This is a genomic window from Elusimicrobiota bacterium (genome assembly GCA_026388095.1).
GTDB lineage: Bacteria > Elusimicrobiota > Elusimicrobia > UBA1565 > UBA9628 > UBA9628.
The window spans coordinates 55,883-110,855 of the sequence record JAPLKL010000067.1; the positions used below are offsets into that span (position 1 = coordinate 55,883).

Genomic DNA, 54,973 nt, shown 5'->3' on the forward strand with positions numbered 1-54,973 from the left:
GCCTCGGGCTGGAAGGCCCCGCAGGCCGCGGGGCGCATCCATACGGATTTCGAGAAAGGCTTCATCAAGGCCGATGTCTATCCCTTCGCGGAGCTCGACCGGCACGGCTCCGAGGCGGCCCTGCGCGAGAAGGGCCTCATCCGCTCCGAGGGCAAGGACTATGTCGTCAAGGACGGCGATGTCTGCTTCTTCAAATTCTCCCCGCCCGGCCATTAGCCCGCGCTGCTCCCATTTCGGGACCTGCGGCGGCTGCGCCAGCCAGCACCTGCCCTACGAGGAGCAGCTCCGGCTCAAGACCGAGAAGGTCCGTGCGGCCCTGGCCTCTATAAAGGATATCCCCGAGCCCAGGACCCACGCCTCGCCGGACATCTGGTTCTACCGCAACAAGATGGAGTTCAGTTTCGGGGACGTCTATCCCCCGCAGACGGGCGGGCCCACGGTTAAGCTGGGCATGAAGCCCAAGGGCCGCTGGTACGAGATCCTGGACCTGCGGGAATGCTTCCTGCTTTCCGCGGAGACGGCGCCGCTGCTGGCGCGCGTGCGCGCCTGGGCGGAGTCGCAGCGGCTCGCCCCGTACAACGGCCACAAGAAGACGGGCTTCCTGCGCCACCTGGTGCTGCGCGAGGGCAAGAACACGGGCGAGCGCATGGTCAACCTGGTGACGGCTCCGGGGGATTTCCCGGCCGATTCCTTCCTGGCGGCCGTCGCAGAGGCCTACCCCGCCGCCACGATCCTGCGCGGGATCAACGACAAGGTCTCGGATGTGGCGGTCAGCGACCGGCTGGAGGTGCTCTCCGGTCCGGGGCATATCACCGAGGTCCTGCGCTTCGACGACAGGGAGCTCGAGTTCCGCATCTCGCCGCATTCCTTCTTCCAGACCAATACGGGGGCCGCCAACCTCCTTTACGGCCTGGTGCGCGACTGGGTCAAGGAAGAGAAGGCCGGCACGGTGCTGGACCTCTACTCCGGCGGAGGCGGGATCACGCTTTCCGTTGCGGACTGCTGCCGCAAGGTCGTGGGCGTGGAATCCAATGCGGCCGCGGTCGAAGACGCCAAGGCCAACGCGCGGTTCAACCGGCTGCACAACGCCGAATTCTACTCCGGCTCCACGGAATTCCTCCTGCCCGCGCTGCTGGCTTTGGAGCCGCAGGTGCTCATCTGCGACCCGCCCCGGGCCGGGATGCACCCGACGGCGCGCGCGGCGCTGGCCGCCCAGGGGCCCGGCACGGTCATCTGCGTCTCCTGCAACCCGGCGTCCTTGGCGCGGGACCTGGAGGCGCTGTGCGCCGCGTACCGTCTGGAGCGCCTGGAGGTCTTCGACCTGTTTCCGCACACGGAGCATGTGGAGACCGTGGCCCTCCTGCGGCGAAATTAGTTATAATCTGGACCTTCGCTCCTGATACTGCGCTCGTAACACAATGGATAGTGTCCAAGCCTGCGAAGCTTGGTATATAGGTTCGATTCCTATCGAGCGCACCATTTTCCGACGAGGAACCGGCGTCTGGCCGGTCCCGCTGGCCCCCGCCTCACCCCAGGGCCGCTGCCACGCGCCGGCGCAGGTCCGCCATCGCGAAAGGCTTCTGCACCACCTCGTGGGCTCCGCTCATCATGGCGATGCCCTGCTCCCGGATGGTGTCCCGGCCGGTCATGATGATGATGTGGGGGGATTCGGGTCCCAGCTTGCTGGTGACCTCGCTGGCGACATGGTAGCCGTCGATGTGGGGCATCATCACGTCGAGGAGGATGAGGTCGGGCTTCTCGGCCAGAGCCACCCGCAGGGCTTCCTTGCCGTCGACGGCGGTGAGGGTTTCGTAGCCTTGAGCGGTGAACTCCGTCCTGAGGAGCTCCAGCAGGTCCAGATCGTCCTCCGCCACTAAGATGCGCTTTCTATCCGCCATGATTTGTCTCCCGGGATTCCGTGGACAGATTCTAACAGATTCTGACCTGCCGCCTCTTGTCCGCCCGGATTTGGTATTCTTCCCGCGAAGGACCAAGGCACTCTGTGAAGCCTCCCGCGCTCCGCGTCCCCAAGGACTGGTGGCGCAAGCTCTTCACCCCCGAGTTCTTCGACCCGGCCGATAAGCTGCACCTGGCCCTGGCTCCCATGCAGGCCGCTTTCCTCATGAAGGCCCTGCGCCTCAAACGCGGGGCCGCGCTCTTGGACCTCTGCTGCGGCCCGGGGCGGCACTCCCTGCTGCTCGCCCGCAAAGGGCTGCGCGTGACCGGCCTGGACCTTTCCAAGCCCTACCTGCGCAGGGCGCGCGAGCGCGCCCGGCGCCTGAAGCTGCCCGTGCGCTTCGTGCTCGCGGACATGCGCGCGCTCCCCTTCCGCGCCGAGTTCGACGCGGTCATCAACCTCTTCACCAGCTTCGGCTACTTCCACCGGCAGAGCGAGAACCTGGCCGTGCTGCGGGGCGTGCGCCGGGCCCTCAAGCCGGGCGGCCTGCTGTTCATGGAGATGATGCACCGAGGCTGGGTCACGCGCAATTTCACGGCGCGGGATTGGACGACCTTGGACGGCGGCTATCTCCTGGAGGAGCGCAAGCTGCTGGCCGGGGGGCGGCGCATCGCGACCCGCTGGGTGCGCGTCTATCCCGACGGCAGACGCTTGGAGCGGCGGCTCGCCTTGCACAACTACGACCAGGCTTCTCTGTCGGCCTTGCTCCGGCGCGCGGGCCTGGAGCCCGTACGCTTCTGGGGCGGTTTCGCCGGGGAGCCCCTGCGCCAGGGCTCCAAGCGGCTCATGGTCCTGGCGCGCGCTGGAGGGAGAAGAACATGAACAGATCCTGGCTGGGCTTGACCGTGGCGCTCCTGCTCACGACGGGGCCGGCCCGCGCCGTGACCGCCTACGGCGTCCCGGCGCTGGCCCGCGAGGACTTCAACCGCCTGGCCGCGGCCCAGGGGGTGCCGCTCTACTGGCAGCCCGGCGAGGATGCCGGGCCCCTGCCCGCGCCGCAGTCGCTGCTGCCCGTGGGCGAGGCGGACCTCTCCGTCTACGTCGCGGGCGGCGCCTTGAGCAACGCCTTCCATGCCGCCTATCTGAGCCTGGTCCAGGCCCGGCGCATGGAAGCGGTGCGCCGCGAGCTCGACCAGGGCCTGCCCGTGGTCATCTACAACGACTTCCGGCAGTCTCCCGCGGCCGAGCGGTCATTGGCCGCGCACCTGGCCGCCGCGGCCAAGCTCATCGACGAGCTCTACGCCGAGCAGAAGGGCGCGCTCAAGCTGCGCGCGCTGGTCCCCGAGGGAGACGCCGCCAGCCGGGCCCTCTTCGAGCGCAACCAGGGCCCTTGGTGCGAGGCGCCGCAGACCGAGAACGACCCCTTCTGCAGCGCGCTGCCCACCTTCCCCAAGAAGCTCTCGGACGCCTATCCGCCCGGCTGGGAGCAGGACGCGGCGCTGTGCGAGTCCTTGGGCAAGCGGCCGGAGGGCAAGTCCCTGCTCGACCCCTTCACCGTGGTCCGCGAGAAGGAGGGGCGGCCCGAGGCGCGGCCCTTGGTCTCCGTCTACGGCGGTCCCATGCGCCGCGTGGCCGCGGAGCTGCGTCTGGCCGCGGCCGGGCTCGGCGGCGACGAGGCCGCGCTCAAGCGCTACCTCCTGGCCGCGGCCGGGGGCTTCGAGAGCGGCGACTGGGCCGCGGCCGACGAGGCCTGGGCGGACATGAACGGCCGCAACAGCAAGTGGTACCTGCGCGTGGGACCCGACGAGACGAGCTTCGAGGCCTGCCAGGAGAAGGCGGGCTTCCATCTGGCCTGGGCCCGCGTCGACTCGGCGGCGCTGTCCTGGCAGGACAAGCTGACGCCCCTGCGCCAGGAGCTGGAGGATTCCCTGGCCGAGCTCATCGGCCCGGCCTACCGGGCGCGCCGAGCGTCCTTCGCGCTGCCGGACTTCATCGCCGTGGTCTTGAACGCCGGCGACTCCCGGCCCGGCCTGGGCGCCATCGCGGGCCAGTCCCTGCCCAACTGGGGCAAGGTGGCCGAGCAGGGCCGGCGGCGCACCATGGTCATGACCAACATCACCGCGAACCCGGAATCCCGCCGCCTGAGCCGCGAGAAGGCCCGGGAGCTGCTGGCCCCGGAGGCGCTCAAGTATTATCCGGACGACGACGAGCCGGGCGTCCTGGGCACCATCCTGCACGAGGCCGCGCACAACCTGGGGCCGCACACGAACACCAAGGTCGGCGGCAAGCTGCCCTCCGAAATCTTCGGCGGCCGCCTGGACGGCGTCTTGGAGGAGCTCAAGGCCCAGACCGCGGCCTTGTGGTACGTGGACCTGCTGCGGCGCAAGGGCCTCGTCAGCGGCGAGCGCGCGCGTCAGATCTACGCGCACGAGCTGGTCTGGGCTTTCGGCCACATCGCCGAGGGCATGTTCAGCGACGGGGACAACCCCAAGCCCTACAGCCAGCTCGCCGCCGTCGAGATCGGGAGCTTCCTCAAGGACGGCGCCCTGGCCTTCGGCCGGGTGGGGGAGCGCGAGCTCTTCAGCGTGGACTTCGACCGCCTGCCCGCCTCGGTGGAGGCTCTGATGCGCCGCGTGGGCCGGATCAAGGCCGCCGGCGACGCGGCCGCGGGCCGGGCGCTCGTCGACGGCTTCGTCACGGGCGAGGACGCGCGCCTGGTGCGCATGGACGAGGTCCGGCGCCGGCTCAACCGCCTGCCTCGGCCGAGCTTCTCCTACACGGTGCGTTACTGAGCCGTGGCGGATCCGCAGGGGCGGCTGGAGACGGCGCGGGCCGCTCTGGCGCGGGTCCCCGCGCTCCTTTGGCTGGCGGCGGCCGTCGTCATCTTCTTCTGCCGCGCGGATGCCTCCCCGCTGGGCTTGTCCGCTCACGGCGATCCCCGTGACTGCGCCGTCGGGGAGGCCTTGGTCCATGGGTTGCGCGATCTGGCCGATGCCGACCCCGCCGCGATCTCCTGGAGCATGCCCCTGCAGGGGGTCCTCTGCGATCTGTCGTTCAATCATGCTCCGCCGGCGGTGGGCCGCCTCCTGCCCGCGCTCTTTTGGCTGGCCTCTTTGGGACTCGTCTTCTCCCTGGGGCAGGGCTTGCATTCCGGCCTCTGCGGCGGCTTGGCCGCGCTCGTAGCCGCCCCCCTTCTGGAGCGCCGGTTCAACTATGAGGCGGTCTACACCGTCCTGATGCTGACGACGGCGAATCTCCTGGTCCAGCGCGCCCGGTCGTCCCGCCTCAGGGGCAGCCTCCTGCTGGCCGGGGCGTTGGGCTTGAGCCTCCTGGAGCGCTCGGTGCTATTCCTTTTCGGGCCGCTCCTGGCCCTGGGCGAGGGCCTGCGCGGGACCGCGCCGGGACGCCGAGCCGCCGTCATCCTGGCGCTCGTCCCATTCCTGTTCCTCCTGCCGTGGGTGGGGATGAATTGGCGCTGCCACCGCGAGCTCGTCCTCTTCGAGAGGGGGCGGGCGGACAACAACATCGCGGCCGGGGCTCTCGGGCTGCGCTCGACCGTGGAAGGCGGCGTGGTCCTGATGACGGGGGCCGGCCGCGGCGGCGTGCTGACCTGGGCCGTCGGCGAGATCGCTTCCCATCCGGGACGCTACCTGGCCGCCGTGGCGATGCGGCTCTGGCTGCTGTTCCGCCTGCATCCCCTGCTCTTCGGGCTCTCCATCCTGGCGGCTTGGCGGCTGCGCGGCGCCGGCGCCGCGCGGCAGTTGGCCCTTCTGGCCGGCTACACCATCGGGGTGCATTGTCTCATGGCGGTCAAGCCCTCGTATCTCATCCCGCTATGGCCCATCCTGGCCGCGTTGGCCGCCAGCCTGCCGGCTGATGTCATCATGGGCGGGCGCGGCCGGGCGGGCGCCGCCGCGTTCTCCAGAGCCTCGACTTTGGCGGCTTTCTGGGCGGTCTTCGCGGCCGGAGCCTTCACGCTGTACCGTCTGAGCCTGTACCCCCGGCCGGCCGCGACCACTGACACCGCGCTCGCGGCCCACCCCGCCGATGCCGGCCTCTGGGCGCAGCGCGCGCGCCTGCGCCTGAAGGAGGGGCGGCCCGCCGAAGCCATCGCGGACCTGCGCCAAGCCCTGCTCCTGCGGTCCGACCCTGAGGTGCAGCTCGACTTGGCTTGGGCCCTTCTGGCCCGGGGCGGCCCGGGCGCCGACCACCTCCAGCGCCTCGGCCCGCCGCCGGACGGTCTTTGGCGGCGCAAGGAAGCCCAGCTGCGCATGCTGGCCTTTCTGCAGCGCGGCCGCGACCGGGAGGCTGCCGCGGCCCTGTCCGAGGCCGAGAGCCTCTGGGCGCAGCCGTATGCGCTGCCATTGGGCGGCGCGCCTGGCGACCAGCGGACGCAGGATTGGCTCATGCGCCATGATGACAGCCTGCGCGAACAGGTCTGCTCGCTCATCGCCGGGTGGCCCGGCCCGCGGCGCTTCTCGTTGGCGGCGGGATGGGAAAGGATCGCCCGGCGTCCCGCGCGGGACTACCGGGCCGAACCCTTGTGCGGCCGGGACCGGTCCGCCGGCTGGTGGCGGGAGTCGTCTGAATACGGCCGCAGCGACGTCCACGCGCAGGAGCTGCGCGCGCTGGCGCGCGAGCAGCGCCTGCGCCCGTCGGCGGGGGAGCTCCTGGAGCCGGCTTTGGCCTGCCAGCGGTCGGGGGACCAGAGCGGGGCCCTCAGGCGCCTGGAGGGTCTGGCGCGCGAGCATCCTCGAGAGGCGGCGGTGCTCAACGCCCGGGGCATCGTGAGAGCGCTGCGCGGCGAGATCCCGGCGGCGGTGCGGGACCTGCGCGCGGCCATCAGGCTGGACCGGTTCCTTTTGGACGCTTACCTGTCCTTGGGCGCGGTCTACGCCGGCGCCGGCCAGGCGGCCGAGGCGCGGCGAGTCTACGACGAGGCGTTGCGGCTCGACCCTAGGCTGGTCGATCCGCGGCTGCGCGGGATGATCCTCGCGCAGGGCCGGAGCCCGCGGCAGGAGAGCCCAGGCGGGCCGGATAAGGTAAAATATCACGAGTGGAAACGTGCCCGGCCATAGACCTTAACTCCCTCAACCCCCAGCAGAAGGAGGGCGTGCTCCATCCCGGCGGGCCCCTGCTGGTCCTGGCCGGGGCGGGCACGGGCAAGACCCGGGTCATCACCTACCGCATCGCGCACCTCATCAGCCGCGGCGTGGCGCCGGACCGGATCCTGGCCGTCACCTTCACCAACAAGGCCGCCGGCGAGATGCGCCGCCGCATCGAGGAGCTCGCCCCGGGCAAGGGCGCCTTGGTCTGGGCCCACACCTTCCACGCCTTCGCCGCGCGCCTGGTGCGCCGCCACCATGACGTCCTCAAGCTCAACCGCCACTTCACCATCTACGACCAGTCCGACCAGAAGCGCCTGGTGGCCGAGGCCATGAAAGCCGTGGGCCTGGAGGACCAGGACAAGAAGGCCTCCATGTACGTGAGCGTCATCTCGCGCGCCAAGGACGACCTGCTCGACGCCCAGTCCTACTCCATCCACGCCATGACCACCGGCGATCCGGCGCGCAAGACCGCCGCCGAGATCTACCTGGCCTACCAGCGCAAGCTCGACGCCTCCGGGTCCCTGGACTTCGGCGACCTCCTGCTCAAGGCCTGCGACCTCATGCGCAACCATCCCGAGGTGCGCTCCCACTACCAGAAGTTCTTCGAGCACATGCTCGTCGACGAGTACCAGGACACCAACCACGCCCAGTACATCCTCACCAAGACCCTCGCGGCCCAGCATCGCAACCTCTGCGTGGTGGGAGACGACGACCAGGGCATCTACTCCTGGCGCGGCGCCAACGTGCGCAACATCCTGGAGTTCGAGAACGACTTCCCGGAGACCAAGGTCGTCACTTTGGAGCAGAACTACCGCTCCAGCTCGCGCATCCTGGAGGCCGCGGGCAGGGTCATCCGCCACAATAAGACCCGCAAGCTCAAGACCCTCTGGACCACCAAGCCCGCGGGCGAGTCCGTGGTGGTGCAGGAGCTGCCCAGCGAGATGGAGGAGGCGGGCTGGGTGGTGCGCCGCATCCGCGGGCTCCTCGACCAGGGCCGGTCCTTGCGCGAGACCGCCATCTTCTACCGCACCAACGCCCAGAGCCGCTCCTTCGAGGAGGCCCTGCGCCGCGCGGGCCTGCCCTACGTCATCGTGGGCGCCATGCGCTTCTACGAGCGCAAGGAGATCAAGGACGCTCTGGCCTACGCCCGCCTCATCCTCAACCCGGCCGATTCCACGAGCCTGCAGCGCGTCATCAACGTGCCCGCCCGGGGCATCGGCAAGACCAGCCTGGACCGCATCGCCAGCTTCGCCGAGGCGCAGGGCATCAACCTCTGGGAAGCCTTCACGCGACAGGCCCAGATCCCGCAGCTGACCGCCTCCTGCCGCCGCGCCGCCGCCGAGCTCGTCCATGCGGTCGAGAAGCTGCGCGCCGACGCGGCGGGCGTGACCGCCTCGCGGGCCATCGCCCTGATCCTGGAGCAGACCGGCTACTGGGCCTGGCTCGAGGGCCAAGTGGCCACGGACCCGGAGGCGGCCGGCCGCCTGGCGAACCTGCAGGAGCTCATCAACTCCTCCAAGGAATACGAGGAGAAGGCCCCGGCCGACGCGGCCCTGGACCTCTCCCATTATCTGGAATCCGTGTCCTTGCAGACCGACCTCGACGCCTACGACCCCAACAATCCGGCCGTCACCTTGATGACCGTGCACCTGGCCAAGGGCCTGGAGTACCCCGCCGTGTTCCTGACGGGCATGGAGGAGGGGCTCTTCCCCATCGGCTCGGGCAACGCGGTGCCGGAGGAGCTCGAGGAAGAGCGCCGGCTCTGCTACGTGGGCATCACGCGGGCCCGCGAGCTGCTGCACATCAGCTACGCCTCCACGCGCCGCATCTTCGGCCAGGTCTACGCCAACCTGCCTTCGCGCTTCATCGTGGAGGCGCAGCTCCTCTTCCAGGGGACCCCCGCTTCTCCCGCCGTCTCCGCCGCGGCCCCGGTCCCGGCGACTCCCCTCTCCCGCCGGCTCTCCGCCTGCGGGGCCAGGGTCGGGATGCGCGTGACCCATCCGGAATTCGGCGGCGGCAAGGTCTTGGACGCCGCCGGCTCGGGAGACAATCTGAAGGTGGCCGTGCTGTTCGACAACGGGCACTCGGCCAAGTTCCTGGCGCGCTACGCGCCCCTGGAGAAGGAGTAGATGTCCATCACGGCCGAGGAGGTCCGCCGCATCGCGGCGCTGGCGCGCCTGCGGCTCTCCGATGAGGAGGCCGCGCTCTACGAAGGGCAGTTCGGCCGCATCCTCGAGCTGGTGGCGGAGATCTCGGCGCTCGACACCTCGCAGACCGCCGCCACCACGAGCGTGTTGGGGCTCTCCAACGTCATGCGCGACGACGTGCCCAAGCCCTTCTGCGAGCCGGAGCGCCTCCTGGCCCTGGCCCCGGAGAGCGAGGGCGGCTACTACAAGGTCAAGAAGGTGCTCGCATGAGGGCTTGCCTCCTGGCGGGCCTGCTGGCCGCGCTGCCGGGACGCGCCGCGGCCAAGGGCCCGCCTCAGCCGGGCCGCGAGGCTCAGAAGACGCTGGCGGCCGCCATCGCGCTCTATGATAAGTGCGAGTTCGGGGCGGCCCTGGTGCGCTTCAACAAGGCGCTGGCGCTCTTCGACGGCTGGAAGACGGCCTTGGGCCACCGCGCCCTGTGCCGCTGGAACATGGGCGACCGGCGGGGCGCGGACCAGGACGCCCTCATCGCGAACCAGCTCAGGCCCAACAACGCGGCGTCCTTCACCTCCCGCGGTCTGGCGCGCTTCGTGCTCAAGGACTACCCGGCCGCGGAGGCTGATTTCGCTCAGGCCCTAGGACTCGACCCTGACACAGCCGAGGCGCATTTCGGCCTGGGCAGCGTGGCCAGCGCCAAGGGGGACCTGGGCCGGGCGCTGCAGAGCCTGGGCCAGGCCGTGCGCGCCAACAACGACTTCGCGACGGCCTTCTTGGTGCGGGGCACGGTGCAGGAGCGGCGCAAGGACTACCCGGCCGCGATCCGGGACTTCGACCGCGTGCTGGAGATCAACCCGCGCTTCGTCTGGGCGCACTTCTACCGGGGCAAGTGCCGCCGCGAGGTCAAGGCCTACCGCGAGGCCCTGGCCGACTTCAACGAGTTCATCTCGGAGCACCCGGACTTCGCGGAGGCGGTCTACCTGCGCTCCAACGTCCGCTTCCTGGCGGGCGATTACTCGGGTGCCGAGTCCGACCTCGACATCGTCATCTCGCTCGATCCCAAGCGGGGCTTGGCCTACTCCAATCGCGGCCAGGCGCGCGCCCAACTCGGCGACCGGGCCGGGGCCCTGGCCGACCTCAAGAGGGCTTTGGAACTGCTTCCGGACAAGCGCGCCAAGATCCAGGCCGCCATAGACAGCATCGAAGGCGCGCGGTCCCAGGCCGCTGATGCGGCGGTCCTGGAGGGCGGGCGCAGCGACGCCGCCGCGCCGTCGCCCGCGTCGGAGACTTCGGAGCCCGCTTTCGTGTCCAGCGAGGAAGGCCCGGCGCGCAAGCGTCCGGCGCGCAAAGCCGCGGCGGTGGACGATGTGGATGCCGCACCTGGCCAGTCGGCACCTGCTTCTGAGAAGCGGGTGCCTGCGTCGGCGCAGGCAAAGCCTGCGCCGCGCAGGGGTCTCGACCGCCTCGACGAGGCCGCGGCAGGGCCGGCCGCCGCGGCGGACCTGGACGTGCTGGGGGCCGGCCCGGACGAGGCCAGGCCGGAGCCCGCCGTGACGAAGAAGCCCAAGGCCAAGCCCGCCAAAGCCAAGCGCAAGGCCGCGCTGGACGAGGACTCCCCGGAGCCGGGCCGCAAGGGCGCCGCGCCGGAGGGGGACCCGCAGAAGAGCCCGGGGGAGCGCAACGCCGGCCAGGAAGAGTCCCTGCTCATCGAATGAGTCCCGCTCCAGCCGCAGCCCTCGCGCGCGACGTGGCTTCCGGCCAGGCCTCGGCTGAGGAGGTCCTCCGGGAGCACTTGGCGCGCATCCGCGCCTGGGAGCCCAAGCTGGGCGCCTATATCCGGGTCCTGGAGCCGGAGGCCCTGGCCCAAGCCCGGGCCGTCGACGCCAAGCGCGCCCGCGGGGAGAAGCTGGGCCGCCTGGCGGGCGTGCCCGTGGCGGTCAAGGACAACATGCTCGTGCGCGGCGCGGAGACCACGGCCGGCTCGCGCATCCTGCAGGGCCACGCCGCGGCCTACGACGCGACCGTGGTGCGGCGGCTGCGCGACGAGGACGCGGTGCTCATCGGGCAGACCAACATGGACGAGTTCGCCATGGGCTCCTCCACCGAGAACTCGGCTTTCCAGGTCACGCGCAATCCCTGGGACGCCGACCGGGTGCCCGGCGGCTCCTCCGGCGGGTCGGCGGCCGCCGTCTGCGCCGGACTCTGCAGCCTGGCCCTGGGTTCGGACACGGGAGGCTCGATCCGCCAGCCCGCCTCCTTCTGCGGCGTGGTGGGGCTCAAGCCCACCTACGGCCGGGTCTCCCGCCACGGCCTCATCGCCTTCGCCTCTTCCTTGGACCAGATCGGTCCGCTGGCCCGCAGCGTCGGGGACGCGGCCTTGGCCCTCTCGGTCATCGCGGGGCCCGACCCCCTGGACTCGACCTGCGCCACCATGCCGGTCCCCGACGATCTCCAGTCTCTGGGAGCCGGCGTGAAGGGCTTGCGCGTGGGGCTGCCCAAGGAATACTTCGTGGCGGGCTTGGACCCCGAAGTGGAAGCGGCCGTGCGCGCGGCCGTGGCCACCCTGGGCAAACTCGGCGCCGAGGTGCGCGAGGTCTCCCTTCCCCATACCCGCTACGCGGTGAGCGCCTATTACATCCTGGCCCCGGCGGAGGCCAGCTCGAACCTGGCCCGCTTCGACGGCGTGCGCTACGGCCGCCGCAGCGCTCGGGCGAAGAACCTCGAAGAGCTCTACGAGCTCTCGCGCGCCGAGGGCTTCGGGCCCGAGGTCAAGCGCCGCATCATGCTGGGGACCTACGCCTTGAGCGCCGGCTACTACGACGCCTACTACGGCAAGGCCCAGCGCGTCCGCACGCTCATCAAGGGGGATTTCTCCGCGGCCTTCCAGCAGGTCGACGTCATCGCCGCGCCCGTCGCGCCCACCGCCGCCTTCCGCCTGGGCGAAAAGACCTCGGACCCGGTGGCCATGTACCTCGGCGACGCGTTCACCATCCCTTCCAGCATGGCGGGCAACGCCAGCCTCTCGCTGCCCTGCGGCCGGACCAAGGCGGGCCTGCCCATCGGGCTCCAGCTCATCGCGGACTCCTTCTGCGAGGGGACCTTGCTGCGCGCGGCCGCGGCCTATGAGCGGGCCGACCCATGGCTGGAGCTGCCGGAGCCGGCCCGTGCTTAAGGAGATATCGGCGGGCGGCTTGGTGGTGCGCGAGGGCAAGGTGCTTCTGGTCAAGGTGGAGAACCTGGAAGGCGAGGTCCGCTGGACCTTTCCCAAGGGGCATCTGGAAGCGGGCGAGGGTCCCCGCCAGGCGGCCCTGCGCGAGGTGGAGGAAGAGACCGGCTGGGCCTGCCGCATCCAAGCGCCGCTGACCACGGCGCGCTACCGATTCCTGCGGCACGGCCGGGAGGTCTCCAAGCAGGTCAGGTGGTATCTCATGGCGCCCCTGGAGAAGGTCGGCAGCCGGGACGGCGACGAGATCATGGCCGTGCGCTGGGCCGCTTTCGCCGCGGCCCGCAAGCTCATCAGCTATCGCAGCGACATCGAGCTCTTCGAGGCGTTCCATAAGCGGGGGGCGGCGTGAGCGCGGACTTCGAGATGGTGGTGGGCCTCGAGGTGCACGTCCAGCTCGCCACCCGCACCAAGCTCTTCTGCGCCTGCGCGACCGACGGGTTCGGCGCTCCCCCGAACTCGCGGGTCTGCCCGCTCTGCACGGGCCAGCCGGGCGTGCTGCCGGTCCTCAACCGCGCCGCGGTGGAGCTGGCGTTCCAGGCGGCCCTGGCGCTCAACTGCCGGATCGCACCGGCCTCGGTGTTCGCGCGCAAGAACTACTTCTACCCGGACCTGCCCAAGGCCTACCAGATCTCCCAATACGAGAAGCCATTCTCCACGGACGGCTGGCTCGACCTGCCGGCGCCCCAGGGTGCCGGCAGGCGCATCCGCATCCATCGCATCCACCTGGAGGAGGACGCGGGCAAGCTCCTGCATGCCGTCGGCTCGCGGGAGCTCGACCATTCCTTGGTGGACTTCAACCGCGGCGGCGTGCCCTTGATCGAGGTCGTCAGCGAAGCCGACCTCCGCTCCCCCGATGAAGCCGCCGCCTACCTCAAGGCCTTGAAGGAGATCATCCAGTACGTCGGGGTGAGCCGCTGCGACATGGAGAAAGGCGAGCTGCGCTGCGACGCCAACGTGTCCGTGCGGCCCGCCGGCCAGGCCGAGTTCGGCACGCGCACGGAGATCAAGAACCTCAACTCCGTGCGCGCGGTCAAGGACGCCCTGGAATACGAGCACCTCCGGCAGACCGGGCTCCTGGCCGCGGGCGGCCGGGTCAGCCAGGAGACTTTGCTCTGGGACCCGCAGGCCGGCGTGACGCGGCCCATGCGCTCCAAGGAAGGCGCCGAGGACTACCGCTACTTCCCGGATCCCGACCTGCCGCCCTTGGTGGCCGACGCCCGTTGGCTCGGAGAGCTCAAGGCCCGCCTGCCGGAGCTGCCCGAGGCCCGGCGGGAGCGCTTCGCCTCCCAATACGGCCTGAGCGCCGACGACGCGGAGCTCCTCGCTTCCACGCGCGCCCTGGCCGACTACTTCGACGCCGCGGCCAAGGGCCTCAAGCCCGCCGCGGCCAAGACCGCCGCCAACCTCATCGCCACCGAGTTCCTGGCCCGGCTCAACGCCGAGGGCCTGGCCCCGGAGGCGGCGCGCCTGCCGGCCGCGGAGCTGGGCGCCCTGGCGGCGCTGGTGGAGGACGGCACGCTGTCTAGCAAGGGCGCCAAGGCCGCCTTCGCCGCGCTGTGGGAGGGCGGCGGCTCGGCCGCGGAGGTCGTGGCCAAGCTCGGCTTGGCCCAGGTCTCCGACGAGGCGGCGGTGGCCGCCTGGGTCCAGTCGGCTCTGGCCGCCAACGCCAAGGCCGCGGCGGACCTCAGGGCCGGCAATGCCCGCGCCGCGGGCGCGCTGGTGGGCGCGGTCATGAAGCTCTCCAAGGGGAAAGCCAACCCCGTCATCGTCAACCGCCTGATCCAGGAGTCGCTCAAGCCATGAAGACCCTCCTCGCCCTCTCGGTGCTGCTCTGCGGCGCTCCGGCGCGCGCCTACGACGCCATCCACTTCCTGGAGCCCATCAAGTCCCCGGAGATGCTCAGGCCCGTGGCCGCGGCCGTCCACGACTCGCGGCTCTACGTGCTCGACGAGAAGAGATCGGCCCTCTTGGTCTGCGAGCTCGGCGGGCGGCTCCGCAAAGCCGTGGGCCGCAAGGGGACGGACAAGTCGAGCTTCGACTCGCCCCGCGGCGTGGCGGTGGGCCCGGACGGCCGGGTCTACGTGGCCGACACCGGCAATTCGCGCATCAGGGTCTTGGACGGCGACGGGGAACCCCTCTGGTCGTTCGGGACCCGCGGCTCGGAGCGCGGCATGCTCCGGTCGCCGCAGTCCGTGGCCGTGGGCGGCGACGGCCGGGTCTACGTGGCGGACACGGGCAACGACCGCGTGCAGGTCTTCACCGCCGAGGGCATCCTCCTCTACGTCTTCGGCTCCAAGGGCAAGGAGGGGGGGCGCTTCAAGGAGCCCACCAAGGTGGTGGTCGACCCCGCGGACAACATCTACGTGCTCGACAGCGGCAACGAGCGCATCCAGAAGTTCGACCCCTCGGCGCGCTTCGCGCGCGAGTTCGGCGCGCAGGGCAACGATTTCGCGGTGGACGCCTACGGCTTCTTCTACGAGCTCGACGCCGGCAACGGCAAGGTCATCGAGCGCGGCCCGGACGACGCGGTCTTGGGCAGGTTCGGCAGCATCGGCTCGGGCGTGGGCCAGTTCAAGAAGCCGGAGGGCATCGCGGTGGCCCCGGACGGGATGGTGCTCGTGCTGGACGCGGGCAACTCGCGCATCCAGCGCGCGGAGGTCAGCAACAAGCTCAAGACCGAGCTCCTGGCCCCCAACCTGCAGACCAAGCTCACGGTCTCGGGGCCGAGCCGCTCCTGGCAGCAGGCCGCCTCGGCCCTGGCCCCGTTCGGCGACGAGCTCTACGCCTACCTGCCTCTGGCCGGGCAGTTCGCGGTGTTCGACGGGGAAGGCCGGGTCAAGGCCCGCTTCGGCGCCAAGGGCGGCCAGGCGCCGGGAGGGGTCTCCGGCACTCAGGGCTTCGCGGTCTCCAAGAAGCTGGGGGTCTACGTGTCGGACACGCCGGCCAACCGCATCCAGCGCTTCGCGATCGACGGGACCTTCCAGGACACCATCGCGGCGAGCTCCGGGCTTTTCGACAGCAAGAAGAAGGAAGGCCGGGTCAAGGACCCGCGCGGGGTGGCCATCAACGACGCGGGCACGGTCTATGTGGCCGACGCGGGCAACCGCCGCATCGACGCCTTCAGCCCGGAAGGGGCGTTCCTTTTCGGCTTCGGCCCGCAGGTCGGGCCCTACACCTTGGTCGAGCCCACGGCATTGGCCTGGGACCAGGGGCGCTTCCTCTACTTCACGGACAAGGGCCTCAAGAAGGTCTTCCAGGTCGAGCCTTCGGGCGCCTTCATCGCGGCTTGGGGCGAGGAAGGCGAGGGCCCGGGCCAGTTCCAGTCGCCCTCGGCCCTGGCTTTCGACGGCCACAACTACCTCTACGTGCTCGACGACAGGCTCTCCCGGGTCTCGGTCTACACCAAGGACGGGCGCTGGCTGACGGACTTCTTCGCGCCCGGCCCGGCGCCCAGGGAACTGTCGGGGCCGACCGCGGTGGCCATCCAGGGCGAGCGCCTGCTGGTCGCGGACTACGGCAAGGCCCGCATCGTGACCTATGACCTGCACCCGCACCTGGCGGCCCCGGTCTCGATCTCGAGCTCGACCAAGGAAGGCGTCGTGAGCCTCTCCTGGCAGGCGGTGGCAGACCCTTGGACCGCGGGCTACCTGGTCAGCCGCTCCACCGACCCGGCCGGGCCTTTCGGCGAGCTGGGGCAGGTGGAGAAGCCGAGATTCCAGGATTCCACCGCGGCCGCGGACGCTTCCTATTGGTACGTGGTCGCGACCGTGGCCAAGACCAAGGACCTGGGGCCGCTCTCCCGGCCCTTCCCGGTCACCGTGCCCGCGGCCTCCAACAAGGCCCCGGTGGAGATCTCCACGGCCACCATCGGCAACATCTTCTCCGCCAACTACAAGTGGTACCTGAAGAACCCGGTGGGCAAGGTGAAGGTGACCAACAACGTCAACGTGCCGTTCCAGAGCCTCAAGCTCACCTTCCGCCTGAAGGAGTTCATGGACTTCGGCTACGATACGGAGATCAAGAGGCTCGAGGCGCGGGAGTCGGTCGAGGTGCCTTTGATCGCCACCCTGAACAACAAGATCCTGGAGGTGAGCGAGGACACGCCGGTGCAGGCGGAGTTCACGTTGACCTACTTCGAGAACGGCAAGCAGGAGACGGTGTCCTTGACCAAGCCTCTGCGCGTGTACTCGCGCAACGCCATCACCTGGGAGGAACCGCGGCGCATCGCCAACTTCCTGACCCCGAAGGACCCGCCGGTCCGCGAGTTCGCGGTCGAGGCCCTGCGCGACCGGCCGCGCTGCGCCGCGGCCGGGGCGTTGAACCCCAACTTGGTGACCGCGATGCACCTCTGGGAGGCGCTCTCCGAGGCGGGGGTGCGCTTCCAAAGCAATCCCAGCAATCCCTACGAGGCGACCCGCGAGGACGCGAACTTCCCCGTGGACTACGCGCAGTTCCCGCGCGAGACCTTGAAGCGCAAGAGCGGGCAGTGCGACGACCTGTCCACGCTGCTCGTCTCCATGCTCACTGGGGCCAACGTGCGCTCCGCGATCCTCGACTATCCGGGGCATATGGCCTTGATGTTCGACACGGAGACGGACGACCCGGCCGAGGCCGGGCTGCCCGGCCCGGCGCTGGTGAAATACCAGGGCACCTACTGGATTCCTCTGGAGGCCACGATGCTGGGGAGCTCTTTCGCGGAGGCTTACCGCAAGGCGCTCTACGCTTACAAGACCGAGGATGAGAAGGGCCGGGTGCGCGTGCTGGACCCGCGCCAGGCCTGGGAGAGCTTCGAGCCGGCGACCTTGCCCGAGGCGGCGGCGGTCAACGAGGCGCCCAAGGCCGATGCGCGCGCCAAGCGCTTCACGGCGGACGCCGAGGACTTTGCCGGCCAGCGCTACGAGTTCCTCAAGAAGCTCTATACGGAGCAGGCGGCGGCAGACGTCCGGGACGCGAGCGCGCACGTGCAGCTGGGCCTGCTGGAGTATCAGAGGGGCGACTCGACCGCGGCCGCGGCGGAGTACGACAAGGCCCTGGCCTTGGACCCGAAGGACGCGGCGGCCTTGAACAACCTGGCCGGCCTGTCCTATTTGGCGGGGGACTTCGCCCAGGCCGAGGCGCGGTACCTGCAGGCGGCCGACGCGGACGGCTCCGACGCGGAGCTGTGGCTCAATCTCGTCAAGACCGGAGTGCGGCTCCAGGACAAGGCCAAGGCGCGGGGCTACGCGGACAAGGCTCTGGCGCTGGACGGGTCCTTGAAGCCGGCGGTGGAGACCTTGCTGGGCGATCTGAAGTGATTCGGGAGGGGAGATGAGATATCTGGCGCTGGTCCTGCTTTTGGCTGTGGGCGCGCAGGCTGAGACGAGCAAGTGGGATTCTCTCAAGACTTATTTCAAGCACTTGAAGCAGGGGCTGGCGGAGTCGTCGGTGGAAGGGACCTATCAGAGGCGGGCGCCGTCGATCGTGGCCGCGGTGCGGGGAGATGATCAGAGGAACGACAAGTCGGACCTGAGCCAGCCGGCGATGAAGGACCCGGCCCGGGAGAAGAAGGTCAAGGTGCGCAAGGCCGAGGCGCGCGAGTTCGAGAAGGCGGCGGACCTGGCCGCAGCGGGGAAGTATGAGGAGGCTGTCGCCGCGCTGGAGGCTTTCGAGAAGGCGCATCCCAAGAGCGCGTTCCTGGCAGACGTGAAGGAAGCCAAGGGGAAGGTGAAGGAGGCTCTGGAGGCGCAGAAGGCCGAGGCGGCCCAGGCGGCTGAGCCGGCCAAAGCGGAGCCGGCCAAGGCGGGGCAGTAAGCAGTCGGGTGTCTCATCGAAACGACGGGGTCGGAGCGGACATCGTCCTCGTCATCTTCGTCGCGGCGTTGGGCGCGACGGTGCTCATCGGCATCTTCGAGAAGCCGTTGTCGTCGCTGTTGGCGCGGGGCTCGGAGCGCAAGCTCCGTGATGGGACTCTGGCGGCTTACGTCCGCACCGCGGCCTTCGACCTGACGCTCGCCCATAGAGCGATCTCCCAGGGCAAGCTTGCCGACGGCGAGGGCCGCGTGGCCAAGGCCCAGGACAAACTCTACGCCCCGCAGCTCGCGGGCCGGGCGCCCACGGCCGTGGCTCGGGAGATGCATGGACTCGAGCAGCTCTACGGCAGGGAGTTCAAGACCATCCGGCGCCAGCGGGCTTTGAGCCGCCTTGGCCGGGAGGGCGCCGAGGTCCCGGAAAAGGGCGCTTCACAGCGCTGATCATCGTCATCCCGTATTGCACGAAGTGCGTAGCCGGTCTCATCACCTCGAAAAAGAAGCGCTCCATCTCGCGTAGCGCCTGGGAGCTGCGGGTGCCCTCTAGGAAGTGGTGATAGAGGGTCGCTTCCCGGAAGAGATACTCGGCGAACAGCTTGGGATCGATCTCCCGATTGTTGAAGGGCTCGACAGACACCTCGCGCATCTCGAAACCGGCGGCTTCCAGGATCGGAGACAGCATGCTCGCGGTCCTGATCTCGACGGAGTTCTTGTCGCAGAAAGAACGGACCAGGTCCTGAAACGAGCTGAAGGCCGGGTGCTCGGGTTCGCAGACGCAATGATCCGTGTCGAGGTCGAGTATCCAAAGGCGAGTGCACGGGGTGACCCGGCTGAGTATCCGCGGGAGCGCGGCGCTGGTCTTGGGCAGATGCAGGACGAAGTAGCGCATCAAGATGCCGTCGCTGGCGCCCAGCATGGCCTGGACGCTCTCATCTTGCGCGTCGGCTTGGGTCCAGCTGGCATTCGCATGATTTCGGGCTCTGGCCTCCTCGATCATATGGGCTTTGTCGTCTACGCCGTGGAAATTGGTCTCGGGATGCCGCTGTGCGACTTTCCCTAGGAAAAGGCCGTTGCCTGTTCCTATGTCCACGACATTCTGGCATCGAGCCAGCCCGTGCTTCATCATGAATCGGTGGTGTCGGTCGAAGGAGAGCTCGACTTGCAGCGCGAGTTGAGCGCGGATGACGCTCTCCAATTCGACCCAGGGATCCTGGCTCATATCCTCGGGGGCGGGGGGGGCGCCTGCCGGCAATGGCGTTGGATGGCCGCGAGCAGCCTGCCGCAGGCTGGGTCGTTCGGATGCCCGTATTTCTCGCAGACTTGGGACCGCCATGCGACCGTGGCCATGATGGAGTTCTCCGGCGGGACCGCGTCGCAGAATGTCTCCGAAGGGCGCGCGGCGCCGAGGCAGTTCTCCAGGAAGACGCCGTCGCGCACCTGGTCCATGAAGCCGGCCCCGGCCAGCCGCGAGAGGGACTCCTTCACGCAGCCTTCCTGGTCCGTCTTCCCGGCGAAAGCCGCGGCCTCCGTCGCGATGGCCCGCCTCTGCTCGTCGAGCTTCCCCTTGTTGCTCCGGAGCCAATGCACCAGGCCGGCCAGGGCCGCGGCGAACAGGACCGCGGCTATGGCGGCGATGATGCCGATGGCCTTCCCGGGGCTCCGGCCGCCGCTGGCCGGCCCTTTGCGGATGACGCGGGTCCCGATGATGCGGTCATGGAGGGCTTTCCTTTCCTCGTTCCAGCCGGCCATCATGAAGCCGATGCCCAAGGTGAGGTAGGAGGGCAGATAGGCGCACCATCTCCCGAACGCGGCGCCGTAGGTGAGCGGGGTGCCGTCTTGATTGACGACCTTGATGTCGAAGGCCTTCTTGCCCCAGGTCTGTCCGCTCCTTCCGGTCAGGACCGTGTAATAGACCCCTCCCACGGCGATAGCCGTCAGGGCTTTGAGCAGGACGATGGCGGTCGCGTTGGGAGTCCCGAACGCGGCGGCGGCGGTCGTGACGAACCCCACGGGGAAATAGACGACCAGCGAATCGATGAGGTCGGCCGCGAAGCGTATCCAGAACCCGGCGGGGTGCCATGGCTCCGGGACGGGAGGCGGGGCTTCATCCATGTCGGTCAATCCCCGCAAAGCCCTTGCTGTGCCATGCCGTTGACGATCTCCGTTTTGCAGCCGTAGGGAGAGCTGTCGTAGCTGCAATGTCCCTCTGCTTGGGAGCCGGCTGGATTCGGTCTCGCTATTTGATTGTCCAAATAGCAGCCGCCCTGGCACTGCTTGCGGTCTGTGCAATCTTTGCCGCCATCGGCGTATTGCAGAAAACAGAAATATCCCCGTGCATGTGGGGCTCTGAACAGCTTCCCGCCACGGGCAGCGCAATCCTTTTCTTGAGTAGCCGCCGACTCGCCCGTCGGATCGGATCGTTGTTTTGAGGCGAGGCAGGCGGCCATGAAAATAGCACCCGCGACAGGGAGGACCGCCGACAACAATATTCTCTTTGGCATATCAACGATAATACTTGCAGAAGCGGTGGACCTCATTATGATTGCCGACGAAGAGGAAGGTGATGGCATTCTTGTCCCAATTGAACAGGACGCGGAGTGCAAGGTCTGTGCGGAATTCCCAGAGTTGTTCGCCTAGTTTTGTGAGGCCATAGCCCGCTGGAATTCGGCGGACATCGGCGGCAAGCATAAAGGAATCCAATTGCCGCTGAATGGCGACCTTATCTCGTGGATGGAGGCCTTTAAGGCTCCTCTGGAAGCTGCTGGCAAATGCAAATTGAAGCACGGACACTGGCGCGCCTTAGAGCGACCACAAATGGCGTCGGGCGGCCTGTAGTTTCTGAAATTTCCTGACGCCCTGGCCCTGCTTCGCCTCTTTGGCCATTCCAGCGATCTCGTCTTCGGTGAAGCGCGAGAGGTAAGCATTATCAATTGCCTCGCGGACCAGCATGGAATAGCTCTTGCCGCTCTGTGCGGACACGCGGCGGAGCGCCTTGACTTCCTTTTCTGCCAGTAGGACCTGCATCCTTGTCATGGGAAACCCCTGCTATTGTGTATAACATGTGTAGTCGTGATTGTCAAGGCCGACCGGATGATGAGCAGAACGTATGGGTCTACCGTGCGCGCGGCAGCGCGCAACTGCGGTAGACCCATAGCTTAGTTTCATCGACCAGAAAGCGCACCGGTAGAACCCGATGTTATGCCCTATGTGGATGTGGTCGGAGCTCTTGCGCGATCCGCTCGGACAAAAAAACTTTCAGGAGGGACTGATAAGGCACATCCTTCTTGTTCGCCAAAAGCCTGAGCTCTTCAAGCATGGACTCTGGCAGCCGAAGTGAGATGGCCTTGACTGATGGCTTGAGGTTCGAGAAGATGGCCTTCTTCTGCTTCTTCCAGTTCACATAGTCGGCAGAATCATGGGAAGCCCAGAAAGCTCTCTCCTCGTCCTCGCTCTTGAATTTAGGAATTCTCTGTCTCATGGGTTCTATATGCCTCGCGTTCTTTCCGGCTCATGTCTCTGGCGCATATGACACGGAACAAATCCTTTCGAATCGTAAAAACCACGAACAATGGCCTCTTCATGTCCGTTTGTCCCAGGGCAAAATAGCGGGACTCTTTCTGAGAATGCTCCTCGTCCTGCGCGATGACAAGCGGCTGGTTGAAAAAGACCTGCTCGCATTCGGACGGCGTGACATGATGCTTCCGCCAGTTCTTCTCGGCATTCCCCTTGTCCCACTCAAAGCCGGTACATCGAGCTAGATCGATTCCACTCATCTGTTGTTAGTATACTATGGTAATATACACTTGTCAAGGTCAACAATGGGCATAACCATTGAGCCACTTGACTTGATAGCACGGCCTCCAAAGGGGCCGTCAACAAAGATTATAATGCAGCCGCCTACCATTGGCAACGGAAAAGAAGCTCCAGTTGCCTGGATATCCTGCGGCGCGAGCCGTGTGTCACCGGGAGCCATTTCTCTACCGCCCGCCCTAGATGCCCGGCATTGCCGATCCCCATGCATACTTGAGCGTCGTCGCGGGCATCATATCCTTTTGGTGCAGAATCTTAAGGTGCCAATGGTGCACCTTAAGATTTCCCCCGAAATGGAACAAAAACCCCCCCGAGGTCGTATATATAGACCGGGGGTCTTCACCATGGCAGAGTTGGGAGAGGGAGATTTCATCGACCGCCGCATCCTGGTCATCCGCGGCCGGCACGTCATGGTGAGCGGCGACCTGGCCCGGCTTTGCGGGTTGCCGGCGAAGGCCATCAACAGAGCCGCCCAGCGCCACATCGACCGGTTCCCCGAGGACATGATGTTCCATTTGGATCATGAGGAGAGCGAGGTCTTGAAGGGCCGATCCGGAGCCTTGGGTTGGGGGCGGCATGCGAAGTATCTCCCCCGCGCCTTCAGCGAGGAAGGCATAGCCATGCTCTGCGGCCTGCTGCGCAGGCGGAAGGCCGCCCAGGCCAGCCTCGCCATCAAGCGCGCCTTCATCCGGCTGCGCTGGCGGGAATTCTTCGCGCCCAAGAACCGATGACGAATCTTGATAGGTGCCGGCCGCGAGATGCTATGATACCCCAATGAGCATCCTCTCTCTGGCGTTGGCCGCCCTCCTGTCCTTGGCGCCCAAAGTCTGCGGCGCCGAGCCCGTGTCATTCGACGACGGCGTCGACGCGCCGAAGCTCCTGCGCGAGGCCAGGACGACCGTGGCCGCCCTCCCGGACGTCTCCGGCGCCGCCGTCGCGCCCCAGCCCAAAGGGCCGCGCCCCGCCCGCAATTTCTCCCACGACGCCACCCCCGCCGAGATCAAGCAGGCGGTCGAGAACAACGCCAAGAACCACCTCCCCCGGGACGTCAAGGCGCCGTTCCGGCCGGTCGAGGACACGGCTCAGTTCGCCTACGTGCTCATGAGCGCCTATGAGCAGGGCAGCGAGGTCGCCAACCTGCGCAAGACCATCGCCTCCAACCTCCCGGCGGGAGTCAAGCTCGTCATCCTCGCCGACACCGCGGACGCCGACTCGGTGCGCAAGAAGTACCTGAAGTGGCTCCCGGCCGAGCGGCTCATCATCGCCGCCGACGAGGACACCGGCACCGGCTTCTGGGCGCGCGACTCCTTCCCCGTCCCGGTCTACGACAGCGCCGCCAAGAAGTCCTCCTTGGTCGCGGCCCGCTACTACCGCGACTTCACCTCCTGGGACGCCGTGGCCTCCGCCGTGCGCGGCCCGGTGGCCAAGAAGGACTTCACCTTCGTGGGCGGCAACCTCCTGGCCGACGAGGACGGGACCTGCTTCGCGGTGGACAGCTACCGCCTCTTCACCGTCACCCCCCAGGACCTCACCGGCGCCTACGGCTGCAAGACCGTGCACATCATGCCCCACGTGCACGGCATCGGCGACGTGGACGAGGTGCTCAAGCCCCTGCCCGGCAAGCGCATGCTCACCAACACCGCCGAATACAAGGCCGCGCTGGAGTCCTGGGGCTACAAGCTCGTGCTGCTGCCCACGCTGCCGGACGCCTACCGCACCTACGCCAACGCGCTGATCGTGCGCGACACCGTCTTCATGCCCGCCTACAAGGTCGCCGCGGACCAGGACGCCCGGAAAGTCTACGAGGGCCTGGGCTACAAGGTCTTTCCCATCACCACCGTGAGCCTCTCCGACGACATGCACGGCTCCATCCACTGCCAGACCATGGCTTACCCGCCCATGCCCGAGAGCCAGCTGCTCAAGGCCCTGGGCCTGGTCCGGCTCTAGGCGGCGCCATGAGGTCTGCGGTCCTGGCGCTGCTGGCGGCGGGCCTGTGCGCCTGCATGGACCTGCCGGAAAGCGCGGCGCCCGCCGTCGGCGGGGCCTCGGCCATCATGAGGCTGCCTTTCCAGCCCCTCGACCCCGGCGCCTACGAGCAGGTCAGCCTGCATTTCAAGGTCTCCGCCTACGGCGCCGACAACGCGCACCAGATCTCCAGCCAGGCCGAAGGCTTCTACACCAACATCATGACGGACACCAACCTCTTCTCCTTCATGCCCTCCGGCCTCTACGAGATCGTGGTCTACGCCAGCCACGAGGAGTACGTGCGCAAGACCGGACAGCCGGACTGGTCCGGCGGGGTCACCTACGGCAACGCCATCTGCAGCTACAACGGGCCCCAGCTCCTGCAGACCATCGCGCACGAGATGACGCACCTCATCTTCAACGAGTACATGGGGCGGCCGCGCCGCGACCTGCTCTGGCTCAACGAGGGCCTGGCCGTCTACGAGCAGGCCAAGGCCGCCAGCGGCACGCGCGTGCCCGCGGAGCTCTTCGGGAGGATCCGCCAGCAGGTGCGCTCCCAGCCTTTGGCTTTGGAAGACATCCTCGGCTTCGTGCCGCTCGGCGAGCGGACCGACGCCGACCAGAAGGTCTCGTTGTGGTACGCCCAGTCCGAGAGCCTGGTGCAGTTCATGATCGAGCGCGGCGGCCGCATCGGCTTCTCGCAGTTCCTGCCCGCCCTCAAGGATGGCAAGGGCTTCGACGAGGCCATCCGCTCGGCCTACATCGGGGTGTGGAGCGACTTGCCCGGCTTCTACCGAGCCTGGCAGGCCAGCCCCTGATAGCGGCCGCCCCTAGAGCTGCGAGTCCGAGCCCGGATAGGAGGACTTGGCCGGAGGCGGAGGCTCGGCGGCCTTCACCTTCCTCGGCGCGGCTTCGGACTTGGCCGCAGGCGGAGGCTCGGCGGCCTTCACCTTCCTCGGCGCGGCTCCGGGTTTGGCCGGGCCCGCAAGAGACGGCTCCTCGGGCCTGACCGCCCCGGCCGGCAACGGCGCCGGAGTCGAGGCCCCGGTCATGGCGCCCAGCTCCATGCGCTGACCCGCAGACACCTTCCGGGACTTGCCCAGGCTGTCGATGACCGTAGGCTCCCCGGTGAAGATGTCGAGCGTCGCGCTCGTCTCGCTCAGGATCTCGGCGGCGAGGATGCCCTCGGGCAAAGTGGCCGTGAACATCGGCGTCACGATCCGGAACTCGGCGCCCGCGCTCATCCGGGCCCAAGCCTCCAGCCGCCCTGCGCCCAAGGACATCGTGGCTCTCTCGGGAGACAACTCCGCCACGCGCAGGTGCGACTGCGGCTTCAGGCGCAGCTTGGTCCCGCCGGACAAGAGCAGCACGCAGTCCGAGCCCGCCTCGGTCTTGACCGTGGTCCCGGCCGCCAGTCGCCGGCCGGGCCGCGCGAAGAACCACACATCCGAGCCGACTTGTTGGAGCTGCGCGGAGCCCGAGACCGGGCCCATCGTGACGGCCAGGGCCGCCAGGGCCGTCGCAGTCCGGGCCGCGGCCGGCGGGACCGCCGCCGAGGCGGCCAGGGCCGGCGCGCTCAGCGCCAGCAGCGCGACGCAAGCGATGAGTTTCATAAGCACCTCTGGTTCAGGATTTTCCCTGCAGGCGGCGGATGAGGCCCGTGGTCGAATAGCCGGCCTTGAGCGCGACGCGCGCCACACGGCCCGCGTGCCGCGCGCCGGCGATCTGGCGCTTGCCGTAGTCCGCGCCCTTGACCAGCACGTCCGGCTTGAGCTTGGAGAGCAGCGGCTCCGGCGTGTCCTCGTCGAAGGGGACCACCGCGTCCACGCAGGAGAGGGCCGCCAGCAGCGCGGCGCGGTCGCGCAGGCGGTTGACCGGCCGGCCCGGGCCCTTGCCCAGGCGGCGGGCCGAAGCGTCGCTGTTGACGCCCACGATAAGCACGTCGCCCAAGGCGCGGGCGCGCTCCAGCAACTGAACATGGCCCGCGTGCAGGATATCGAAGACCCCGTTGGTGAACACCACGGTCTTGCCTTCACAGCCCCAGAGCTGGCGCAAGGTCGTCAGGCGCTTGGCGGTCTTGATCTTGGCTCTGGAGGAGGGCATGGTCAATGCGCCCGGGGGCTCTTCGGGAAGAGGCCGGTCTCGATGGCGGCGCACCAGGCGTGGATGACAACAGCGTGCACCTCCTGGACGCGCGCGGTGTCGGTGGAGGGGGCGCGGACGCACACGTCGCAGAGGTCCTTGAGCCGGCCTCCGCCCGCCCCGGTCAGGCCGATGACGGCGAGCTTGCGGCGCCGCGCCGCGGCCGCGGCTTTGAGCACGTTGGCCGAATTCCCCGAGGTGGTGATGGCCACCGCCACGTCGCCGGGCCGGGCGTGGGCCTCGACCTGGCGGGCGAAGACCTGGTCGTAGCCGTAGTCGTTGCCGATGGCGGTCAGGTCCGAGGTGTTGACGGTCAGGGCCAGCGCCGGCAGGGCCCGCCGTTCGCGCGCGAAGCGGCCCACCAGCTCGGCCGCGAAATGCTGGGCGTCGGCGGCCGAACCGCCGTTGCCGAAGATCAAGACCTTGCGGCCCTTGCGGTAGGCGGCCAGCAGCAGACCGGCTGCGGCAGCGATCTCCGGCGTCAGGCGCGCGGCCGCCGCCATGGTGCGGCGCGAGTCACGCAGCTGGGACGCGATGAGCGGTCTGAGCGCCTTGGGCATGCCGTTCCTCCTGGATGGTGTCAACGAAATTGGTGTCGAAATCCCCGGACTGGAACTTCGGGTGGGCCAGCACGCGGAGGTGGAAGCCCGCGGTCGTCGGGATGCCCTCCACGTGCAGCTCGCCCAGGGCCCGCTGGGCCCTGCGGATGGCGGCGGGCCGGTCCGGCGCGTGCACGATGAGCTTGCCCAGCAGACTGTCGTAGTACATGGGCACGGTGTAGCCGGGATAGATGTGGGTGTCCAGGCGCACCCCGGGGCCTCCGGGCAGGCGCAGGTCCGAGATGCGCCCCGGCCGGGGCGCGAAGCCGTGATCCGGGTCCTCCGCGTTGATGCGGTGCTCGATGGAGTGACAGCGGATCTCCGAGGCCCGGTCCTGTCCGAAGGGCAGCGGCTCGCCCGCGGCCAGGCGGATCTGGGTGGCCACCAGGTCCAAGCCGGTCACGCACTCGGTGACCGGATGCTCCACCTGCAGGCGCGTGTTGACCTCGATGAAGAAGAACTTCCCGTCCGGTGCGAGCAGATACTCCACCGTTCCCACGCTGGAGTAGCCCGCGGCCTTGGCCAGGCGCACCGCCGCGGCCTGCATGGCCCGGCGGGTGGCGGCCGGCACGGCCGGCGAAGGGGACTCCTCGATGAGCTTCTGGTGGCGCCGCTGCACGCTGCAGTCGCGCTCCGGGAAGGCGACCACCCCCCCCGCCCGGTCGGCCGCGATCTGGATCTCCACGTGGCGGGGCCGTTCGATGAACTTCTCGATGTAGACCGAGCCGTCCTTGAACGCGGTCTTGGCCTCGGTCTGGGCGAGCCTGACCGCGGCTTCGAGATCGGCCGGCTCGCGCACGAAGCGCAGGCCCTTGCCGCCGCCTCCGGCCGCGGCTTTGACCATGACCGGGAAGCCCACGGCCTGGGCCTCCTTGAGGAAGCCGTGCTCGATGGTTCCGGCCGTGCCCGGCACGACCGGCACCCCCGCCTCGCGGGCCAGGGCCTTGGCCGCGCTCTTGTGTCCCAGCCTGCGGATGGCCTCGGGCGTGGGGCCGATGAAGGTCAGGCCGTGGTCGGCGCAGGCCTGGGCGAAGTCCGCGTTCTCGGCCAAGAAGCCGTAGCCGGGGTGGACGGCGTCGGCGCCGGTGATCTTCGCGGCGGCCAGCAGGGCCTCCACGTTGAGGTAGCTTTGCGGCGAGGGGGCGGGCCCGATGCAGACGGCCTCGTCGGCCAGGGCCACGTGCAGGGATTCCCGGTCGGCCTCGGAGTATACGGCCACGCTGGGGATGCCCAACTCGCGGGCGGCGCGGATCACGCGCACGGCGATCTCGCTGCGGTTGGCGATGAGGATCTTCTTGAACATTATCACCTCGGAGGTTCGGTCAGAGCGGCCTGCCGTTTGCGGATGTAGCCGAGGTCCTCGGGCTTGGTGCAGACCCCGACGGCGGTCTGCAGGTCCGCGGACGCCTCGGGGCTCTTGCCCATGGCGATGCGCGTGTCGGCGCGGGCCAGGAGCAGGTCGCACTGGTCGGACGGGGCCAGGTCCGGGAAGGCCAGCAGGGCGTCGTACTCGGCCACGGCCTCGGGATATTTCTTCAGGGAGTTCTTAAAGGTGTCGCCCAGGAGTGCGTGGAGATGATAGAGGCTCTTGAGGGAAAGCCTGGAGGGGTAGACTTGCGAGAGCTGCAGGGCGGCGGCGCACTCCTGCGCCGTCTGAGCGGGGACTTTGCGATAATAGACCGCCTCGCAGAGATAGCCGCGGGCCATGGGGTCGCGGGGATCGATGTTGACCGCCGCCTGGGCGAGGATGAGCGCCATGTCCGGGTCGCTGCGCGTGAACGCCTCCTCGGCCCTCTGCAGGAGGTTCCAGTTGTAGGGGCGCACCCAGCGGCCGTCCTCGATCAGGAAGATGAGGAAATCATCTTTGGCCGGCCGCCCCTTGACGAGCAGGCGGTACTTGACCACCGCGGCCTCGGGCTCCAGGCGCGCCAGCTTGATGTCGGACCAAGTCCAAGGCGCGTCCTCGCGCCCGGCTCGGAACTCGTCCAAAGTGCAGTGGACTTGGGAGGCGTGGGAGAGGAGCGCATAAGCGCCCGGGAGGTCGCCGCCGCTCAGGGCGTTGAGATACTGGGTCGCGGCGCGGGGGATGGCGCTCTGGGGCTTATGGTAGTCGTAGTAGAGGAATGCCCCGGCGGTGAGGACGGCCGCGATCGGAGCCCAGAAGAACATGCTATGGCGGGAGTCCCGGCGGCGCAGGCGCGAGAGGTTGGCCTCGGTGGGCGGCGGGGGCGGGACATAATGCCCTTCGGGCACGGGCGCCGGGGCGCCGGGTTCCCGACGCAGGGCCGCGGGGATGGAAAGGCCGGTAGGGGGCCGGACGATGTTCAGGGGCTGGGGCGGGCCCGGCGGCGCGCCGGAGCGCCGGACGGCCGTCTTGGGGATGCTCTCCGGGCCGGCCGCGCCGGAGGGCGCGGCGGGCGCCAGGATCATGGGCGTGCCGCAGCGGTCGCAGTAGTTCTTGGCCACGGCGTTCTGGAAGGAGCAGTTCCCGCAGATCTTGGCCAAAGCGCTCTGGCACTTGGGGCAGGCATAGCCCGGGGCCGGCAGCTGGGCTCCGCATTTGGTGCAGACGATCCGGGAGAAGGCGGGTTCGGGCATCTGGTCCTAGGCGGGGATTAGCCGCGCTCCAAGAAGAAGAGCGGCTGGCCGTACTGGACCGCCTGGCCGCCGGAGGCGAAGACGCGGGCCACCCGCCCCGTGCAGGGAGCGCGCACCACGTGGGGCTGCCCCGCGCCGGTCTCGATCTGTCCCAGGGCGTCGCCCTCCTTCACGCAGAGTCCTTCTTCGCCGAGCTTGGGCCGGCCGGGCGCGCTGGCCTGGAACAGCCCCACCGCCGAGGCGCAGACCGGGACATAGCGGCTGGCCGGGACGCCCGGCGGCGGCGCCGCCGGGGCTGGGCCGGTCGCCAGTTCGAAGCCGAAGGAGCCGTCGTGGTAGCTCACGGCCGCGAGGTCCGTGGTCCTGAGCCATGCCATCACCGTCTGGAGCGCCGAGCCTTTGATCTCCGGGAAACTTTTCATAGGGGTCGCGTCCTCCGGGTCCGGGGCGCGGGTCGGCGCCGCCGGGTCTTGGTCTTGCGGCGGCGGGATGACTTGGGCCGCAGGAGGTTCTGCGGGTTGGGCGGCAGCAGCCCCGAGGCGATGGGGTCGAAGGCCAAGGGCAGCATGCGGAAGACGGTGGTCTTGGTGATCCGCCGGCGCCCGGTGGAGGGGTTGAGGTCCACGAGATAGAGCTCGGTGTGCTTCCCGCTGAACTCGATCATGACCTGGCGGCAGGCGCCGCAGGGCCTGGTCGCGCTGGCCACCACGCACACGGCCTTCAAGGCCCGGTGCCCGCGCGTCACGGCGTTGAAGATGGAGACGCGCTCGGCGCAGATGCTCAGGCCGTAGGAGGCGTTCTCCACGTTGGCGCCCGAGAAGATGCGTCCCGTCTCGGTGAGCACGGCGGCCCCCACGCGGTAGCGGGAATAGGGGCAGTAGGCGCCTTTCTGGGCGGTGATCGCGGTCTCGATGAGCCGGCTGATGGTCTTGGTCAGTTTCATGAGGTTTTCCTGTCGGTCATTTCTTGAGGTGCCTGCCCACGAGCAGGTCGAGCTTGCGCAGGACCCGGCGGTCGGCCCGCGCGGGGTCCGTGAAGAGCGCGCCGGCCAGCGCCGTCGCGCAGCGGCAGAGTCGCGGCCGGGACGCGAGCGCGGGCAGCGCGCGGGCCAGGAGGCGCCGGGCGTTGGCCACGTTGACGGCGAGGTTCTCCACCACCTTGCCGCTGGAGACCTCCTCGCCCTCCTTCCAGCAGTCGTAATCCGTGACCAGGCAGACCGGGGCGTAGCAGAGCTCGGCCTCGCGCGCGAGCTTGGCCTCGGGCACCACGGTCATCCCGATGATGTCGTAGCCCTGGCGCCGGTGGTACTCGGATTCCGCCTTGGTCGAGAAGGCCGGGCCCTCCATGCACACCAAGGTCCCGCCCGCATGCGCCCGGAGGCCCAGGCCGCGGGCGTGCTCATGCAGGAGCCGCGACTGCTCGGCGCAGAAGGGATGGTCGAAGGCGACGTGCGCGACCAGGCCCGCGCCGAAGAAGGTGGAGGGCCGGCCCTTGGTCTCGTCGACGAGCTGGTCCGGGAAGACGAAATCCCGCGGCGGCAGTTCGCCCTTGAGCGAGCCCACGGCCGAGATCGCGACCACGCGCTCCACACCCAAGGACTTGAGCGCCCAGATGTTGGCCCGGCTGTTGACCTCGCCGGGCAGCAAGGTGTGGCCGCGTCCGTGGCGGGGCAGGAAGGCGCAGGCCACGCCCGAGAGCTCTCCCAGCAGGATCGGGCCGGAGGGCGGGCCGAAGGGGGTCTTCACGCGGACCTCCCGACGGCCGGCGATGCCGGGCATGTCGTAGAGCCCGCTGCCGCCGATGACGGCCAGGCTGGCGGCGTTCTTCATGGCACGTAGCCTCCCAGGGGCAGGAGCTCTTGGATGCACTTCTCCAGGGCCGGGAAGGAGACGGGCTTCTGGAGGAAGCGCGTCTTGGGGCCGTCGGGTATGATGTCCTTGAGCTGTTCCAGCGGGTGCGCCGAGATGAAGAGGACCGGGATGTCTTTGGTGCTGGGCTCCTTCTGGAGCACCTGGTAGACCGAGGAGCCGTAGGCTCCGGGCATCTGGATGTCGGTGATGATCAAGTGCGGCCGGTGCTCCGCCGCCTTCTGCGCGAGCTCGAAGCCGTCGTGGACGACGATGACGCGGTGCCGCCGGCCGGCGAGATACTCGCTGAGCAGGCTGGCGATGTCCTCGTCGTCGTCGGCGACGATGATCTGCGCGATCATGGGGCGGCGAGGCTCTGCATGAGCTCGGGATAGATGGGGAAGCGGCCGCAGAGGCGCCGCACCTCGGCGCGGATGGCGCCGAGCCGTTGGTCGTCGGCCCGCGCGGCCAGGGCCTCGTCGATGTACTGGGCGATCTCGGCCATCTCGCTCTCGCCCATGCCGCGGGTGGTCACGGCCGGCGTGCCGATGCGCACGCCCGAGGCGATGAAGGGCTTCTGCGGGTCGTAGGGGATGGCGTTCTTGTTGGCCGTGATGCCGGCCTTGTCCAGAGCCGCCTCCGCCTCCTTGCCGGTCACGTTCTTGGGCCGCAGGTCCACCGAGAAGAGGTGGCAGTCCGTGCCGCCGGCCACGATCCGGAACCCGCGCTGCGCCAGCTCCGCGGCCAGGCGCCGCGCGTTGGCCTTGACCTGCTTCTGGTAGGCCTTGAACTCGGGCTGCAGGGCCTCGCCGAAGCAGACGGCCTTGGCCGCGATGACGTGCATGAGCGGCCCGCCCTGCGTGCCCGGGAAGTTGATCTTGTCGACGGCCGCGGCGTGCGCGGCCTTGGAGAGGATGAGGCCGCCGCGCGGGCCGCGCAGGGTCTTGTGCGTCGTGCTGGTGGTGAAGTCCGCGTAGGGCACCGATGAGGGATACTCCCCGGCGGCGATGAGCCCCGCGTAGTGCGCGATGTCCGCGGCGAAGAAGGCCCCCACGTCGTCGGCGATCTTCTTGAGCCTCGCCCAGTCGAAGATCCGGGAGTAGTTGGAGGCTCCGGCGAAGATCATCTTGGGCTTGTGCTCATGGGCGTTGCGCTCGGCCTCGTCGTAGTCGATGAGCTCGTCGTCCTTGCGCACGTTGATGGGCACGATCTTGAAGAACTTGCCCGAGAAGTTGAGGGGATGGCCGTGGGAGAGGTGTCCGCCGTGGGCCAGGTTCAAGCCCATGACCGTGTCGCCGGGGGCCAGCACCGACAGATACATCGAGATGTTGGCCTGGGTCCCGGAATGGGGCTGGACGTTGGCGTGCTCCGCGCCGAAGAGCTTCTTGGCGCGCGCGATGGCCAGTGTCTCCACGATGTCGACGAATTCGCAGCCGCCGTAGTAGCGCTTGCCCGGGTAGCCCTCCGCGTACTTGTTGGTCAGCACCGAGCCCTGGGCCTCGAGCACGGCCTCGGACGTGTAGTTCTCCGAGGCGATGAGCTCGAGGTTCTCGGCCTGGCGCCGGGCCTCGCGCCGGATCGCGTCGAAGACTTCAGGGTCGAGGTTCTCAAGAGTGTGATGCATGGGTTGACTCCTTTCGGTGGCGGCTTAGGATGGCATCCAACGACCGTGCGAGCTTGCGGCAGCACTCGACGTAGGCCTCGTCGGCCTGGCCGATGGGGTCGGCGATGTCCTCGGCGCCGCCCAAGGTCGCGACCTTGGGCGCGGCGTCGGGGTACAGCCCCAGGAGCAGCTCGCGTTGGCGGCGCTCCATGACCAGGATATGATCGGCCCAGTCCAGGAGTTCGCGCGTGACCGGCTGAGGGATATGCTGGACCGAGGGGATGCCCGCGGCGGCCAGCGCCCTGCGCACGCCCGCCGGGGTGGGAAAAGAGGGGTCCGCGGCGGCCACGCCGGCCGAGCGGGCCTCCAGGTCGAGCCCGCGCTCCCGCGCGGCGCGGTTGAGCAGAGCCTCGGCCATGACGCTGCGGCAGGAGTTCCCGGTACAGACGAAGAGAACGCGCCGCGGCGGGGCGAGGACGGCGAGTATCTCCCGGGACGGGATGGCGCCTTCGCGCAGCACGCGCACCGGCCCCGCGGCCTCGACGACGCTCGACTCCTTCCCGCCGGCGGGTCCCGAGTCTATGGCCAGGGCCAGTTCGCCGCCGAAGCGCCGGGCCACGGCCGCTCCGTCGGGCAGGGGCGGCTCTCCCGAGCCGTTGGCGCTGGTCTGGGCCCAGGGCAGCGGCGAGCCCTCCAGCAAGGCCAGGGCCACGGGATGGTCGGGCACGCGCACGGCCAAGGTCTCGCCCCGGCAGCAGGCCAAGGAGCGTCCCTCCGGGCTGGCCTTGAGGACCAGCGTCAGGCCGCCGGGCCAGAAGCGCGCGGCCAGGGCCTCGGCCTGGGGCGTCCACTCCACCCAGCGGCGCAGGGCCTCGGCCGAGGCGCCCAGCAAGGGCAACGGCCGGTCCTGGCCGCGGCCCTTCATCCGATAGATGCGCGCCACGCCTTCCCGGCTCGAGGCGGATGTGCCCAGCCCGTAGACCGTGTCGGTGGGGAAGGCCACGACCTCGCCGCGGCTTACCGCCTCGGCCGCGCGGGCCAAGGTCTCGCGGCTGGGCAGCTCCCCGGCGCGGAGCGTGATGAGTTCAGGCATGCTCGGGGGCCTCCTCCGGGTGCAGCACCACCACGAACTCGCCCAGGAGTCCCGCGCGGGCCGCGAGTCGGGCGCGGACCTCGCCGAGGGTCCCGCGCAGCCACTCTTCGTGGAGCTTGGAGAGCTCGCGCACCACGCAGGCCTGTGCCTTTGCGCCCAACGTCTCTTCGGCGAGGAGGAGCAGCTCAACGACGCGGTAAGGGGATTCGTACAGCACCAGCGTCCTGCCCAAGGCCGCCGTTTCCTGAAGGATCTTCCTCTTCTTTCCCGGCGCGCGCGGCAGGAACCCCAGGAACACGAAGGAATCCCCGGGCAGGCCGGAGCCGGCCACGGCGGCCACGGCGGCGCTGGGCCCGGGCAGGACCGTGACCGCGATGCCGTTGCGGCTGGCCAAAGCCACCAGTCGGCGGCCCGGGTCCGAGATGCAGGGCAGGCCGCCGTCCGAGACCAAGGCGAGGTCGTCGCCGGCCTGGAGGCGCTCCAGCAGGCGCCGGTTGTCGCGCTCGTCGCGCTCGTTGTAGCGCAGCACCGGCGTGTCCAGGCCGAAGTGGGCCATGAGGTTGCGGGTGCGGCGGGTGTCCTCGCAGTACACCGCCGCCGCCTCGCGCAGGGCGCGCAGGGCCCGGGGGGGCATGTCCTCGAGGTTGCCCAGCGGCGTGGGGATGATGGCGAGCATGGGGCTCACTCCTCCTCGACCCTGAGGAAGGCCTCCACGATCCCGGGGTCGAACTGGGTCCCGGCGCAGCGGCGCAGCTCCGCGACGGCCGCCTCGCGCGCCAGCGCCTTGCGGTAGGGCCGGTCCGAGCGCATGGCCTCCCAGGCGGAGAGGACCGCGACCATGCGCGCGCCGAGGGGGATGCCTTCGCCCTTCAAGCCCTCCGGGTAGCCGCGGCCGTTGTACCACTCCTGGTGGTAGAGCACCATCTGGGCCACCGGGCCCAAAGACTTGACCGGAGCCAGGATCTGATGGCCGAAGGCGGGGTGGCGCTTGATGACCTCGTACTCTTCGGGGGTCAGCTTGCCGGGCTTGAGCAGGATGGACTGGTCGATGCTGATCTTGCCGATGTCGTGCAGCAAGGCCGCGTACTCGATGTCGCGGGTCATCTGGTCCGGCAGCTTGAGCTCCAGCGCCAGGCGCCGGGCCTTGGTCCGGGCCCGGTCCGAATGCTCCTTGGGGTAGGCGTCCTTGGAGTCCACGGCCCGCGCCAAGGTCTGCACCATCTCCAGGTAGAAGGTCTGCAGGTCGTCGAGCAGGTCCTGGTTGTGGAGCATGACCGCGGCCTCTCCGGCGAGGATGTTGAGGAACTTGGCCTTGTAGCCGGTGAAGGACTCCGCGGCGCCCGTGGCGTGGAGGTTCAAGACCCCCACCGGCTTGGACTTGACCAGCAGAGGGATGGAGATGAAGGGCTCCGGGTCCTCCGGGCCGGTCTGGATGTAGCGCGGATCGGCTTCCGGGTCGGCCACATAGATGGCTTGGCCGCTGGCGAAGGCCTTGCCCGCCACGCCCTCGCCGGGCTTGAGGAAGAGCTTCTGGCTCTTCGAGGTGAACGCGCTCTTGGCGGCCACGATCTTGAGGCAGCCCGAGGCGCCGTCCCAGAGCATGATCGAGCCGCGCGTGCACTTCATGAGCGCGCAGGAGATCTCCAGCACCGTCTTGGCGAAGTCCTCGCGGGAGACCGCTCCGGAATGGGACACGCCGAACTCCTGCAGGTTGAGCAGGATGGAGAGCAGTTCGTCGAGTTTTTCCCAGCCTTCCGGGGACTCCAAAAAACCGTTCCCCCGGCCCTGGTCCTGCGGCCGGCCGGCCTGGAGCTCGTAGAGGCGCTTGAGCGCCGCGCCCAAGGCCGCGGTGAGCAGCAGGCAGAGCACGGCCGGAACCCATAAGGTCCAGGTCATGAGGCTAGGGTAGCAAATTTGTCGGTTGCCCGACGCGGCGAGAGATACTCTTGAGAGTGCTTAAGGCCGGGCCGGGGGCGGGGCCTTGAGCATATCCGCCGCCGACTGCCGGTTGTCGGCGTCCGGGTCCTTGGCCGCGGCCGCCTCCAGCAATGGGCGCAGCTCGGCCGGCGGCAGGAGCAGGCGCAGCTGCATCAAGGCGCCGATGCGGGGCTGCGGGTCGGGGTCTTCCGCGGAGAGCTTCTTGAGCCACGGGACGGTCTTGGGGCTGCGCGAAGCGCAGAGCGCGGCGAAGAGCGTGAGCCTGGTCTCCGGGTCCTTGGCGGCGGATTGTTCCGCCACCAGGGAGTCGATCTCCTCGGGGTTCGCGGAGATCCCCACCTTGATGGCCAGTTGGTGGCGCAGTTCCCGGTCGGATTTCGGGTCGCGCAGGACGGCCAGCATCGCGGCGCGGGTCTCGCGCAAGGCCTGCAGCGGGACGTCGACGGTCAGGGCCTCGTGAGCCCTCTCCGCCCCCGCGCCGGGAGAGCCGGCCCACCTGACTATGTCGGGCAGCGATTCTTTCCAAAGGTACAGCGCCATCAGTCGCGCCACGGCCGGGGCTTCCAGGACCCTGCGGCGCAGCAGGGGCAGGGCTCGGGCGCCCTGCCACTGGGCCAGGGCCGAGAGCGCTTCGTATTGGGACCACCAGAGGTTCTTGTCCGACAAGACCGGCGACTCCCCCGGGCTCTTGACGTGGAATCGCTGCTGCGCGATCGTCTGGATCAGGGGCAGGGCCCGCAGCGAGCGCAGGCGGAAGGCCCCGTTGATCCCGAAGATGCGGGCCTCGCTCTCCGAGAGCTTGAGATACTCCATGAACGCCGGTTCGAGCCCGGCGTCGTCCTCGTCTATGCGCCTGACCGAGGCCATGACCGCGTCGCGCACCGCGGGCTGCGCGAAGCGGCTGAAGATGTCGAAGAGCGACTTGACGTCCCGCAGGGTCCGGGGATGCGCGCGGGCGATCCGCTCCAGCACGGCGTGCCGCGCGTCGTCGTCCAGGGCCTCCAGGAACATGTCGTGGAGCTCGACCAAGCTCTCGCCGCCCTGAGCGCGTTGGAGGACGATCGTGGCGGTGCTGCTCTGCGTCCCCTCCGGGGAAGGGGAAGGATAACGGCTGCCCGTCGGGGACGGCGGCCTCTTGGCCATCGCCGGCGCGGCGAGGCAGAGACTCAGGATGAAGGCGAAGGTTCTCATGGTTTGCGTTCTCCCAGGATCAGCTCCAGGGCCGCCTGGAGCTGGCAGAGACGGTAGCCGTAGGCGTCGACCGCGGTGACCTGTCGGTCCAGAAGCGCGAGGTCGCAGGAGCTTCGTATCAGGCAGGCGACGCTGCGGCGCGGCGCGGCGCGGTTGAGCAGCTCCAGGACGGCCCGCTGGCCGGCGAAGCGCCGGGCCTCGAAGCAGAAGAAGAGGACGCGGTCCGCCTCGCTCGCGGCGCCGCGCAAGCCGGAGACGTCTTTGGTCTCCACGGGAGCGCGCAGCAGGCGGGCCCCTCGCGGCAGAAGGCGGCGGACGAAAGCTTCGGGGCCGCGCGGCCCGCCCTCGAAAGTGAAGCGGGCCTTGACCTCGGCGAAGTCCGGCAGGAGCACCACGGTCCGGGCCCCGTCCCGGGGCAGAGGCAGGGGCACGCAGCCGGCCCGGACCACCGTGGCGGCCCGGCGCGCGACCAGCAGGGCGAGCGCGGTCCCCGCCTCGGAGTCCGCGGCGCGGCGGCTGCGGCGCGGGTAGCGCAGCAGCGCCTCGATGCGGCGGGCCGAGGCCGCGACCTCGCCGGCGGGCAGGCCGCCGGCGCGGAAGAGCTCGACGGCCTCGCGTTGCGCGACGATGTCATGGGCGATCATGACGACGTCGTGGCCGGCCTGGAAGGCGTCCCAAGCCGCGGTCTGCACCGGGCCGCGCGAGGTGACGGCGCCCATGCACAGGTCGTCGGAGATGATGGCGCCCCGGAAGCCGAGCCGTCCGCGGATGAGGCCGCGGGTGATTCGGCGCGAGAAGCTGGCGGGCTTGCTGTCGAAAGCCGGCATGAGCACGTGCGAGGTCATGACCGATGCCGCGCCGGCCCGGGCCGCCGCGGCGAAGGGGGCCAGGTGGGTGCGCAGGAGCTCGGCCCGGGAGAGGCGGATCGTGGGCAGGGCGACGTGGGCGTCCTTGGTGGCCGCGCCCTTGCCCGGGAAGTGCTTGGCGCAGGCCGCCACGCCGTGGTCCTGGAGGCCGCGCACGAAGGCCGCGCCCAGGCGGCCGACCAAGGCCGGGTCCGAGCCGAAGGAGCGGATGCCGATGCCGGGATTATAGCGTCCGACGCCGACGTCCACGACCGGGGCCAGGTTCATCCCGATGCCCAGGGGGGAGAGCTCAAGCGCCATCTGGCGGCCCGTGGCGTAGGCGAGCTTCGGGTCGCCGACGCGGCCCAGCGCGGCGTTGCCGGGGAAGGCGGTCAGGCCGGACTGGAAGCGCAAGACCCAGCCGCCCTCATGGTCGACGGCGAAGAGCAGCGGCCGGCCCAGCCGGTCCGTGAGACCATGGGTCAGGGCGCGGACCTGCTGCGGGCTCTCGATGTTGCGGGCCAGCAGCAGGACTCCGGAGGCCCCGGTGTCCCGGAACAACGAGACCATCTCGCGGGTGGGGCGCCGGCCGTAGATGCCGAACATGAACAGAAATCCGGGGTCCCGCGACCGCTTGGCGTCCACGGCTGCAAGATATCAAATTTAGTATCATCCGGGACAGCATGACGGTCACGGAGTTCCTCAAGACGCGGGTCCCTTTCCTCGACGGTCTCGGCGACGAGCAGGCCCGGACTTTGGCCGAGGCCGCCGAGCAGGTCAACTGCCGCTCCGGGCAGACCATCCTCATGAGGGGCGTGACCGTCGAAGGGCTGCACGTGGTGGCCTTGGGTCAGGTCACCGTGTGGGCCAAGACGAACAAGCACCAGCCCCCCGTGGTGGTCGCCCAGTTGGGGCCCGGAGAGGTGTTCGGGGAGACCTCGATCATCGAGATGAGCACGGCCGGGGCCACGGTCAAGGCCAACGAGGACGACACGCTCATCTTCGTCATCCCGCAGGATGTCTTCCACTCCGTCCTCGACCAGTGCCCGGAACTCCGCGCCCGTGCCCAGGCCCTCATCGCGGCGCGCAAGAAGGCCAACGCGCCGGACAAGCCAACCTGAGCAGCCGCGCTGCTGCCAAGCGAGCAAAAAATCATGTTTTGGCCGCTTTTTCGCAAATTTATACCACCACTATAAATTTGTCGACATCCACGGGAGCTTGTGTCCCATAGGAGCGCCGTCGACTTGCCCCGGGGCAAGTTGGTGGATAAGTCTCAGCGCCATGCGACTCTGTGCGTACCAGGCATATCCACGAGACTCCAGTTGCCTCCGTCGAAGGATTGGCTGGCTTCCGTCGGAGGGGCACCGGGGCCTTTGATTGTGGCGAAAATCTCGACGAGAATCTCCTCGTAACTGGAGCTTTGTGGATATGCCTGGTGCGTACAGAGTTTGTGGATAAGTCATCACCGCGAAGTGTTCTACCCGGACAGAATTCGTGGAGAACCCGCCCAGCCACCCGCAGGATGGCTGCGCCCGGTCCGGCGCCCTTCAGGCGCCGGACGCGATCAACAGCAAGGCAACAAGTCGCCCACGATTTTTCGGCGCACCCCATTCACCGGCTGTGGGCTTCGATCCAGTCGGCCAGTCCTTTGAGGAACTCCGGTTCGGAGAGCATCTGCGCGCCGTGGCCGTGGCCGGCCTTCAGGAATGCGGCGGAGGGGAACTGCCGTGCGTAGGCGGCCGCGGTCTGGAATGCGTAAGCGTCCGGGGGGGACGCGGCCACCAGGACCGCGAGTCCCGCGGTCGGTCGGGAGAGGATCACTCCCCGGTAGTCCGCGCCGGGAGAGAGCAAAGCCAGCCAGCGCGGGCTGGGCTTGGCCCAGGACGCGAGGTTGGCTCCGATGGAGGCGCCGATGTAGCCGAGGCGCGCGGTCTTGATGCCGCGTTTTTGGAGATAAGCCGCCGCGGCCTCGATGTCCTTGACCGCCTTGGGCCATTCCTGGGATGCGTCGAAGCCGGCGAAATCGGTCTTCCCCGATGGGCCGGCCAGGCTCTCGCCGTGTCCGCGCAGGTCCAGGGCCAGGCTGCCGATGCCGCGCTTGGCGAGTTCCGCGGTCAAGGGCTGCCACTCGCTCTTGCCCGCGGCCACGCCGTGGACCAGAATGGCGACGGGCCGGCCTGGCTTGGGGGCCTGATAGCTGGCGCAGATGGTCCAGCCGTCGTCGGTCTTGAATCGGACGGTCTCGGCCCGGGCCGGGGTCAGGAGCAAGGCCAGCAGGGGCAGGGGTCCCATGCCTAGCGGCTGCGCATGGAGAACTCGTAGCCCGCGTTGTAGACCGAGAACACGGAATCCTGGATGCGCACCACGCTGCGCAGGAGCTCCTGGGTGGAGTGGCGGAAGAACTTGTCCGCGGCCCAGTCGTTCTCCGCGACCAGCGCGCGCACGGCCGTGGCGTTGAGGTAGAGGGAGTTGAGGGCCAGCTGCAGCTGCTGCACCTGGCCGAGCACCAGCAGCCCGGCCTGGTAGAGCTCGGGGTCGGGCAGGGCCTGGGAGGAGGCCATGCGGCAGCGGGCCGTGAGGAAATAGAGGTTGCTGCGGATCTGGTCGTTGCCTTTCGTCAGGGTCTCGAAGTTGGCCGCGATGGTCTCCAGGCTGGGCTGGGGGTCGGGCTGGGTGAAGGCGTAGCGCAGGTTGTCCTGCTGGGCCTTGGCGTAGACGTCGATCTGCTGGAGGTTGACCACCTGCTGGGCGACCTGGCCGGCCACGGCCTTGAGCACGGCCATGAGCTGGGGGTCGCTCTGCTGCCGGGCGGCCTTGCTGCGGGCCTGGAGCAGGGCGTCGAAGAAGTAGCTCTCCTGCCAGAGCTGGGGGCCGTCGCTCCAGGCCGCGGCGGGGCGGGGGCAGGCCAGGAGGCTGAAGCCCAGCAGAGGCAACGTCAACGAGCGCTTCATCGTCTTAGAGTATAGTGGATTTTCTTGGGCAAGGGTAGATATTTGACCACCCTTCCAAGCTTTGGTATCCTGCCTGGATGCGCACCGATGACGTGCTCGCCTTGGCGGGCCGCCTGCTGCTGGCTCTCATCTTCATGGCCTCCGCCTTCGGCAAGATCACCAATTTCGACGGCACGCTCAGATTCATGGAGGCTCACGGCATGCCCATGACGGCGCTGCTCTGCGCCAGCGCCATCGCCCTGGAGGCCTTGGGGGCCGTCACCCTCATCCTGGGCTATCTCACGCGCTATGGGGCGGCGGCCTTGATCGGGTTCCTCGCGGCCGCCACCTGGATCTTCCACTCCGCCCCCGACCAGCGCATCGCGCTGCTCAAGAACCTGGCCATCATGGGAGGACTCCTTCAGGTCATGGCCTTCGGCCCCGGGGAACTCAGCCTCGACGGCCGGGAGAAGGCGAGGTAGCCAGCCTATGACCAAGAAGCCGGCGTACGTCGTCCTGGCGCGCAAGTACCGGCCCCAGACCTTCGCCGAGGTGCTGGGCCAGCCGGCCGTGTCCGTCACCCTCAAGAACGCGCTGGCCGCCAAGCGCGTCCACCACGCCTATCTCTTCACCGGACCGCGCGGCGTGGGCAAGACCACCATGGCGCGCATACTCGCCAAGGCGCTCAACTGCGTCAAGGGGCCCTCCGAGGAGCCCTGCGGCGAGTGCGACCCCTGCCGGGAGATCGCGGCCTCCTCCTGCCTCGACGTCCTGGAGATGGACGCCGCCTCGCACACCGGCGTCGACAACATCCGCGAGGTCATCATCGACACCGTGGCCTTGGCCCCCAACCGGGACCGCTACAAGGTCTTCATCATCGACGAGGCGCACATGCTCTCCACGGCGGCTTTCAACGCCCTGCTCAAGACCCTGGAGGAGCCGCCCCCGCACGTGGTCTTCGTGCTCGCCACGACCGAGGCCGCCAAGGTCCCGGCCACCATCGCCTCCCGCTGTCAGCGCTTCAAGTTCCGGCCCATCCCGGTGGAGGCCCTGCGCGATCATCTCGCCGCCCTGGCCGCCAAGGAGAAGATCGCCGCGGCTCCGGAGGCGCTGGAGCTCTTGGCCCGCAGCGCTGAAGGCTCTTTGCGCGACGCGGTGAGCCTGCTGGACCAGTGCCGCTCCTTCACGGACAAGTCCGTGACCGCGGAGCTCGTGCGCGAGATGTTCGGCTATGTCCCCGCGGACATGCTCCTGGGCCTGGCCCAGGCCCTGGCCGGCGGCGACGGCGCGGCTTTGGGCGCCTTGCTGCGCCAGGTCTACGAGGAGGGCGTGGAGCCCGCGCAACTGCTCAAGGATCTGCGCGCCGGACTGCAGGGGGTCTATCTCGAACGCGTGGGCCTCTCCGGCCGAGGGGACAAGGCCTGGAGCGAGGCGCTTGCGGGCGTGAGCTCCGAGAACCTGCGCTATCTTCTGGAGCGGGCCAACAAGACCTTGGAGGACCTGCGCTTCGCGGATTCCCCCAGGCTGACCTTGGAGCTGGGGCTTTTCGGCTGCCTGGAGGCGGCCGGGGACCTTGCGGCCTGGGTCAAGAGGCTTGAGGATCTGGAGCGGCGCTTGTCCTCCGGCGCGGTACCTATGCCGGCCCAGAGTGCCGCCCCGGCCCCCGCGCGTTCGACAGTCGAGGCATCTGCCCCTGCGCCTTCAGCGCAAGCAGCGGCACCCTCTGCGCAGATATGGTCCAAGCTGGTGGTCGCCGTCCGCGAGGAGAAGCCGTCATTGGCCGCCATCCTGGAGTCGGCGCGGCCCGTGCTCATGCCGAACGGCTCTTGGAAGCTGCTCTGCGCCAGGACCTTCGACGCGGAGCAGGTCAGGCGGGGCGCGGGGCTTATTGAGGCCAAATTGGCCACACTTTCCGGCGGCATCATCCGGATCGCCGCGGAGGTGGGTGATGCCGGCGGCGCAGGCGCCGAAGCCGTGGAGACCGAAGTCCCGGAACAGGAAGAGGCCGCGCCCGGCGGCGGGGTCTGGAAGGACGTGACCGAACCCGCAGGCAAGCCGGCCAAGGGCAGCACCTCGCTGTCCCGCGCGGAGAAGATCTTCGGCGGCACGGCCCGTTTCATCAAGAAGAAGCCCTCGGCATGAGGCGACTCGATTGAAGGACTGGGACCGGCTGATCGGCGCCTTGAAGAGACTCCCCGGTATCGGGCCCAAGCAAGCCGAGCGCCTGGCCCTGCACCTCATCCGGGCCTCTCCCGACGAGGTCGAGGCCCTGCTCGGCGCCGTGCGCGAGGCCAAGGCCGCCATCCGGCCCTGCCGCCGATGCTTCGATTACACGGACCGGGAGCTCTGCCGCATCTGCGCGGACCCGGGCCGGGACCAAGGGCTCCTCTGCGTGGTGGAGGCTCCGCAGGACGCGGCCGCCATCGAGCGCACTCGCGGCTACAGGGGGCTTTATCACGTGCTGCACGGGGCCATCTCGCCTTTGGACGGGGTCGGGCCGGAGACTCTGCGGGTGCGTGAGTTGATCGATAGGGTTCGGGCCGGCCGCGGGGTCATAAATGAGGTCATATTGGCCACAGACCCGGACACCGAGGGCGAAGCGACCGCTCTCTACGTGGCGGGACTGCTCAAGGAGCTGGGGACAGCCAAGGTCAGCCGCATCGCCCACGGCGTGCCCATGGGCGGAGATCTGGACTACATAGACGAGAGGACGCTGTCGCAGGCCATGTCTGGACGCAGGGAATTCTGACTGGAGGGACCATCATGAAACGCTATCTCATCTTCTTCGCCGCACTATCGCTGGGAACCGCTGTCGCGCTCCGGGCTCAGGACAACGAGTTCGCTCAGCCTCCGGCCGCGGCGCCGGAGGTCGTGGCCGAGCCGGTCCAGCCTACGGCTCCTGCTGCGGCGCCTAAGACCGAGGCCGCGCCCAAGGCCGCCGAGGCCAAGCCTGAGGCGAAGCCGGAAACCAAGCCCGAGGCGAAACCTGAGGCCAAAGAGGAACCCAAGGCCAAGGAAGAGCCGAAGAAAGAGGAGCCTAAGCAGGAGGTCAAGAAAGAGGAGCCCAAGCCGGAACCCAAAGCCGAGCCGAAGCCTGAGCCGGCCCCGGCCCCCGCGCCTGTCGTGGAGCCCAAGCCCGCGGCCAAGGGCAAGACCGCAGGCAAGCCGGCCAAGAAGGCTCCCAAGCAGCTTTCCCCGGAGGAGATACTGGCCAGCAGCTTCCAGACCCTGAAGTCCGGGGCCGAGGACCAGAATCCGGAGCTGCGCAACGCCGCGCTCGAGGATCTTCGGGTCTTCGTCCAGCAGCATCCGGACGCCGAGGCGGCTCCCGAAGCCTTGGGCATCCTCGCCCGGCAGGAGGAGTACCGGCCGGCCATGGTGGACTGGCTGCACCTGGCCTACGAGTACCCGGAATCCAACGTCGCCCTCAAGGCCAAGTCCGAGTACCTGGACCTCGTCAACAAGAGGATGAGCGGCAAGCTCAAGCCGGGCCTGAGCGCTTTGGCCAAGTCGCCTGACGCCGAGGACAAAGCCGAGCGCTTGGCCCAACTGGTCCTCGGCTTGGCGGAGAAATCCGGCGACGCCCTCTATGAGCCTGCGGCCGCCGAGATGCGCCGCTTCCAGGTCCGCTTCCCGGACTACAAGGAAAACGACCGCATCCTCTGGAGCCTGGCCCAACTGCACCTGGCCAACGGGAAGTACGCCGCGGCTCTGATGACCTACCGCGAGCTGCTGTCCTACCAGGGCAGCGCGTACCGGGAGAAGTCCCAGTTCGCCACGGCCGAGCTCTTCTCCGACAAGCTGAAGAGGTACAAGGAGGCGGTGGACGCCTACCAGTCCTTCCTCGATCTGTATCCTGAGAGCGCGCAGGTCCTCGATGCCCTGCAGCGCGTGGCCGTGCTCTACGCGGACCGTCTCGACCAGGCTCCGCTGGCCGTGGAGACCTACGAGCGCATCATCAAGCTCTTCCCCAAGACGGACGGGGCGCTCAAAGCCTTCAACGCGGAGGCCAAGCTGCAGCGCGACCGGCTCAAGGATTCGGAGGCCGCGGTCAAGACTTATGTGCGCATCACCGAGCAGTTCCGCTACCCGCAGGCCGCCGAAGCCCTGCTCAACGCCGCCGAATTGGCGCGCAAGGACCTCAAGGACTTCAAACGCGAGGTGGAGCTGCGCAGCAAGCTCGCCGCCGACTTCCCTCTGGTCAAGGAGGCTCCGGAGCAGCTCTACCAGGCCGCCCAAGTCCTGGAGGACGACGCCAAGGACCTCGACGGGGCGGTCAAGCTCTACCAGGACACGGCGTCCAAGTTCCCGGATTCCAAGCAGGGCAAGAAGGCGGGCGAGCGCGCCAACAAGCTCCTGCAGAAGAAAGGCTGATGCCGTTCTGTACCGAGCGAGGCGCCCGAAGGGCGCCTCGCAACCGGCGGCCCCCCGCGGGGGCCGCCGGTTCCGTTGGGGGGCAGGCCGTTCGTTAAGGGAGTCGTGCTGTTGTTGGGGGCGCCCCGCTGCGCCGTCAGGGCGCTCCCTACTGGTCCCCGAACACTCCGAATAGCCGCCGCGCCTCGGATTGGTTGTGCGAGCGGCAGAGCAGCCGGATGTTGGCGGGGTCGTTCGACGGGCCTCCCCAGGCGAAGGGGACCACATGGTCCCACTCCAGCCATGCCGTCTCCCCGCAGCGAACGCCGTCGGAGCCGATGTAGGCGCAGCGCCCCGAGTCCCGCCGCCACACCTCGTCTTGCACCCGTTTCGGGATATGGCGGCTTTCGGATGAGCTCGGCATGGGCTCCTTGCTCCTGACGAGTTTGCCTGGGAGCTCTTCTTCCACCAGACGCCTGAGCGCCTCACCGACCACGTCTTCCAGGCGGCCCAAGGGGAAACGGTGCCGGAGCAGGTCGCGGGCTGTTTCGAACCATTCTTGGACCTGCTCTCCGGCGGAGAAGGTGAAAACCACGCGTCTGTCTCCCATTTTCTGAGGGACAGTGGCATTGGACAATGCGAAGAGTTCGAAGGCCGGCGAAAGGGCCGCGCCGACTTGCGGGGCGGCTGCGGCAGGTGGGTCGGCGTCTTGCGATGAAGTCGCGGTAGGCAGCGCCCGGATGCGGTCTCTGGGCTCCTTCTCGGCGGGAGCGAGTTCCGCGACCAACCGTTCGACCTCTCGCGTGCTCCGGCGCGAGGCGCGCCGCAGCAGCCGCTCATGGTTCTCGGAGGTGAGCAGCGGTTCGAGCATCGCCACGCTGACCAAGTGCAGCTCTCCGCTGGCGAGCATGCGCAGGATCGAGGGGTACTTGCGCGCCGCGCGGGCGGTGCGCACACGCCTGATGGCATCGCTTTCAGCATAGCCGAGGCGGCGGGTGAGGTAGGCGAACACGGAAGAGTATCCTCTTTTCTGGCAGGCGTCGCGCTGGTCGAGTTCCCCCAGATGTAGGAGCAGGTCGATGAGACTGAAGCGCTCGGTCTCGGCCAATGCCTCTACCTTGCCGAGTAATGTTTCGTCGGATAGTTCGGAGAGGTCCATACTAACTATACGACTTGCGCATGGAAAAGTTCCCTTATGAAAGGGGCCAGGGCAAGGACATTGTCTCTGGTTCATCGGTTCTTTGATCCATTCGCTATGGGCGGGCTGGGCAATCGCAGGATAGGAAATGCGGATGGCGACCAGTCGTAAAAAATACGTTGCTTTCAAAATGATATTTTTACTTTTACCGCCAGCGCTGGAGGTATTGGCAAAAAGATGCTGCTGCTATAATCATAAACCTGCATTTTGGTCGCCGTGCTTTATCCTACAGTCCGGTTGACTCGCACGGAGGACCCGCGCTCATGGCTCCGCGCGGTTGCCGGCGGATTTCTCTTTTTGACAAAGAGCTATAATGCCGTTGATGACTGGGAACTCTACCGATGGCCTGAAGACTGGACCCGCCCAAGAGCATTCTTCGCAGCCGAAGGGGTAGCGGACATGACCAAGGCTGTCCGCCGATCGGAGATCCGGTTCGTCCTAGTCCGCCCCCGCGACCCCAACAACATCGGCGCGGTCGCCCGCGCCATGGCCAACTTCGGCCTGAGCGACCTCGTCTTGGCCGATCCCTATCCGCCGGTCTGGCGGGAGGCTCGTTCCGCCGTTGGCGCGGTAGACCTGCTCAAGCGCGCCAGCGCCCTCCCTCTGGAGGAGGCTGTCAAAGGCGCTGCCTTGGTCCTGGGGACCTGCGGGTCGGCGCGGCGGCTGCAAAAACCCGTGGTGAGCCTGCCCGGGCTCGGAGAGTTCCTGGGAGAACGGCTGACCGCCGGAGGGACGCTCGCGGTGCTCTTCGGCAACGAGAAGACCGGCCTGACGCGCGCGGAGCTCGGCCATTGCCACGCGGTGGTGCGCATCCCCACGGCGCCCGAGGTCCCGTCCATGAACCTCGGGCAGGCCGCCGCCTTGCTGGCCTATGAGCTCAGCCGCGGCGTCCGCGTCCCGCGCGCGGTGGCGCCCGACCTGGCCCCGGCCCCGGCCGAGCAGATCGAGGTCTTGGTGCGGGAGCACCTGCGGGCCTTCAAGGTCTTGGACTACATGCAGGGAGTCCCCGGGGCCGAGCAGTCCCGGCGGGTGCGCGACGCGCTCAAGCGCTTGCAGCCCTGCCGCAAGGACGCTGGCCTGCTTCTCGGCATCCTGCGCCGAGTCTAGATCCGTCTGGCCGTCACTGGCGCGTCGAGGGTCTCCCGGACCTTGCGCAGCAGCCGGGCGCGGCTGAAGGGCTTGGGCAGGAAGGCGATGCCCGGCCCTAGGATGCGGCCGTTGAGGACCGACTCCTCCGCGTAGGCCGAGGTGTAGAGCACTTTCATATCGGGGCGCTGCGCCGAGAGCCGCTCCGCCAGCTCCGGGCCGGTGAGCCCGGGCATGACCACGTCGGTCAAGAGCAGGTGCACCGGCCCGGGATGGCGCTGCGCCGCCTCCAGGGCCTCGGCGCCGTCCTTCGCGCCGAGGACCGTGTAGCCCTGCCGGCGCAAAAGCCGCTCGGCCAGCGCGCGCACGGGTGTCTCATCCTCGGCCAGGAGCACGGTCTCGCTGCCCCGAGGCACGTCTGCGGGCTCGGACGGAGACTTGGCGGACTTGGCCTGCTCGCAGCGCGGGAACTGGATGCGGAAGGTGGAGCCCCGTCCGGGCTGGCTCTGCACCGAGATGTCTCCGCCGCTCTGTTTGACGATGCCGAAGGCCGTGGAGAGCCCCAGCCCCGTGCCCTTGCCCTTGGGCTTGGTGGTGAAAAAGGGCTCGAAGATGTGGCTCAGGGTCCTTTCGTCCATCCCTTCGCCGGTGTCGCTGATCTCCAGGGCCACGCCGGGGCCGGCCGCGGGTCCCGGATGGTCCCGGTCCGGGCTCGCCTCCGGCCTCATGTTGCGGGTCGCGATGGTCAAGGTCCCGCCCATGGGCATGGCGTCGCGCGCGTTGAGCGCCAGGTTCACGACGACCTGCTGGAGCTGTCCGGGGTCCACCCGCACCAGGCCCAGGGCCGGCTCCAGGCGCAGGATGAGCTGGACCGGGGCGCCGACCAGGCGGCGCAGGAGGTCGGCGATGTCGGCCACGGCCTCGTCGATGTCGACGACCTGCGGCGCCAGGACCTGCCGGCGGCTGAAGGCGAGCAACTGCCTGGTCAGGGTCGAGGCGCGGTCCGCGGCCATGAGAATCTCGCGGGCGTCCTTATGCCGCTTGTCGTCCAGGGGGATATCCTCGGTCAGCAGTTCGGCGTAGCCGCGGATGGCGGTGAGGAGGTTGTTGAAGTCATGGGCCACGCCCCCGGCCAGGCGGCCGACGGCGTCCATCTTCTGGGCTTGGCGCAGCTGCTCCTCGAGCAGCTTGCGCTCCGTGGTGGGGACCACGGCCAGCAGGACCGCGGCGACCTCGCCCGCGGCGTCGCGCATGGGGCTGGCGATGATCTGCGACCAGATGCGGCGGCCGTCCGCGCCGCGCCCGGTGAGCTCGCGCTCCACGCGCTGGGCCCCGGAAGCGAAAGTCTCCCTGATGATGCAGTCGGCGTCCTCCTCCTCCCGCACCCCGAAGATCTCGTTGCAGGTCCGGCCCACGGCGTCCCCGAAGATGTCCTGCATGACCTGGTTGGCCCAGACGGTGCGATGCTCGCGGGAGAACACCGCCAGGCCCACGCCCGCGTGGCGTGTGACGGTCTCCAGACGGTCGCGCTCTGCGCTCAGGGCCTGCTCCGCTTCCCGGCGCCGGTCCTCCTGCTCCAGCTTCTCCAAGGCATAGGAAAGGTCCATGGCCAGCTCGGCCAGGAGCTTGACCTCCATCTCGTCGAAGAAGCCGACCTCCGCCGCGGCGATGCTCAGCACTCCCACGGGCCGGCCGCCGATGGTCAGGGGGAAGGCGGCGCCGGAGCGCAGCTGCGCGGCGCGGGCCAGCTTGTGCCAGGGGAGCATGCCGGGATCGGCCAGGATGTCGCGCAGCACCACGGGGCGGTTCTCGCGGATGGCGCGGCCGCTCAGGCCCCGCCCCTCCGTTACGTCGAGCGCCGATATCCAGTGCTGGGAGTAATGCCGGGCGGCCGTGCCGGCCCGCGCCGCCGGAACGACGCGGTTGGTGGCCGCGTCGATGAACCCCGCCCAGACCAGCGGGAATTCTCCCCGCTCGGCCGTGACGCGGCAGGTCTCTGCGATGAGCTCAGTCCGCCCGCGCGCGCGGACGATGGCGTGGTTGGCCGAGCTCAGGACCGTGTAGACGCGGTTGAGTCGGGCGATGCGGCCGGAGTCGGCCAGCTCGCGCAGCAGGTCGCTGTTGCGCTCGGCGAGCCAAGCTTTCTTGTGCCTCCGCCAGAAGACCCAGAACAGGGCGCACAGGATCATCCCCAGGCCCGCGGCAGCGGCATGCGCCAGGGCCGCCGGCCCGTACCAGTCGGTCATGGGCGACCTCCTTGACCTCTGTCCCTAATGATAGCGTTACGGGGTCAAATTTTCGGCAAGTCGGCGGGGTCCGGCCGGGCTACCAGTCGCGGCGCGCGCGGGAGAGCCCTTCGGCCAGGGTCCAGGGCGGGATCGCGATGAGGCCGGAGAGTCTTCCGGAATCCAGGGAGACGTCCCGCGGCCGGGGCGCGGCGAAGCGCGCCTCGGCCAAGCGGCACGGCTCGAGCAGGCTCTCCGGGAAGCCGAAGGCCCGGCAGACGGCCGCGCAGAACTCCTGGCGCGAGGCCCGGGTCGCCCCGGCCCAATGGAAAAGCCCGCCCAGCTCGGGGCGGCCCAGCAGGGCGGCCACGACCTCAGGCAGCTGGGCGCAGGGCGTGGGAGTGCGCCACTGGTCCGTGAAGCACTTGAGCGTCTGTCCGCGGGACAGTCTGTCGCGGACGGTGTCGAGGAAGCTCGGCCGGCCGCCGAGGGCTCGGCCGTAGACCGAGGCCACCCGCAGCACCGCCGCGTCCGGGCACTCGGCGAGCACCGCGTCCTCGGCGGCGAGCTTGGTGCGGCCGTAGACGCTGATGGGCCGGGGCCGGTCCGTCTCCTTGTACCAGGAGCCTTGGCCGTCGAAGACCAGGTCCGTGGAGAAGTGCACCAGGCGCGCTTTGAGCCGCCGGCAGGCCCGGGCCACGGCGTGCGCCCCGTCGGTGTTCACCCGGGCCGCGAGCTCCGGCTGGCGCTGGCATTCGTCCGGGTCGGCCAGCGCCGCGGTGTGGACCACGGCGGCAGGCGCCAGCGCGAGCAGGGCCCGCTCGACCTTCTCGGGCGCGCAGAGTTCGAGGCGCGTGCCCAGGGACTGCCACGGTCCCGAGAGCTCGCGCAGCAGGCGGCTGCCGATGAATCCCGAGGCGCCGGTGATGAGGAGCTTGGGCTCGGCCATGGGCCGTCATCCTTCCCGGCTGGGCGGGCCGAGAAGCTCCGCGAGCTCGGGGAACACCTCCGCGAAGTCCTCTCCTCGGATCCGGTCCAATCTCCGGGTGAGGCTCCGGAACATCTCCAGTGACGGCGCGTCCTGCGCGCCGAGCATGAAGTTGGTCGCGGCCTGCAGATCCAGCCGCAGAGAGCCGCAGGCGGCCGGCAGGGCGGCGCCGTAGGCCCGGTACCTCTGCGCGACCCGATCCTTGAGCGGCCCGGGGAGGATGACCAGCGAATAGCATCTGGGCACGCGCAGGATGTTCAAGCGGAAGGCCTCGGGGGCGATGAAGCCGCTCTCGCACCAGGCCTGGTGAAGATCGGGCAGGTGCAGCGCGTTCATCGCGCATAGGGTCGGAGCCAGAGAGAACTCCACCCTCGGACAGACCGCGAGCATCCGCCGCCGGTTGCGGACCGCCTGCTCCCAATCCTGCCCCTTGCGCAGGTACTCCCCGCGCCGGCCCATGCCGTCCAAGCTCGCGACCACGCGCACGGTCTCGAACTGGTCCCAGAGCTCCGCGAAGTCGCTGCCGCCGTGCGTCAGGGTCGAGAAGTTGGTGTTGTAGGAGAGCCGCACGTGGAACAGCTTCTTTTCGACGAGCAGAACGATGAGGCGCCGATGCTCCTCCGTGATCAGAGGCTCGCCTCCCGAAGACAGGTGGATCTCCTCGACGCCGGGGAGCAGCGGCTCGATCTGCCGGACCAGGTCCGCGGCGCCGGCGGCGCGCAGGATGTCCGTCCGGCCTTCCTCCAGGATGCCTATCCGTTGGGCGTCCGCGTACCAGGCGCTGCTGTTATGGGGGCCGCAGATCCGGCACCGGAAGTTGCATTCGTTGGAGAAGGTGAGGTCCAGGCAGGCCAGGTTGAGCCGCGCCAGGCTCCCGTCCTCGCGGGTCGCGGCCACCAGGGGAAAATGACCGGCCAGCCGGGTGTTGAGCGACTGGCGCAGACTGCAGGTGCCCCAGCGCTCCTCGTCGTAGCACCAGCGGCATCCAGGGCTCTCCCGCCCCGCCAGCATGTCCCGGCGGATGCGCCGCAAGGCCTCGCCGTCCCAGGCCTCCGCCAAGGTCCGGTCCCCCAGCCTGCCCACGGGCAGGCTCAGGTCGGCGACGCAGCAAGGGAAGATGCCGCCGTCGGCGCGCACGGTCAGGTTCGTCCAGGGCGCCAGGCAGAAGACCTGGGACCGCTTCAGGAGCTCCTCCATGCCTGTCATTATAGCGACTTCGGGCTCCCGCGGGGACCCGAAACAGGCCGCCCCGACAAGAACGGCCTGTCGGGGCGGGCGCTTTGCGGCTCGACGAGAGCTACTTCTTCTTGGCCGGCTTCTCCTTGACCACGGCTTGGGCCGCGGCCAGGATGGCGATGGGAACCCGGAAGGGCGAGCAGGACACGTAGCTGAAGCCCAGGGAGTGGCAGAACTCCACGCTCGCGGGCTCGCCGCCGTGCTCGCCGCAGATGCCGATCTTGAGGTCCTTGCGGGTCTTGCGGCCGCGCTCCACGCCCATGCGCATGAGCTCCCCGATCCCGTCCTGGTCGATGGTCTGGAAGGGGTCCGCGGGCAGTATGCCGTGCTTGAGGTAGTCGCCCATGAAGCCGCCGGTGTCGTCGCGCGAGAAGCCGAAGCCCATCTGCGTGAGGTCGTTGGTGCCGAAGGAGAAGAACTGCGCGACTTCAGCCAGGCGGTCGGCCACGATGCAGGCGCGCGGGATCTCGATCATCGTCCCCACCAAGTGCGGGATGACGCGCACGCCCTTGGCCTTGAGCACCTCCTGATAGACCTTCTCGACCAGGGCGAACTGGTTGTTCAGCTCCGTCTCCACGCAGACCACCGGGATCATGATCTCGGGCAAGGTCTTGATGCCTTCCTGGGCCAGCTCGACTGCGGACTCGAAGATGGCGCGGACCTGCATCTCGGTGACCTCGGGGTAGGTGATGCCCAGGCGTACCCCGCGGTGGCCCATCATGGGGTTGGACTCGCGCAGGCCGGAGGCGCGCTTCTCCAGCTCGTCGAGGCTGATGTTCAGGCTCTGGGCCAGCTCGGCGAGCTTCGCCGCCTCGTGCGGCACGAACTCGTGCAGCGGCGGGTCGATGGTGCGGATGGTGACCGGCAGGCCGGCCATGGCCTTCAAGGTCGCCTTGATGTCGGACTTGACGTGCGGGAAGAGCTCGGCCAGGGCGGCCCGGCGCTCCGCCTCGGTCTTGGACACGATCATCTTGCGCAGCTTGAAGAGCGGCTGCTCCGAGCCCTTGCCGTAGAACATGTGCTCCACCCGGAACAGGCCGATGCCCTCGGCGCCGAACTTGCGGGCGCGGGCCGCATCTTCCGGCGTGTCGGCATTCGCCCGGACCTTGAGGCGGCGCAGCTGGTTGCAGACCTTGAGGAAGTCCTCCAGGATCTGGTTGGACTCGCTGGCGTCGAGCATGGGCATCTCGCCTTCGTAGACCAGGCCCTTGGAGCCGTTCAAGGTGATCCAGTCGCCTTCCTTGAGGACCTTGCCGTCCTCGGTCTTGACGGTCTTCTTGTGCAGGTCGATCTCCAGGGCGCCGCAGCCGACCACGCAGCACTTGCCCCAGCCGCGGGCCACCAGGGCCGCGTGCGAGGTCATGCCGCCGCGGGCGGTGAGGATGGCCTGCGCCGCGCGCATGCCTTCCACGTCCTCGGGGTTGGTCTCCTCGCGGACCAGGATGACCTTCTTGCCTTCCTTGGCCCAGGCCACGGCGTCGTTAGCCGTGAAGACGATCTGGCCCTTGGCTCCGCCCGGGCCCGCGGGCAGTCCCTTGCCCAGAGGCTTGTGCGTGGCCTCGGCCTTGGGGTCCACGATGGGGTGCAGGAGCTCGTCGAGCTGGGAGGGGGTCACGCGCATCGCCGCCTCGTCCTTGCTGATGAGCTTCTCCTTGAGCATGTCCAGCGCCACCTTGACGGCGGCGGGGCCGTTGCGCTTGCCCACGCGGCACTGCAGCATGTAGAGCCGGCCCTTCTCGATGGTGAACTCGATGTCGAGCATGTCCCGGTAGTGCTTCTCCAGGCGCTTGACGATGTCCGCGAGCTCCTTGTAGACCGCGGGCATGAGCTGTTCGAGGCTCTTGAGGTCGCGGGACTGGTCGCTGCGGGAGGCCTCGTTGATGGGCTCGGGGGTCCGGATGCCGGCCACCACGTCCTCGCCTTGGGCGTTGACCAGGAACTCGCCGTAGAAGCGGCAGTCGCCGGTGCCCGGGTTGCGGGTGAAGCCCACGCCGGTGGCCGAGTCGTCGCCCATGTTGCCGAAGACCATGGACTGCACGCTGACCGCGGTGCCCCACTCCTCGGGGATGCCTTCGATGCGGCGGTAGGAGACGGCCCGCTTGCCCATCCAGGAGGCGAAGACCGCGCCGACCGAGCCCCAGAGCTGTTCCATGGGGTCGTCCGGGAAGGGCTGGCCCAGGACTTCCTGGACCTTGGCCTTGAACTTGGAGCAGAGCTCCTGGAGGTCCTGGGCGGAGAGCTCGGTGTCGAGCTTGACGCCCTTGCGCTTCTTGGCCTCGTCCATGATCCGCTCGAGCTGGCGGCGGATGCCCTGGTCCTCGGCCGGGGTGATGTTGGCGGCCTTCTCCATGACCACGTCCGAGTACATCATGATCAGGCGGCGGTAGGCGTCGTAGACGAAGCGCTCGTTCCTGGTCTGGGCGACCATGCCGGGGATGGTGGCCTCGGTGAGGCCGCAGTTGAGGATGGTCTCCATCATGCCGGGCATGGACTTGCGCGCGCCGGAGCGCACGGAGACCAGCAGAGGGTTCTGAGCGTCGCCGAACTTCTTGTCGGTGAGCTTCTCCACGCGGGCCAGGTTGTCGCTGACCAGCTCGCGCAGGCCCTTGGGATAGGTGCGCTTGTTGGCCCAGTAGTAGGTGCAGACCTCCGTGGTGATGGTGAAGCCGGGGGGCACGGGCAGGCGCAGGTCCGGGTGGCCGGCCATCTCGGCGAGATTGGCGCCTTTGCCGCCCAAAAGGTTCTTCATGGACTCGTTGCCGTCGGCTCTGCCGCCGCCGAAGAAATAGACGGGCTTGCCGATCTTCACGGACTTGGCGGACGAGGTGCTGGATCTGCGGGACAGGACGGATGCTGGCATGTTGGAGGGCCTCCTTGGTGGACGACGGAAGAGATTATAGGAATTAGGCCGCGGGCCTGTCCACGCGGAGCCCCTGCAGCTCGCGATGGAGGCGGCCGAAGTCCAGGGGCTTCCTGAGATAAGCCCGCGCCCCCAGCAGAAGGGCGTCTTTCCCGGAGCCGGGGTCGCCAGCGCCGCTCATGACCAGGACCGGGGCGCTGGTCCAGCGGGCGAGCTCGGGTATCGAGCGCAGGCCGGTCATTCCCGGGAGGATGTTGTCCGTCAGGATGGCGTCATAGCGGCGTTCGCGGACCAGCGCGATCGCG

The 54,973-nt window shown here is 68.7% G+C and carries 53 protein-coding genes, 1 tRNA gene and 1 pseudogene (2 of these 55 cut by a window edge); 24 read left to right on the forward strand and 31 right to left on the reverse strand.

Annotated features, from left to right (window positions below; translation table 11 throughout):
• The 3 genes from ychF to NTY77_16780 form a co-directional block, all read left to right on the forward strand.
• Nucleotides 1-216: the 3' end of a redox-regulated ATPase YchF gene (gene ychF / locus NTY77_16770; protein ID MCX5797146.1), read on the forward strand. Its footprint begins 864 nt before the window's first position; only the last 216 of its 1,080 coding nucleotides appear in the window; its start codon lies off the left edge, out of view; it ends in the stop codon at nucleotides 214-216.
• The gene (gene rlmD / locus NTY77_16775; protein ID MCX5797147.1) at nucleotides 179-1,375 is read left to right on the forward strand and encodes a 23S rRNA (uracil(1939)-C(5))-methyltransferase RlmD; all 1,197 of its coding nucleotides are present in this window, start codon (nucleotides 179-181) and stop codon (nucleotides 1,373-1,375) included. The genes ychF and rlmD overlap by 38 nt, the downstream gene beginning before the upstream one ends.
• 29 nt (nucleotides 1,376-1,404) lie before the next feature.
• A tRNA-Arg gene (locus tag NTY77_16780) sits at nucleotides 1,405-1,479 on the forward strand.
• Between the two features lie 47 nt (nucleotides 1,480-1,526).
• On the opposite strand, the gene NTY77_16785 is transcribed toward NTY77_16780, so the two are convergent.
• A complete protein-coding gene (locus tag NTY77_16785; GenBank protein ID MCX5797148.1) occupies nucleotides 1,527-1,898 on the reverse strand; it encodes a response regulator in 372 nt (123 codons plus the stop codon).
• 104 nt (nucleotides 1,899-2,002) lie between these two features.
• Between NTY77_16785 and NTY77_16790 the strand changes: the two genes are divergently transcribed.
• The 12 genes from NTY77_16790 to NTY77_16845 are packed head-to-tail and all read left to right on the forward strand — an operon-like array spanning nucleotide 2,003 to nucleotide 18,605.
• Nucleotides 2,003-2,779 (forward strand): methyltransferase domain-containing protein, encoded by a 777-nt coding sequence (locus tag NTY77_16790; GenBank protein ID MCX5797149.1) that lies wholly within the window; start codon nucleotides 2,003-2,005, stop codon nucleotides 2,777-2,779.
• The gene (locus tag NTY77_16795) at nucleotides 2,776-4,689 is read left to right on the forward strand and encodes a hypothetical protein (GenBank protein MCX5797150.1); all 1,914 of its coding nucleotides are present in this window, start codon (nucleotides 2,776-2,778) and stop codon (nucleotides 4,687-4,689) included. The genes NTY77_16790 and NTY77_16795 overlap by 4 nt, the downstream gene beginning before the upstream one ends.
• Nucleotides 4,690-4,692: 3 nt before the next feature.
• Complete coding sequence (locus NTY77_16800) at nucleotides 4,693-6,975, forward strand: hypothetical protein (protein MCX5797151.1); 2,283 nt, start codon at nucleotides 4,693-4,695, stop codon at nucleotides 6,973-6,975.
• Nucleotides 6,954-9,134, forward strand: a complete 2,181-nt coding sequence (locus NTY77_16805) for a UvrD-helicase domain-containing protein (GenBank protein ID MCX5797152.1) — start codon at nucleotides 6,954-6,956, stop codon at nucleotides 9,132-9,134. Before NTY77_16800 ends, NTY77_16805 begins: the two co-directional genes overlap by 22 nt.
• On the forward strand, nucleotides 9,135-9,422 hold the full coding sequence (gene gatC / locus NTY77_16810; protein MCX5797153.1) for an Asp-tRNA(Asn)/Glu-tRNA(Gln) amidotransferase subunit GatC: 288 nt from the start codon (nucleotides 9,135-9,137) through the stop codon (nucleotides 9,420-9,422).
• On the forward strand, nucleotides 9,419-10,864 hold the full coding sequence (locus tag NTY77_16815) for a tetratricopeptide repeat protein (GenBank protein MCX5797154.1): 1,446 nt from the start codon (nucleotides 9,419-9,421) through the stop codon (nucleotides 10,862-10,864). The genes gatC and NTY77_16815 overlap by 4 nt, the downstream gene beginning before the upstream one ends.
• Nucleotides 10,861-12,321 (forward strand): Asp-tRNA(Asn)/Glu-tRNA(Gln) amidotransferase subunit GatA, encoded by a 1,461-nt coding sequence (gene gatA / locus NTY77_16820; protein MCX5797155.1) that lies wholly within the window; start codon nucleotides 10,861-10,863, stop codon nucleotides 12,319-12,321. Before NTY77_16815 ends, gatA begins: the two co-directional genes overlap by 4 nt.
• On the forward strand, nucleotides 12,314-12,724 hold the full coding sequence (locus tag NTY77_16825) for an NUDIX domain-containing protein (protein MCX5797156.1): 411 nt from the start codon (nucleotides 12,314-12,316) through the stop codon (nucleotides 12,722-12,724). Before gatA ends, NTY77_16825 begins: the two co-directional genes overlap by 8 nt.
• A gap of 14 nt (nucleotides 12,725-12,738) precedes the next feature.
• Entirely contained in the window at nucleotides 12,739-14,178 is a 1,440-nt protein-coding gene (gatB, locus tag NTY77_16830) for an Asp-tRNA(Asn)/Glu-tRNA(Gln) amidotransferase subunit GatB (GenBank protein ID MCX5797157.1), read from the forward strand.
• A complete protein-coding gene (locus NTY77_16835; protein MCX5797158.1) occupies nucleotides 14,175-17,669 on the forward strand; it encodes a tetratricopeptide repeat protein in 3,495 nt (1,164 codons plus the stop codon). Before gatB ends, NTY77_16835 begins: the two co-directional genes overlap by 4 nt.
• 13 nt (nucleotides 17,670-17,682) lie before the next feature.
• The gene (locus tag NTY77_16840; GenBank protein ID MCX5797159.1) at nucleotides 17,683-18,165 is read left to right on the forward strand and encodes a hypothetical protein; all 483 of its coding nucleotides are present in this window, start codon (nucleotides 17,683-17,685) and stop codon (nucleotides 18,163-18,165) included.
• 8 nt (nucleotides 18,166-18,173) lie between these two features.
• Nucleotides 18,174-18,605 (forward strand): hypothetical protein, encoded by a 432-nt coding sequence (locus NTY77_16845; protein ID MCX5797160.1) that lies wholly within the window; start codon nucleotides 18,174-18,176, stop codon nucleotides 18,603-18,605.
• Here NTY77_16845 and NTY77_16850 read toward each other — a convergent pair.
• The 7 genes from NTY77_16850 to NTY77_16880 all read right to left on the reverse strand — a co-directional run bounded on the left by NTY77_16850 (nucleotide 18,520) and on the right by NTY77_16880 (nucleotide 21,934).
• Entirely contained in the window at nucleotides 18,520-19,380 is an 861-nt protein-coding gene (locus tag NTY77_16850; protein ID MCX5797161.1) for a methyltransferase domain-containing protein, read from the reverse strand. The genes NTY77_16845 and NTY77_16850 overlap by 86 nt on opposite strands.
• A complete protein-coding gene (locus tag NTY77_16855) occupies nucleotides 19,377-20,273 on the reverse strand; it encodes an RDD family protein (protein MCX5797162.1) in 897 nt (298 codons plus the stop codon). The genes NTY77_16850 and NTY77_16855 overlap by 4 nt, the downstream gene beginning before the upstream one ends.
• 5 nt (nucleotides 20,274-20,278) lie before the next feature.
• Entirely contained in the window at nucleotides 20,279-20,662 is a 384-nt protein-coding gene (locus NTY77_16860; GenBank protein MCX5797163.1) for a hypothetical protein, read from the reverse strand.
• A 1-nt stretch (nucleotide 20,663) separates the two neighbouring features.
• On the reverse strand, nucleotides 20,664-20,951 hold the full coding sequence (locus NTY77_16865; protein ID MCX5797164.1) for a hypothetical protein: 288 nt from the start codon (nucleotides 20,949-20,951) through the stop codon (nucleotides 20,664-20,666).
• A 9-nt stretch (nucleotides 20,952-20,960) separates the two neighbouring features.
• Nucleotides 20,961-21,194, reverse strand: a complete 234-nt coding sequence (locus tag NTY77_16870) for a hypothetical protein (protein ID MCX5797165.1) — start codon at nucleotides 21,192-21,194, stop codon at nucleotides 20,961-20,963.
• Between the two features lie 163 nt (nucleotides 21,195-21,357).
• Nucleotides 21,358-21,639: a BrnA antitoxin family protein gene (locus NTY77_16875; GenBank protein ID MCX5797166.1), complete on the reverse strand. Its 282-nt coding sequence runs from the start codon at nucleotides 21,637-21,639 to the stop codon at nucleotides 21,358-21,360.
• Nucleotides 21,620-21,934 (reverse strand): BrnT family toxin, encoded by a 315-nt coding sequence (locus tag NTY77_16880; protein MCX5797167.1) that lies wholly within the window; start codon nucleotides 21,932-21,934, stop codon nucleotides 21,620-21,622. The genes NTY77_16875 and NTY77_16880 overlap by 20 nt, the downstream gene beginning before the upstream one ends.
• A 381-nt stretch (nucleotides 21,935-22,315) precedes the next feature.
• Here NTY77_16880 and NTY77_16885 point away from each other — a divergent pair, with 381 nt between their 5' ends.
• From NTY77_16885 to NTY77_16895, 3 genes are read left to right on the forward strand one after another with little or no spacing between them, the layout of a single operon-like run.
• Nucleotides 22,316-22,702 carry an ORF6N domain-containing protein gene (locus NTY77_16885; GenBank protein ID MCX5797168.1) on the forward strand — a complete coding sequence of 129 codons (387 nt, stop codon included), beginning with the start codon at nucleotides 22,316-22,318 and terminating at the stop codon, nucleotides 22,700-22,702.
• A gap of 43 nt (nucleotides 22,703-22,745) precedes the next feature.
• Entirely contained in the window at nucleotides 22,746-23,918 is a 1,173-nt protein-coding gene (locus NTY77_16890) for an agmatine deiminase family protein (protein ID MCX5797169.1), read from the forward strand.
• 8 nt (nucleotides 23,919-23,926) lie between these two features.
• On the forward strand, nucleotides 23,927-24,754 hold the full coding sequence (locus tag NTY77_16895) for a peptidase MA family metallohydrolase (protein MCX5797170.1): 828 nt from the start codon (nucleotides 23,927-23,929) through the stop codon (nucleotides 24,752-24,754).
• 12 nt (nucleotides 24,755-24,766) lie between these two features.
• Here NTY77_16895 and NTY77_16900 read toward each other — a convergent pair whose 3' ends face one another.
• From NTY77_16900 to nagZ, 15 genes and pseudogenes are all read right to left on the reverse strand, one after another.
• Nucleotides 24,767-25,549: a FecR domain-containing protein gene (locus tag NTY77_16900; GenBank protein ID MCX5797171.1), complete on the reverse strand. Its 783-nt coding sequence runs from the start codon at nucleotides 25,547-25,549 to the stop codon at nucleotides 24,767-24,769.
• A gap of 13 nt (nucleotides 25,550-25,562) precedes the next feature.
• Entirely contained in the window at nucleotides 25,563-26,039 is a 477-nt protein-coding gene (locus NTY77_16905; protein ID MCX5797172.1) for an adenylyltransferase/cytidyltransferase family protein, read from the reverse strand.
• 2 nt (nucleotides 26,040-26,041) lie between these two features.
• Nucleotides 26,042-26,581 (reverse strand): SIS domain-containing protein, encoded by a 540-nt coding sequence (locus NTY77_16910; protein ID MCX5797173.1) that lies wholly within the window; start codon nucleotides 26,579-26,581, stop codon nucleotides 26,042-26,044.
• A 13-nt stretch (nucleotides 26,582-26,594) separates the two neighbouring features.
• Nucleotides 26,595-27,980, reverse strand: a complete 1,386-nt coding sequence (accC, locus tag NTY77_16915; GenBank protein ID MCX5797174.1) for an acetyl-CoA carboxylase biotin carboxylase subunit — start codon at nucleotides 27,978-27,980, stop codon at nucleotides 26,595-26,597.
• Between the two features lie 2 nt (nucleotides 27,981-27,982).
• On the reverse strand, nucleotides 27,983-29,275 hold the full coding sequence (locus NTY77_16920; GenBank protein ID MCX5797175.1) for a zinc ribbon domain-containing protein: 1,293 nt from the start codon (nucleotides 29,273-29,275) through the stop codon (nucleotides 27,983-27,985).
• 17 nt (nucleotides 29,276-29,292) lie between these two features.
• Entirely contained in the window at nucleotides 29,293-29,697 is a 405-nt protein-coding gene (locus NTY77_16925) for an acetyl-CoA carboxylase biotin carboxyl carrier protein subunit (GenBank protein ID MCX5797176.1), read from the reverse strand.
• A gap of 128 nt (nucleotides 29,698-29,825) precedes the next feature.
• Nucleotides 29,826-30,218: pseudogene (gene cdd, locus NTY77_16930) on the reverse strand (cytidine deaminase).
• A 16-nt stretch (nucleotides 30,219-30,234) separates the two neighbouring features.
• Entirely contained in the window at nucleotides 30,235-31,104 is an 870-nt protein-coding gene (gene mtnP, locus NTY77_16935) for an S-methyl-5'-thioadenosine phosphorylase (protein ID MCX5797177.1), read from the reverse strand.
• Nucleotides 31,101-31,484 carry a response regulator gene (locus tag NTY77_16940; protein ID MCX5797178.1) on the reverse strand — a complete coding sequence of 128 codons (384 nt, stop codon included), beginning with the start codon at nucleotides 31,482-31,484 and terminating at the stop codon, nucleotides 31,101-31,103. Before NTY77_16940 ends, mtnP begins: the two co-directional genes overlap by 4 nt.
• On the reverse strand, nucleotides 31,481-32,746 hold the full coding sequence (locus NTY77_16945; protein ID MCX5797179.1) for a serine hydroxymethyltransferase: 1,266 nt from the start codon (nucleotides 32,744-32,746) through the stop codon (nucleotides 31,481-31,483). The genes NTY77_16940 and NTY77_16945 overlap by 4 nt, the downstream gene beginning before the upstream one ends.
• Nucleotides 32,730-33,818, reverse strand: a complete 1,089-nt coding sequence (locus tag NTY77_16950; GenBank protein MCX5797180.1) for an L-threonylcarbamoyladenylate synthase — start codon at nucleotides 33,816-33,818, stop codon at nucleotides 32,730-32,732. Before NTY77_16950 ends, NTY77_16945 begins: the two co-directional genes overlap by 17 nt.
• Nucleotides 33,811-34,494, reverse strand: coding sequence for a 16S rRNA (cytidine(1402)-2'-O)-methyltransferase (gene rsmI, locus NTY77_16955; GenBank protein MCX5797181.1), 684 nt, complete (start codon nucleotides 34,492-34,494; stop codon nucleotides 33,811-33,813). Before rsmI ends, NTY77_16950 begins: the two co-directional genes overlap by 8 nt.
• 5 nt (nucleotides 34,495-34,499) lie before the next feature.
• Nucleotides 34,500-35,714 (reverse strand): GAF domain-containing protein, encoded by a 1,215-nt coding sequence (locus NTY77_16960; GenBank protein MCX5797182.1) that lies wholly within the window; start codon nucleotides 35,712-35,714, stop codon nucleotides 34,500-34,502.
• 60 nt (nucleotides 35,715-35,774) lie between these two features.
• Nucleotides 35,775-36,947, reverse strand: a complete 1,173-nt coding sequence (locus NTY77_16965) for a hypothetical protein (protein ID MCX5797183.1) — start codon at nucleotides 36,945-36,947, stop codon at nucleotides 35,775-35,777.
• Nucleotides 36,944-38,437: a beta-N-acetylhexosaminidase gene (nagZ, locus tag NTY77_16970; GenBank protein ID MCX5797184.1), complete on the reverse strand. Its 1,494-nt coding sequence runs from the start codon at nucleotides 38,435-38,437 to the stop codon at nucleotides 36,944-36,946. Before nagZ ends, NTY77_16965 begins: the two co-directional genes overlap by 4 nt.
• Nucleotides 38,438-38,475: 38 nt before the next feature.
• Here nagZ and NTY77_16975 point away from each other — a divergent pair, with 38 nt between their 5' ends.
• The gene (locus NTY77_16975; GenBank protein ID MCX5797185.1) at nucleotides 38,476-38,913 is read left to right on the forward strand and encodes a cyclic nucleotide-binding domain-containing protein; all 438 of its coding nucleotides are present in this window, start codon (nucleotides 38,476-38,478) and stop codon (nucleotides 38,911-38,913) included.
• 490 nt (nucleotides 38,914-39,403) lie between these two features.
• On the opposite strand, the gene NTY77_16980 is transcribed toward NTY77_16975, so the two are convergent.
• Together NTY77_16980 and NTY77_16985 are read right to left on the reverse strand one after the other, a co-directional pair.
• Entirely contained in the window at nucleotides 39,404-40,084 is a 681-nt protein-coding gene (locus tag NTY77_16980) for an alpha/beta fold hydrolase (protein MCX5797186.1), read from the reverse strand.
• 2 nt (nucleotides 40,085-40,086) lie between these two features.
• Nucleotides 40,087-40,743, reverse strand: coding sequence for a hypothetical protein (locus NTY77_16985; protein ID MCX5797187.1), 657 nt, complete (start codon nucleotides 40,741-40,743; stop codon nucleotides 40,087-40,089).
• 77 nt (nucleotides 40,744-40,820) lie between these two features.
• On the opposite strand from NTY77_16985, the gene NTY77_16990 reads away from it, so the two are divergent.
• The 4 genes from NTY77_16990 to NTY77_17005 are packed head-to-tail and all read left to right on the forward strand — an operon-like array spanning nucleotide 40,821 to nucleotide 45,096.
• Complete coding sequence (locus tag NTY77_16990; GenBank protein ID MCX5797188.1) at nucleotides 40,821-41,204, forward strand: DoxX family protein; 384 nt, start codon at nucleotides 40,821-40,823, stop codon at nucleotides 41,202-41,204.
• A 7-nt stretch (nucleotides 41,205-41,211) separates the two neighbouring features.
• Nucleotides 41,212-42,864 (forward strand): DNA polymerase III subunit gamma/tau, encoded by a 1,653-nt coding sequence (dnaX, locus tag NTY77_16995; protein MCX5797189.1) that lies wholly within the window; start codon nucleotides 41,212-41,214, stop codon nucleotides 42,862-42,864.
• Between the two features lie 10 nt (nucleotides 42,865-42,874).
• Entirely contained in the window at nucleotides 42,875-43,471 is a 597-nt protein-coding gene (gene recR, locus NTY77_17000; protein ID MCX5797190.1) for a recombination mediator RecR, read from the forward strand.
• Nucleotides 43,472-43,485: 14 nt separating this feature from the next.
• Complete coding sequence (locus NTY77_17005) at nucleotides 43,486-45,096, forward strand: tetratricopeptide repeat protein (protein ID MCX5797191.1); 1,611 nt, start codon at nucleotides 43,486-43,488, stop codon at nucleotides 45,094-45,096.
• 148 nt (nucleotides 45,097-45,244) lie between these two features.
• On the opposite strand, the gene NTY77_17010 is transcribed toward NTY77_17005, so the two are convergent.
• A complete protein-coding gene (locus tag NTY77_17010) occupies nucleotides 45,245-46,234 on the reverse strand; it encodes a hypothetical protein (protein ID MCX5797192.1) in 990 nt (329 codons plus the stop codon).
• Nucleotides 46,235-46,672: 438 nt separating this feature from the next.
• On the opposite strand from NTY77_17010, the gene NTY77_17015 reads away from it, so the two are divergent.
• Nucleotides 46,673-47,380, forward strand: a complete 708-nt coding sequence (locus tag NTY77_17015) for an RNA methyltransferase (GenBank protein ID MCX5797193.1) — start codon at nucleotides 46,673-46,675, stop codon at nucleotides 47,378-47,380.
• On the opposite strand, the gene NTY77_17020 is transcribed toward NTY77_17015, so the two are convergent.
• From NTY77_17020 to NTY77_17040, 5 genes are all read right to left on the reverse strand, one after another.
• Nucleotides 47,377-49,605, reverse strand: a complete 2,229-nt coding sequence (locus NTY77_17020) for a GAF domain-containing protein (GenBank protein ID MCX5797194.1) — start codon at nucleotides 49,603-49,605, stop codon at nucleotides 47,377-47,379. The two genes, NTY77_17015 and NTY77_17020, sit on opposite strands and share 4 nt — an antisense overlap.
• A gap of 79 nt (nucleotides 49,606-49,684) precedes the next feature.
• Nucleotides 49,685-50,533: an SDR family oxidoreductase gene (locus NTY77_17025; protein ID MCX5797195.1), complete on the reverse strand. Its 849-nt coding sequence runs from the start codon at nucleotides 50,531-50,533 to the stop codon at nucleotides 49,685-49,687.
• Between the two features lie 6 nt (nucleotides 50,534-50,539).
• Entirely contained in the window at nucleotides 50,540-51,769 is a 1,230-nt protein-coding gene (locus NTY77_17030) for a twitch domain-containing radical SAM protein (protein ID MCX5797196.1), read from the reverse strand.
• Nucleotides 51,770-51,869: 100 nt separating this feature from the next.
• A complete protein-coding gene (ppdK, locus tag NTY77_17035) occupies nucleotides 51,870-54,668 on the reverse strand; it encodes a pyruvate, phosphate dikinase (protein ID MCX5797197.1) in 2,799 nt (932 codons plus the stop codon).
• Between the two features lie 43 nt (nucleotides 54,669-54,711).
• Nucleotides 54,712-54,973, reverse strand: the 3' portion of a protein-coding gene (locus NTY77_17040) for a response regulator (GenBank protein MCX5797198.1). 92 nt of this gene lie beyond the right edge of the window; 262 of the gene's 354 nt are visible here — the last part of the coding sequence; the start codon falls outside the window, past its right edge — the gene reads right to left on this strand; it ends in the stop codon at nucleotides 54,712-54,714.

What these genes read in the sequence shown, in the direction of transcription:
- rlmD (MCX5797147.1), top strand. Translation starts at nt 179, where the DNA reads ATGTCTGCTTCTTCAAATTCTCCCCGCCCGGCCATTAGCCCGCGCTGC.
- NTY77_16785 (MCX5797148.1), bottom strand. Translation starts at nt 1,898, where the DNA reads ATGGCGGATAGAAAGCGCATCTTAGTGGCGGAGGACGATCTGGACCTG.
- NTY77_16795 (MCX5797150.1), top strand. Translation starts at nt 2,776, where the DNA reads ATGAACAGATCCTGGCTGGGCTTGACCGTGGCGCTCCTGCTCACGACG.
- gatC (MCX5797153.1), top strand. Translation starts at nt 9,135, where the DNA reads ATGTCCATCACGGCCGAGGAGGTCCGCCGCATCGCGGCGCTGGCGCGC.
- NTY77_16815 (MCX5797154.1), top strand. Translation starts at nt 9,419, where the DNA reads ATGAGGGCTTGCCTCCTGGCGGGCCTGCTGGCCGCGCTGCCGGGACGC.
- gatA (MCX5797155.1), top strand. Translation starts at nt 10,861, where the DNA reads ATGAGTCCCGCTCCAGCCGCAGCCCTCGCGCGCGACGTGGCTTCCGGC.
- gatB (MCX5797157.1), top strand. Translation starts at nt 12,739, where the DNA reads ATGGTGGTGGGCCTCGAGGTGCACGTCCAGCTCGCCACCCGCACCAAG.
- NTY77_16835 (MCX5797158.1), top strand. Translation starts at nt 14,175, where the DNA reads ATGAAGACCCTCCTCGCCCTCTCGGTGCTGCTCTGCGGCGCTCCGGCG.
- NTY77_16840 (MCX5797159.1), top strand. Translation starts at nt 17,683, where the DNA reads ATGAGATATCTGGCGCTGGTCCTGCTTTTGGCTGTGGGCGCGCAGGCT.
- NTY77_16850 (MCX5797161.1), bottom strand. Translation starts at nt 19,380, where the DNA reads ATGAGCCAGGATCCCTGGGTCGAATTGGAGAGCGTCATCCGCGCTCAA.
- NTY77_16855 (MCX5797162.1), bottom strand. Translation starts at nt 20,273, where the DNA reads ATGGATGAAGCCCCGCCTCCCGTCCCGGAGCCATGGCACCCCGCCGGG.
- NTY77_16860 (MCX5797163.1), bottom strand. Translation starts at nt 20,662, where the DNA reads ATGCCAAAGAGAATATTGTTGTCGGCGGTCCTCCCTGTCGCGGGTGCT.
- NTY77_16870 (MCX5797165.1), bottom strand. Translation starts at nt 21,194, where the DNA reads ATGACAAGGATGCAGGTCCTACTGGCAGAAAAGGAAGTCAAGGCGCTC.
- NTY77_16875 (MCX5797166.1), bottom strand. Translation starts at nt 21,639, where the DNA reads ATGAGACAGAGAATTCCTAAATTCAAGAGCGAGGACGAGGAGAGAGCT.
- NTY77_16880 (MCX5797167.1), bottom strand. Translation starts at nt 21,934, where the DNA reads ATGAGTGGAATCGATCTAGCTCGATGTACCGGCTTTGAGTGGGACAAG.
- NTY77_16885 (MCX5797168.1), top strand. Translation starts at nt 22,316, where the DNA reads ATGGCAGAGTTGGGAGAGGGAGATTTCATCGACCGCCGCATCCTGGTC.
- NTY77_16890 (MCX5797169.1), top strand. Translation starts at nt 22,746, where the DNA reads ATGAGCATCCTCTCTCTGGCGTTGGCCGCCCTCCTGTCCTTGGCGCCC.
- NTY77_16895 (MCX5797170.1), top strand. Translation starts at nt 23,927, where the DNA reads ATGAGGTCTGCGGTCCTGGCGCTGCTGGCGGCGGGCCTGTGCGCCTGC.
- NTY77_16900 (MCX5797171.1), bottom strand. Translation starts at nt 25,549, where the DNA reads ATGAAACTCATCGCTTGCGTCGCGCTGCTGGCGCTGAGCGCGCCGGCC.
- NTY77_16905 (MCX5797172.1), bottom strand. Translation starts at nt 26,039, where the DNA reads ATGCCCTCCTCCAGAGCCAAGATCAAGACCGCCAAGCGCCTGACGACC.
- NTY77_16910 (MCX5797173.1), bottom strand. Translation starts at nt 26,581, where the DNA reads ATGGCGGCGGCCGCGCGCCTGACGCCGGAGATCGCTGCCGCAGCCGGT.
- accC (MCX5797174.1), bottom strand. Translation starts at nt 27,980, where the DNA reads ATGTTCAAGAAGATCCTCATCGCCAACCGCAGCGAGATCGCCGTGCGC.
- NTY77_16920 (MCX5797175.1), bottom strand. Translation starts at nt 29,275, where the DNA reads ATGCCCGAACCCGCCTTCTCCCGGATCGTCTGCACCAAATGCGGAGCC.
- NTY77_16925 (MCX5797176.1), bottom strand. Translation starts at nt 29,697, where the DNA reads ATGAAAAGTTTCCCGGAGATCAAAGGCTCGGCGCTCCAGACGGTGATG.
- mtnP (MCX5797177.1), bottom strand. Translation starts at nt 31,104, where the DNA reads ATGAAGAACGCCGCCAGCCTGGCCGTCATCGGCGGCAGCGGGCTCTAC.
- NTY77_16940 (MCX5797178.1), bottom strand. Translation starts at nt 31,484, where the DNA reads ATGATCGCGCAGATCATCGTCGCCGACGACGACGAGGACATCGCCAGC.
- NTY77_16945 (MCX5797179.1), bottom strand. Translation starts at nt 32,746, where the DNA reads ATGCATCACACTCTTGAGAACCTCGACCCTGAAGTCTTCGACGCGATC.
- NTY77_16950 (MCX5797180.1), bottom strand. Translation starts at nt 33,818, where the DNA reads ATGCCTGAACTCATCACGCTCCGCGCCGGGGAGCTGCCCAGCCGCGAG.
- rsmI (MCX5797181.1), bottom strand. Translation starts at nt 34,494, where the DNA reads ATGCTCGCCATCATCCCCACGCCGCTGGGCAACCTCGAGGACATGCCC.
- NTY77_16960 (MCX5797182.1), bottom strand. Translation starts at nt 35,714, where the DNA reads ATGACCTGGACCTTATGGGTTCCGGCCGTGCTCTGCCTGCTGCTCACC.
- NTY77_16965 (MCX5797183.1), bottom strand. Translation starts at nt 36,947, where the DNA reads ATGAGAACCTTCGCCTTCATCCTGAGTCTCTGCCTCGCCGCGCCGGCG.
- NTY77_16975 (MCX5797185.1), top strand. Translation starts at nt 38,476, where the DNA reads ATGACGGTCACGGAGTTCCTCAAGACGCGGGTCCCTTTCCTCGACGGT.
- NTY77_16980 (MCX5797186.1), bottom strand. Translation starts at nt 40,084, where the DNA reads ATGGGACCCCTGCCCCTGCTGGCCTTGCTCCTGACCCCGGCCCGGGCC.
- NTY77_16985 (MCX5797187.1), bottom strand. Translation starts at nt 40,743, where the DNA reads ATGAAGCGCTCGTTGACGTTGCCTCTGCTGGGCTTCAGCCTCCTGGCC.
- NTY77_16990 (MCX5797188.1), top strand. Translation starts at nt 40,821, where the DNA reads ATGCGCACCGATGACGTGCTCGCCTTGGCGGGCCGCCTGCTGCTGGCT.
- dnaX (MCX5797189.1), top strand. Translation starts at nt 41,212, where the DNA reads ATGACCAAGAAGCCGGCGTACGTCGTCCTGGCGCGCAAGTACCGGCCC.
- NTY77_17005 (MCX5797191.1), top strand. Translation starts at nt 43,486, where the DNA reads ATGAAACGCTATCTCATCTTCTTCGCCGCACTATCGCTGGGAACCGCT.
- NTY77_17010 (MCX5797192.1), bottom strand. Translation starts at nt 46,234, where the DNA reads ATGGACCTCTCCGAACTATCCGACGAAACATTACTCGGCAAGGTAGAG.
- NTY77_17015 (MCX5797193.1), top strand. Translation starts at nt 46,673, where the DNA reads ATGACCAAGGCTGTCCGCCGATCGGAGATCCGGTTCGTCCTAGTCCGC.
- NTY77_17020 (MCX5797194.1), bottom strand. Translation starts at nt 49,605, where the DNA reads ATGACCGACTGGTACGGGCCGGCGGCCCTGGCGCATGCCGCTGCCGCG.
- NTY77_17025 (MCX5797195.1), bottom strand. Translation starts at nt 50,533, where the DNA reads ATGGCCGAGCCCAAGCTCCTCATCACCGGCGCCTCGGGATTCATCGGC.
- NTY77_17030 (MCX5797196.1), bottom strand. Translation starts at nt 51,769, where the DNA reads ATGGAGGAGCTCCTGAAGCGGTCCCAGGTCTTCTGCCTGGCGCCCTGG.
- ppdK (MCX5797197.1), bottom strand. Translation starts at nt 54,668, where the DNA reads ATGCCAGCATCCGTCCTGTCCCGCAGATCCAGCACCTCGTCCGCCAAG.